General features: G+C 58.8%; 47 protein-coding genes and 2 pseudogenes (1 of these 49 only partly in view). 19 read left to right on the top strand and 30 right to left on the bottom strand.

Annotated features, from left to right (window positions below; genetic code table 11):
• The 6 genes from ABLU50_RS18985 to ABLU50_RS19010 all read left to right on the top strand — a co-directional run.
• Positions 1 to 419 carry the 3' portion of an LrgB family protein gene (locus ABLU50_RS18985; protein ID WP_023319501.1) on the top strand. 271 nt of this gene lie to the left of the window's left edge, so the window shows 419 of its 690 coding nt (coding positions 272–690); its start codon lies off the left edge, out of view; its stop codon occupies positions 417 to 419.
• A gap of 510 nt (positions 420 to 929) precedes the next feature.
• Positions 930 to 1,487: a fimbrial protein gene (locus ABLU50_RS18990; protein WP_072140353.1), complete on the top strand. Its 558-nt coding sequence runs from the start codon at positions 930 to 932 to the stop codon at positions 1,485 to 1,487.
• A gap of 60 nt (positions 1,488 to 1,547) precedes the next feature.
• Positions 1,548 to 2,237 (top strand): fimbrial assembly chaperone, encoded by a 690-nt coding sequence (locus ABLU50_RS18995; protein ID WP_023319504.1) that lies wholly within the window; start codon positions 1,548 to 1,550, stop codon positions 2,235 to 2,237.
• Positions 2,191 to 4,776 (top strand): fimbria/pilus outer membrane usher protein, encoded by a 2,586-nt coding sequence (locus ABLU50_RS19000; protein WP_087832232.1) that lies wholly within the window; start codon positions 2,191 to 2,193, stop codon positions 4,774 to 4,776. The genes ABLU50_RS18995 and ABLU50_RS19000 overlap by 47 nt, the downstream gene beginning before the upstream one ends.
• Before the next feature lie 36 nt (positions 4,777 to 4,812).
• The gene (locus ABLU50_RS19005) at positions 4,813 to 5,364 is read left to right on the top strand and encodes a fimbrial protein (RefSeq protein ID WP_069602681.1); all 552 of its coding nucleotides are present in this window, start codon (positions 4,813 to 4,815) and stop codon (positions 5,362 to 5,364) included.
• 20 nt (positions 5,365 to 5,384) lie between these two features.
• Positions 5,385 to 6,482: a type 1 fimbrial protein gene (locus ABLU50_RS19010; RefSeq protein ID WP_087832233.1), complete on the top strand. Its 1,098-nt coding sequence runs from the start codon at positions 5,385 to 5,387 to the stop codon at positions 6,480 to 6,482.
• 44 nt (positions 6,483 to 6,526) lie between these two features.
• Here the strand turns inward: ABLU50_RS19010 and actP are convergent, their stop codons facing one another.
• From actP to acs, 3 genes are all read right to left on the bottom strand, one after another.
• Positions 6,527 to 8,179 carry a cation/acetate symporter ActP gene (actP, locus tag ABLU50_RS19015; protein ID WP_032431286.1) on the bottom strand — a complete coding sequence of 551 codons (1,653 nt, stop codon included), beginning with the start codon at positions 8,177 to 8,179 and terminating at the stop codon, positions 6,527 to 6,529.
• The gene (locus ABLU50_RS19020; RefSeq protein WP_004206350.1) at positions 8,179 to 8,490 is read right to left on the bottom strand and encodes a DUF485 domain-containing protein; all 312 of its coding nucleotides are present in this window, start codon (positions 8,488 to 8,490) and stop codon (positions 8,179 to 8,181) included. Before ABLU50_RS19020 ends, actP begins: the two co-directional genes overlap by 1 nt.
• Positions 8,491 to 8,674: 184 nt before the next feature.
• Positions 8,675 to 10,633 (bottom strand): acetate--CoA ligase, encoded by a 1,959-nt coding sequence (gene acs, locus ABLU50_RS19025; RefSeq protein ID WP_023319509.1) that lies wholly within the window; start codon positions 10,631 to 10,633, stop codon positions 8,675 to 8,677.
• Between the two features lie 100 nt (positions 10,634 to 10,733).
• Here acs and ABLU50_RS19030 point away from each other — a divergent pair.
• Both ABLU50_RS19030 and gltP read left to right on the top strand, forming a co-directional pair.
• Positions 10,734 to 10,934: pseudogene (locus ABLU50_RS19030) on the top strand (hypothetical protein).
• A 111-nt stretch (positions 10,935 to 11,045) separates the two neighbouring features.
• The gene (gene gltP / locus ABLU50_RS19035) at positions 11,046 to 12,359 is read left to right on the top strand and encodes a glutamate/aspartate:proton symporter GltP (RefSeq protein WP_004206354.1); all 1,314 of its coding nucleotides are present in this window, start codon (positions 11,046 to 11,048) and stop codon (positions 12,357 to 12,359) included.
• Between the two features lie 34 nt (positions 12,360 to 12,393).
• On the opposite strand, the gene ABLU50_RS19040 is transcribed toward gltP, so the two are convergent.
• Both ABLU50_RS19040 and fdhF read right to left on the bottom strand, forming a co-directional pair.
• Positions 12,394 to 13,080 carry a tetratricopeptide repeat protein gene (locus ABLU50_RS19040; protein WP_087832234.1) on the bottom strand — a complete coding sequence of 229 codons (687 nt, stop codon included), beginning with the start codon at positions 13,078 to 13,080 and terminating at the stop codon, positions 12,394 to 12,396.
• A 204-nt stretch (positions 13,081 to 13,284) separates the two neighbouring features.
• The gene (gene fdhF / locus ABLU50_RS19045; RefSeq protein ID WP_077598907.1) at positions 13,285 to 15,432 is read right to left on the bottom strand and encodes a formate dehydrogenase subunit alpha; all 2,148 of its coding nucleotides are present in this window, start codon (positions 15,430 to 15,432) and stop codon (positions 13,285 to 13,287) included.
• Positions 15,433 to 15,704: 272 nt separating this feature from the next.
• On the opposite strand from fdhF, the gene ABLU50_RS19050 reads away from it, so the two are divergent.
• Positions 15,705 to 16,433, top strand: coding sequence for a response regulator transcription factor (locus ABLU50_RS19050; protein ID WP_087832235.1), 729 nt, complete (start codon positions 15,705 to 15,707; stop codon positions 16,431 to 16,433).
• Positions 16,434 to 16,483: 50 nt separating this feature from the next.
• Here the strand turns inward: ABLU50_RS19050 and ABLU50_RS19055 are convergent, their stop codons facing one another.
• From ABLU50_RS19055 to ABLU50_RS19070, 4 genes are all read right to left on the bottom strand, one after another.
• Positions 16,484 to 17,491 carry a carbohydrate kinase family protein gene (locus ABLU50_RS19055; protein WP_176391516.1) on the bottom strand — a complete coding sequence of 336 codons (1,008 nt, stop codon included), beginning with the start codon at positions 17,489 to 17,491 and terminating at the stop codon, positions 16,484 to 16,486.
• A 74-nt stretch (positions 17,492 to 17,565) separates the two neighbouring features.
• Positions 17,566 to 18,507 (bottom strand): ABC transporter substrate-binding protein, encoded by a 942-nt coding sequence (locus ABLU50_RS19060; RefSeq protein ID WP_023319512.1) that lies wholly within the window; start codon positions 18,505 to 18,507, stop codon positions 17,566 to 17,568.
• A gap of 30 nt (positions 18,508 to 18,537) precedes the next feature.
• A complete protein-coding gene (locus ABLU50_RS19065) occupies positions 18,538 to 19,536 on the bottom strand; it encodes a ribose ABC transporter permease (RefSeq protein WP_004206363.1) in 999 nt (332 codons plus the stop codon).
• Positions 19,533 to 21,053 (bottom strand): sugar ABC transporter ATP-binding protein, encoded by a 1,521-nt coding sequence (locus ABLU50_RS19070; protein ID WP_087832237.1) that lies wholly within the window; start codon positions 21,051 to 21,053, stop codon positions 19,533 to 19,535. The genes ABLU50_RS19065 and ABLU50_RS19070 overlap by 4 nt, the downstream gene beginning before the upstream one ends.
• 179 nt (positions 21,054 to 21,232) lie before the next feature.
• Between ABLU50_RS19070 and ABLU50_RS19075 the strand changes: the two genes are divergently transcribed.
• Both ABLU50_RS19075 and yjdP read left to right on the top strand, forming a co-directional pair.
• Positions 21,233 to 23,518 carry an ATP-binding protein gene (locus ABLU50_RS19075; protein ID WP_087832238.1) on the top strand — a complete coding sequence of 762 codons (2,286 nt, stop codon included), beginning with the start codon at positions 21,233 to 21,235 and terminating at the stop codon, positions 23,516 to 23,518.
• A 70-nt stretch (positions 23,519 to 23,588) separates the two neighbouring features.
• Entirely contained in the window at positions 23,589 to 23,942 is a 354-nt protein-coding gene (yjdP, locus tag ABLU50_RS19080) for a DDRRRQL repeat protein YjdP (RefSeq protein ID WP_004206366.1), read from the top strand.
• A 22-nt stretch (positions 23,943 to 23,964) separates the two neighbouring features.
• Here yjdP and phnP read toward each other — a convergent pair whose 3' ends face one another.
• The 13 genes and pseudogenes from phnP to ABLU50_RS19145 form a co-directional block, all read right to left on the bottom strand.
• Positions 23,965 to 24,723, bottom strand: a complete 759-nt coding sequence (phnP, locus tag ABLU50_RS19085; RefSeq protein WP_004206367.1) for a phosphonate metabolism protein PhnP — start codon at positions 24,721 to 24,723, stop codon at positions 23,965 to 23,967.
• Between the two features lie 15 nt (positions 24,724 to 24,738).
• Complete coding sequence (phnN, locus tag ABLU50_RS19090; protein ID WP_004206368.1) at positions 24,739 to 25,302, bottom strand: ribose 1,5-bisphosphokinase; 564 nt, start codon at positions 25,300 to 25,302, stop codon at positions 24,739 to 24,741.
• Positions 25,302 to 26,438 (bottom strand): alpha-D-ribose 1-methylphosphonate 5-triphosphate diphosphatase, encoded by a 1,137-nt coding sequence (gene phnM, locus ABLU50_RS19095; RefSeq protein WP_053810866.1) that lies wholly within the window; start codon positions 26,436 to 26,438, stop codon positions 25,302 to 25,304. Before phnM ends, phnN begins: the two co-directional genes overlap by 1 nt.
• A complete protein-coding gene (gene phnL / locus ABLU50_RS19100) occupies positions 26,435 to 27,115 on the bottom strand; it encodes a phosphonate C-P lyase system protein PhnL (RefSeq protein WP_004206372.1) in 681 nt (226 codons plus the stop codon). Before phnL ends, phnM begins: the two co-directional genes overlap by 4 nt.
• A gap of 107 nt (positions 27,116 to 27,222) precedes the next feature.
• Complete coding sequence (gene phnK, locus ABLU50_RS19105; protein WP_023291666.1) at positions 27,223 to 27,981, bottom strand: phosphonate C-P lyase system protein PhnK; 759 nt, start codon at positions 27,979 to 27,981, stop codon at positions 27,223 to 27,225.
• A complete protein-coding gene (locus ABLU50_RS19110; RefSeq protein WP_087832239.1) occupies positions 27,978 to 28,826 on the bottom strand; it encodes an alpha-D-ribose 1-methylphosphonate 5-phosphate C-P-lyase PhnJ in 849 nt (282 codons plus the stop codon). Before ABLU50_RS19110 ends, phnK begins: the two co-directional genes overlap by 4 nt.
• Complete coding sequence (locus ABLU50_RS19115; RefSeq protein WP_087832240.1) at positions 28,819 to 29,883, bottom strand: carbon-phosphorus lyase complex subunit PhnI; 1,065 nt, start codon at positions 29,881 to 29,883, stop codon at positions 28,819 to 28,821. The genes ABLU50_RS19110 and ABLU50_RS19115 overlap by 8 nt, the downstream gene beginning before the upstream one ends.
• The gene (gene phnH, locus ABLU50_RS19120) at positions 29,884 to 30,468 is read right to left on the bottom strand and encodes a phosphonate C-P lyase system protein PhnH (RefSeq protein ID WP_057212467.1); all 585 of its coding nucleotides are present in this window, start codon (positions 30,466 to 30,468) and stop codon (positions 29,884 to 29,886) included. It lies immediately after the preceding gene.
• On the bottom strand, positions 30,465 to 30,917 hold the full coding sequence (gene phnG, locus ABLU50_RS19125; protein WP_004206376.1) for a phosphonate C-P lyase system protein PhnG: 453 nt from the start codon (positions 30,915 to 30,917) through the stop codon (positions 30,465 to 30,467). Before phnG ends, phnH begins: the two co-directional genes overlap by 4 nt.
• A complete protein-coding gene (phnF, locus tag ABLU50_RS19130; protein WP_087832250.1) occupies positions 30,918 to 31,643 on the bottom strand; it encodes a phosphonate metabolism transcriptional regulator PhnF in 726 nt (241 codons plus the stop codon). It lies immediately after the preceding gene.
• Positions 31,644 to 31,798: 155 nt separating this feature from the next.
• On the bottom strand, positions 31,799 to 32,233 hold the full coding sequence (gene yjdN, locus ABLU50_RS19135; protein WP_004206380.1) for a VOC family metalloprotein YjdN: 435 nt from the start codon (positions 32,231 to 32,233) through the stop codon (positions 31,799 to 31,801).
• Between the two features lie 228 nt (positions 32,234 to 32,461).
• Positions 32,462 to 32,797, bottom strand: coding sequence for a zinc ribbon domain-containing protein YjdM (locus tag ABLU50_RS19140; protein ID WP_004206382.1), 336 nt, complete (start codon positions 32,795 to 32,797; stop codon positions 32,462 to 32,464).
• 87 nt (positions 32,798 to 32,884) lie between these two features.
• Positions 32,885 to 33,154, bottom strand: a pseudogene (locus ABLU50_RS19145) (hypothetical protein).
• A 187-nt stretch (positions 33,155 to 33,341) separates the two neighbouring features.
• Here ABLU50_RS19145 and proP point away from each other — a divergent pair.
• Positions 33,342 to 34,844 (top strand): glycine betaine/L-proline transporter ProP, encoded by a 1,503-nt coding sequence (gene proP / locus ABLU50_RS19150; protein ID WP_004206383.1) that lies wholly within the window; start codon positions 33,342 to 33,344, stop codon positions 34,842 to 34,844.
• A 50-nt stretch (positions 34,845 to 34,894) separates the two neighbouring features.
• On the opposite strand, the gene melR is transcribed toward proP, so the two are convergent.
• Positions 34,895 to 35,833 carry a transcriptional regulator MelR gene (gene melR / locus ABLU50_RS19155; protein WP_023319524.1) on the bottom strand — a complete coding sequence of 313 codons (939 nt, stop codon included), beginning with the start codon at positions 35,831 to 35,833 and terminating at the stop codon, positions 34,895 to 34,897.
• Between the two features lie 239 nt (positions 35,834 to 36,072).
• On the opposite strand from melR, the gene ABLU50_RS19160 reads away from it, so the two are divergent.
• The 4 genes from ABLU50_RS19160 to ABLU50_RS19175 all read left to right on the top strand — a co-directional run bounded on the left by ABLU50_RS19160 (position 36,073) and on the right by ABLU50_RS19175 (position 40,523).
• A complete protein-coding gene (locus tag ABLU50_RS19160) occupies positions 36,073 to 37,425 on the top strand; it encodes an alpha-glucosidase/alpha-galactosidase (protein ID WP_023319525.1) in 1,353 nt (450 codons plus the stop codon).
• A gap of 93 nt (positions 37,426 to 37,518) precedes the next feature.
• Complete coding sequence (gene melB, locus ABLU50_RS19165) at positions 37,519 to 38,934, top strand: melibiose:sodium transporter MelB (RefSeq protein WP_087832241.1); 1,416 nt, start codon at positions 37,519 to 37,521, stop codon at positions 38,932 to 38,934.
• Positions 38,935 to 39,209: 275 nt separating this feature from the next.
• Positions 39,210 to 40,166 carry a plasmid segregation protein ParM domain-containing protein gene (parM, locus tag ABLU50_RS19170; RefSeq protein WP_004146678.1) on the top strand — a complete coding sequence of 319 codons (957 nt, stop codon included), beginning with the start codon at positions 39,210 to 39,212 and terminating at the stop codon, positions 40,164 to 40,166.
• Positions 40,167 to 40,175: 9 nt separating this feature from the next.
• A complete protein-coding gene (locus ABLU50_RS19175; protein ID WP_087832242.1) occupies positions 40,176 to 40,523 on the top strand; it encodes a plasmid partitioning/stability family protein in 348 nt (115 codons plus the stop codon).
• Between the two features lie 139 nt (positions 40,524 to 40,662).
• Here ABLU50_RS19175 and cbpM read toward each other — a convergent pair whose 3' ends face one another.
• The 3 genes from cbpM to ABLU50_RS19190 all read right to left on the bottom strand — a co-directional run bounded on the left by cbpM (position 40,663) and on the right by ABLU50_RS19190 (position 42,714).
• Positions 40,663 to 40,968: a chaperone modulator CbpM gene (gene cbpM / locus ABLU50_RS19180; protein ID WP_087832243.1), complete on the bottom strand. Its 306-nt coding sequence runs from the start codon at positions 40,966 to 40,968 to the stop codon at positions 40,663 to 40,665.
• Positions 40,968 to 41,885: a curved DNA-binding protein gene (gene cbpA, locus ABLU50_RS19185; RefSeq protein WP_004206392.1), complete on the bottom strand. Its 918-nt coding sequence runs from the start codon at positions 41,883 to 41,885 to the stop codon at positions 40,968 to 40,970. Before cbpA ends, cbpM begins: the two co-directional genes overlap by 1 nt.
• 145 nt (positions 41,886 to 42,030) lie before the next feature.
• Complete coding sequence (locus tag ABLU50_RS19190) at positions 42,031 to 42,714, bottom strand: TerC family protein (protein ID WP_004206393.1); 684 nt, start codon at positions 42,712 to 42,714, stop codon at positions 42,031 to 42,033.
• 225 nt (positions 42,715 to 42,939) lie between these two features.
• Here ABLU50_RS19190 and ABLU50_RS19195 point away from each other — a divergent pair, with 225 nt between their 5' ends.
• The gene (locus ABLU50_RS19195) at positions 42,940 to 43,725 is read left to right on the top strand and encodes a DsbA family protein (protein ID WP_004206394.1); all 786 of its coding nucleotides are present in this window, start codon (positions 42,940 to 42,942) and stop codon (positions 43,723 to 43,725) included.
• 47 nt (positions 43,726 to 43,772) lie between these two features.
• Here ABLU50_RS19195 and pgaD read toward each other — a convergent pair whose 3' ends face one another.
• Genes pgaD through pgaA form a run of 4 tightly spaced genes read right to left on the bottom strand, consistent with a single transcriptional unit; the run spans position 43,773 to position 50,014 of the window.
• On the bottom strand, positions 43,773 to 44,222 hold the full coding sequence (gene pgaD / locus ABLU50_RS19200) for a poly-beta-1,6-N-acetyl-D-glucosamine biosynthesis protein PgaD (RefSeq protein ID WP_087832244.1): 450 nt from the start codon (positions 44,220 to 44,222) through the stop codon (positions 43,773 to 43,775).
• Positions 44,219 to 45,550: a poly-beta-1,6-N-acetyl-D-glucosamine synthase gene (gene pgaC, locus ABLU50_RS19205; protein ID WP_017900080.1), complete on the bottom strand. Its 1,332-nt coding sequence runs from the start codon at positions 45,548 to 45,550 to the stop codon at positions 44,219 to 44,221. Before pgaC ends, pgaD begins: the two co-directional genes overlap by 4 nt.
• Complete coding sequence (pgaB, locus tag ABLU50_RS19210) at positions 45,543 to 47,558, bottom strand: poly-beta-1,6-N-acetyl-D-glucosamine N-deacetylase PgaB (RefSeq protein WP_057216668.1); 2,016 nt, start codon at positions 47,556 to 47,558, stop codon at positions 45,543 to 45,545. The genes pgaC and pgaB overlap by 8 nt, the downstream gene beginning before the upstream one ends.
• Before the next feature lie 8 nt (positions 47,559 to 47,566).
• Complete coding sequence (gene pgaA, locus ABLU50_RS19215) at positions 47,567 to 50,014, bottom strand: poly-beta-1,6 N-acetyl-D-glucosamine export porin PgaA (RefSeq protein WP_165453812.1); 2,448 nt, start codon at positions 50,012 to 50,014, stop codon at positions 47,567 to 47,569.
• A 633-nt stretch (positions 50,015 to 50,647) separates the two neighbouring features.
• Here pgaA and ABLU50_RS19220 point away from each other — a divergent pair.
• The gene (locus ABLU50_RS19220; RefSeq protein WP_004206400.1) at positions 50,648 to 51,214 is read left to right on the top strand and encodes a LuxR family transcriptional regulator; all 567 of its coding nucleotides are present in this window, start codon (positions 50,648 to 50,650) and stop codon (positions 51,212 to 51,214) included.
• Between the two features lie 311 nt (positions 51,215 to 51,525).
• Positions 51,526 to 51,816, top strand: coding sequence for a PerC family transcriptional regulator (locus ABLU50_RS19225; protein ID WP_004153693.1), 291 nt, complete (start codon positions 51,526 to 51,528; stop codon positions 51,814 to 51,816).
• Positions 51,817 to 51,975: the final 159 nt, after the last annotated feature.

The raw sequence follows: 51,975 nt of genomic DNA on the forward strand, positions 1-51,975 counted from the left end.
TGTCGCTCAGCGCCGGGGTGGTGACGGCGGTCGTGGTGGCGGTGACCAGTTCCGTATGGCTGGCGCGTGGTTTTATGCTGTCCGATGAAATCCAGCGTAGCCTGGCGGTGCGCTCGGTGACCACGCCCTTTGCGCTGGCGGCGGCGAAACCGCTTGGCGGTCAGCCCGATCTGGTGGCGCTGTTTGTGGTGATCACCGGCGTGTTTGGCATGGCGGTGGGGGATATGCTGTTTTTACGTCTTGCTATCCGGGAAGGGATGGCGAAAGGGGCCGGGTTTGGCGCGGCTTCCCACGGCGCCGGGACCGCGCGCTCTTATGAGCTGGGTCAGCAGGAGGGCGTGGTGGCCAGCCTGGTGATGATGTTGTCTGGCGTGGTGGTGGTGCTGGCTGCGCCGTTAGTGCGCTGGCTGCTGTTTTAACGTTGTTGATGACCGGTAGTGATGAAATATTGAGGGCGGGAATAGTTTTGAACTATTTCCGCCCTTTATTGTTTATGCACCGCATTGCTAATCTTAAAATATTAAGGCAATTCTCATTACCATCTCATTTGTGTAACAAAATATTTCTAGGTGGTTATTGATTTAATTGTATCGCGAATGACATATAAATGTTTTATTTTTACTGCGAATTTTATAAATTTCCAACATTATGATTTTAAAGGATCTGTGTTTTATCTCGTCAATTTATTAAGACCCTTCACAACAAAATCAATTTTTACATTAATAATTGAGCTTTAGCCGTCTCTTCGCTATTATTTTTTACGCGGGCTTGTATTATTGAATGGATTCAAATGCTGGTCGTATATTTATGTATAATATTAATTGTCATGAATTATATGTCACGTGAATATTTAGGTGACGCCGCGTCAATAGAATTTCATTCTCTAATATATCTGCATAAAGCAATTGACGGACTGATTGTCGTTTATAATGGATATGGGAATAAATATGAAGATGAGTAAAAAATTTCTGGCGGGTGCCCTGATTATCTCTGCCTGCAGCGCGCTGTCTACCGTTGCCCAGGCTGCTAACACCATTACCTTTAATGGGATCGTTTCAGATACCACCTGTACGGCAACCATCGACGGGGGCTTAACTGCCATTGACATGGGGACCACGTCAGTAGCCGATCTGAAAGCGTACACCTACGGCGCCGCCAAGAACTTCTCCTTTAGCTTAGCTGACTGCCCGACAACCGAAGAAGGCGGCAATAGCATTGCACGCGTTACTTTTGGCGGGGAATCGGATACGGCTAATAGCGATTACTTTAAAAACCAGGCGACTGAAGAAGCGGCAACGGGCGTTGCTGTGGCGCTTTACGACCAAGCTGGCAGCCTGATGAAAAATAATGAAGAAGGTTCGGATGTCGATATCTCTTCCGGGGCCGCAACCATTCCGTTTACCGTTAAAATGGTGAAATCGGGGGCCGCCGATCCAACGAAAGGTATCGTTCAGACAACTGTGACTTATAACGTGACCTATTATTAATTCGGCGTTTTGTTGAATGGAGAAAGGGGAATCGTCTGTTATTCCCCTTTAATTAAGCGTATGAAATATCCTTTTTTTGTGATCGGTTTATTGCTGTCTTCTTCCATTGCGCAAGCCAGCGTGGTTGTTGGCGGCACTCGCCTGGTATTCGATGGCGCGAAAAGCAACGCCGGCATCACGGTTGAAAATAAAGATAAGAGCAGCAATATCGTGCAGTCCTGGCTCTCGGTGGTTGATACCGCTTCGCCAGCGAAAGACGCTTTCATTATCACGCCGCCGCTTTTTCGGCTCAAAGCTGGGGAGAAAGGATTCGTTCGCGTTGTTCGCTCAGGAAAAAAACTTCCCGACGATCGCGAGTCAATGTTCTGGCTTAATATCAAAGGGATCCCGGCAACGGAATATGTGCCGGATAAAAATGTGGTGCAGTTTGCCATCAACTCGAAAATAAAAATGATTTATCGGCCTGCCGCGTTAAAAGGTCACACCCCGGAAACTTATGCCGATAAACTAGAGTGGGGGAAAGACGGTGCCTCTGTAACGGTAAAAAATAATTCGCCGCTATATATAAATTTCTCACAGGTCAGTCTTAACGGTAAGAATATTTCTGGCGCATGGTTTGCGGCCCCGTTTTCCACTTTAAAAATACCCGTGCAGAGTCACCTGTCTGCGGCAGGAAAGAAAGAGATCACATGGAGCGTGATTAATGATTATGGTATGTCAGGGAAGAAATATACCGCTATCATTCAGTAGCGTTGAGCTGCTATTTACAGCCAAAAGTATCTGCGTCGTTATTGTTCTGTGCCTGAGTACCCTACCTTTTCGCGCTGAGGCCGGCGAATATTTCAACCCGAATTTACTCGAAGTCGCTGACAACCAGGCGACTTCGGTTGATTTGTCCTATTTTTCGCAAGACGGCGTTCCGCCGGGAACCTACCATCTGGATGTTTACATCAATGACAGATACGTCGGTTCAGAATCGCTGACGTTTCAGGCGAAGGAACATGACGCCGGCGCGACCGCTTCACCCTGTCTTTCCGCGGAATATCTTAATTCGTGGTTAATTAATACTACTGCCTATCCGCAGCTGTTCAACGCCGGGGAAACCTGCGCCCATCTGTCGGCGATCCCCGGGATGACGTTCTCGGTGTCGCTTGCCCAGCAGCGGATAGATTTTACCGTCCCGCAGGCCGCGATGCTGAATCGCCCCAGAGACTATGTTCCGGAGAGCCAGTGGCAGCAGGGTATCAATGCCGGTATTCTTAACTATAGCCTCTCCGGGCAGCGCAATGCTCCGCGGCATAACGGTGCCACCGTTGACAGCCAGTTTGTCAGTCTGCAGCCAGGCGTGAATCTGGGGCCGTGGCGCCTGCGTAACTACAGCACCTATAGCCACAGCGACAACGATAGCCGCTGGGAGTCGGTCTACTCTTATCTTGCCCGTGATATTCATACGCTGCGCAGCCAGATGGTGGTCGGTAACACCTATACCTCGTCCGGCATCTTCGACAGCCTGAGCTTTACCGGTCTGCAGCTGAGTTCGGACAAAGAGATGCTGCCGGATAGCCTGCATGGCTTTGCGCCGACGATCAGAGGCATCGCGCGCACCACCGCCGAGGTGTCGGTCTATCAGAATGGCTACAGCATTTATAAAACCACCGTTGCCCCCGGCGCCTTTGAAATTAACGATCTTTACGCCACCGGCAGCGCCGGCGATCTGTACGTCAAGGTTAAAGAGTCTGACGGCAGCGAGCAGAACTTTGTGGTGCCTTTTGCTTCGCTGGCGATCCTCCAGCGTGAAGGCCAGTTCGACTATGCATTAAGCAGCGGCAGAACACGGTCAGGCAGCTCCAATGATAAAGAATACAACTTTATTCAATCCTCCCTGGCCTATGGCGCCACCAGCAACATCACCCTCTATACCGGTTTCCAGCAGGCGGCTGATAAATACACCAACCTGCTGTTAGGCGCCGGTTTTAACCTTGGCACCATCGGCGCGCTGTCGTTTGATGGCTCTCAGTCGTGGGCCGATGTGAAAGCCGGCGACACGGCGTCGTCGTCCGACAAAGAGCAGGGGCAGTCGTATCGCGTCCGCTTCAGCAAAAGCTTTTTACAGACGGGCACCAGCTTCTCCGTGGCCGGCTATCGCTACTCCACCTCGGGATACTATTCCTTTCAGGATTTTGTCGACAACGCTTCCACGCAGCGAGACTGCTGTACGCAGAGCGGCAGAACGAAAGGCCGCTTTGACGCCTCGGTGTCGCAGACGCTGTTTGGCTATGGTTCGCTCTCTCTCTCGCTGGTCAATGAAACCTACTGGGACAGCTCACGCATGGAGTCGGTGAGCGTGGGCTACAGCGGGGCGATCGGCAGAGCCTCTTATTTTATTAACTATGCCTTTAACCGCAATGTGCAAAACACCGATGACAGCGGCAATAACCGGCCGGCCAGCGATACCGTCGTCTCCCTGACGGTAAGCATCCCGCTTGGCGAGACGCTCTCCGCAAATTACACCATGAACCATGGCCGCCATAACGACACCACGCATAGCGTGGGGCTCAACGGCTCGGCGTTAGAGGATCGCTCTCTGAACTGGAGCGTGATGGAAGGGTACAACTCTCAGGATAAAAGCACCTCTGGCAACCTCAGCGTCAACTATCAGGGGGCAAAAGGCGATGTGGCCGCCGGCTATGGTTATGACCACTACAGCAATCACTACAACTACTCGTTGCGCGGTGGCATGGTCGCCCATGCGGGCGGGCTGACGCTGTCGCGCTTTCTCGGTGAGAGTTCGGCGCTGGTCGAGACCCCTGGCGTTAGCGATGTACGGGTACGGGGCCAGACAAACGTAACGACGGATGGTGCCGGGTATGCCGTGGTGCCGTATGTCCGCCCTTACCATCGCAACAGCCTGGCCCTCGATGAACAGCAGGTGGCCGGCGCTGAGGTGGATAACGTCGCCAGAACGGTGGTCCCGACGTGCAACGCGATCGTCAAAGTGCAGTATGACACCCGAATCGGCTATAAGGCGATGCTCACCCTGCGGACCCGCAGCGGCGCGGTGCCCTTTGGCGCGCTGGTGACTCTCGATAACGATCGGCATAACGCCAGCACGATGCGCAGCAACATCGTTGGCGATGAAGGACAGGTATATCTGACGGGGCTGCAGGAAAAAGGCCAGCTATTAGCACGCTGGGGAGAGAAAAGCAGTGAACAGTGCACCGTTCACTATGACTTCTCCACGGCAGAGCTAAGCGACGATATTCTGTTTTATCAGGCCGAATGTCGGTAATGGATGCAGGTTTTCAATATGGAAGAAGAGGCTGATATGAAGATGAGAGACAGCGGCACAAGGGGCATTTTACTGGCCAGCCTTGTGCAGCTCTCCCTACCTGCGCTGGCTTATGAGGGCAGCAGCACAGTTAATTTTGCTGTCACCGGCACGATTGAAGCGCCCTCTTGTGAGGTGGCGGTGGAACCGTCGAACAGTATCGATTTAGGCACCGTCTCCTCGCAGACGTTCAGCGGAAACGCCGGTTCGAGCGGCGCCAGCGTTCCGGTTAAGCTGGTCTTTTCCCGCTGTTCTGCCGATGCGTCGGCGGTGACGATCTCGTTTAGCGGAGCAAAATTCGATAGCACCTACGCCTCGGTTTACAAAAACTTCCGCACAGACAGCGATGGGGCCAGCGGCGTCGGTATGCAACTGCTCACTCTTACCGATCAGCAGCCTCTCGGGCCCGGAGACCAGTATCTCTATACCTTTGGTGATAGCGCCGACGTTCATACCTTCAATATGGTGGCGCGCATGTTTTCGCCCTATGGCCAGGTGACCCCCGGGATCGTCAGCTTTACCGCCACGTTTGATGTGGCCTACAAATAATGTTTTCGACAGGGATGGATATGAAAAAACTGATCTTACTGTTCATGCTGGCTATGTCTCCCCTCTATAGCTGGGCGGTGTGCAGCGGAGCCAACAATGGCGATGTCTTTATGACCAACCTGCCGGACAAAATTCTGGTCAATGCCGGGAGCTATACCGCTGGCACCGTGCTGTATGACTCGGGGAAAATTTCCCGCTCGCAAACGGAGCTGCTTAACTGCGAGGGGAGCATCTACGCGGTTTTTGCCTGGTCTTCGAACAATGCCGGGGCGTTGATAGGGGATAATATCTATGCCACCTCGGTGCAGGGAATTGGTTTGCGCGTCAAAGTCTGGCTCAATATCAGCGGTGAATATCAAGGAGATACCGACGATTTTAACCCCGACTCGCAGGTGCATTTTATTGGTGATGCGAATTATTACCTCGGTAAGCCTTCAGGTTTTTTGGACTATTACGCGTCGACCCATTACACCCCCGCGTATCAGCTGCAGCTGGTGGCCACCGGCGGCACTATCGCCAGCAACAGTTACTTATCGTTTAGCGATCCGGTGGCGACGGTCTCGGCAAAAGATAATGGCGGGACAATCGCTATTTCGCAGCTGCACATCAGCGGCACCACCAGCATCCTCATGATCCCGATGGGGTGCATCGTCAGTAGCAACAGTCTCAGTTTTGCTATGGGCAGCATCAACGCCAGCGAGTTCAACAACGCGACGAAGGTAGGGATCGCGCGCCAGTATTTATCCCTTGGCTGCGAGCCGGGGACCAATGTTTCGATGCGGGTGACGGCGGCACAAGCGAGTGGGGATAACCCTGGCAACACGGTAATGGCCTTAACGGCAGAGGAGAATGTTGCCACCGGGGTGGGGGTTCAACTGAATATGGATGGCGAAGCGCTGCCGTTGAATACCGACATCAGCCTCTACACCTCGAGCCGCACGACGGTGACCAACAGCGGCGCGGATGCCAGCTATAGCTATTTCACCAATCCCGAGAGTCCCGGCGGGGCAGCGGCCATGCAGCTGCTCGGCTTGTCCACCAATTATTACAAGACGGGAAGCACGGTGACCGCGGGCACGGCAAACGCCACCGGGGTGATCACCTTTACCTATAACTGAGGGGAGATTCCTTCCCCGGACGATGCCGGGGAAGGAGAAGAAGCTTAATGCGCCTGGCCGCGTTCGATACCGATGCCGGTTTGTGAACGGATAAACTGGGCGCGGAACTGCTCGCGCTCGCGCATCCCTTCCGGTGAGTTATCGGTTGCGGAGAAGACCCAGATACCGATGAACGCGATAGCGATGGAGAACAGCGCCGGATATTCATACGGGAACAGCGCTTTCTCATGACCGAGGATCTGCACCCAAATGGTCGGGCCGAGGATCATCAGAATCACCGCTGTCAGCAGACCCAGCCAGCCGCCGATCATCGCCCCGCGGGTGGTCAGCTTCGACCAGTACATCGACAGCAGAATGATCGGGAAGTTACAGCTGGCGGCAATAGAGAACGCCAGGCCGACCATAAAAGCGATATTCTGATTTTCGAACAGGATGCCCAGCAGAATGGCGACGACGCCGAGGATCAGCACCGTAATTTTGGAGACCTTCAGCTCCTGACGCTCGGTCGCCCCTTTACGGAAGACGTTGGCGTACAGGTCGTGCGACACCGCCGAGGCGCCCGCCAGCGTCAAGCCAGCGACCACCGCCAGAATGGTGGCGAAGGCGACCGCGGAGATAAAGCCGAGGAACAGGTTGCCGCCCACCGCATCCGCCAGATGCACCGCCGCCATATTATTGCCGCCGATAAGCTGCCCGGCCGCGTCTTTGAACACTGGGTTCGCGCCGACCAACATGATGGCGCCGAAGCCGATGATAAAGGTCAGAATGTAGAAGTAGCCCATAAAACCGGTGGCGTAGAACACGCTTTTACGCGCTTCTTTAGCGTCGCTTACGGTGAAGAAACGCATCAGGATATGCGGCAGGCCGGCGGTACCAAACATCAGTCCTAGGCCAAGGGAGAGCGCGGATATCGGATCTTTCACCAGCCCACCCGGGCTCATAATCGCCGCGCCTTTCGGGTGGACGGCCATCGCTTCGGTAAACAGATTATTGAAGCTGAAGCCAACGTGCTTCATTACCATAAAGGCCATAAAGCTGGCGCCGAACAGCAGCAGAACCGCTTTGATAATCTGCACCCAGGTGGTCGCCAGCATGCCGCCGAACAGAACATAGAGCACCATCAGAACGCCCACCAGCACCACCGCAACGTGATAGTTAAGACCGAACAGCAGTTGGATCAGCTTGCCGGCGCCGACCATCTGGGCGATCAGATAGAGGGCCACCACCACCAGCGAGCCGCAGGCGGAGAGGGTGCGGATCGGTCCCTGTTTGAGACGATAGGACGCCACGTCGGCAAAGGTATAGCGGCCGAGGTTGCGCAGACGTTCGGCAATCAGAAACAGGATAATCGGCCAGCCGACAAGAAAGCCCAGCGAGTAGATCAGACCGTCGTAACCGGAGGTATACACCAGCGCGGAGATACCGAGGAACGACGCCGCCGACATAAAGTCGCCGGCAATCGCCAGCCCGTTCTGGAAACCGGTGATATTGCCGCCGGCGGTGTAGTAATCGCTGCGCGAACGCACCCGTTTTGACGCCCAGTAAGTGATGTAGAGGGTCAGAGCGACGAAAATCAGGAACATGATAATCGCCTGCCAGTTGGTCGGCTGGCGCTGTACCGCGCCGGTAATGGCGTCAGCGGCCTGAACGCCGAGGGGTAGCAGGGTGGCGGCGAGCGCCGTCAGGACTCTCGTGATCATGCTTTTACCTCGTTGAGAACGCTCTTGGTCAAACGGTCGAATTCACCGTTGGCCCGCCAGACATAAATACCGGTGAGAACAAACGAAATGACGATCACGCCGATGCCCAGCGGGATCCCGCGGGTGACGCTGGTCCCGGCGTGCAGCGGCGTGCCGAGCCAGCCTGGCGCGAAGGCGATAAGCAGAATAAAGCCCACATAGATCACTAACATAATCACTGACAGAATGGCGGCAAACCGTTGCCGTGATGCAACCAGCTCCCTGAAATGCGCACTATTTTCTATCCGCTGACAAAGTTGTTCATTCATCTTAGCGTCTCCAGAGGTCTCCCTTTCGTCATCCACACAGCGGACGCTGGCGACAGCAACTCCTCCGGCGTTAAAGGCCGGGATACGGTTCGCTGACGGCGTTCCTGCGAGTGAAATCCTGGGGGAGGGACTTATTTTTATCCTCTCCCCGGTGGGGGAGAGGGTGTAGGGAATCGGTCCTTACTTATGAAGGCATGGTAATGGCCTGCTTCTCTTCGAGCAGTTTTTCCACTACGCCAGGATCGGCGAGCGTCGAGGTATCGCCGAGGTTGCTGGTGTCGCCCGCGGCGATCTTGCGCAGAATGCGGCGCATGATTTTGCCTGAGCGGGTTTTCGGCAGCGAATCGGTCCAGTGCAGGACATCCGGCGTCGCCAGCGGGCCAATCTCTTTACGCACCCAGTTACGGACTTCCGCATACAGCTCCGGGGTAGGCTCTTCGCCGTGATTGAGCGTCACGTAGGCGTAAATGGCCTGACCTTTGATGTTATGCGGAATACCGACTACCGCCGCTTCGGCGATTTTCGGGTGCGACACCAGCGCCGATTCGATCTCGGCCGTACCCAGACGGTGGCCGGAGACGTTCAGGACGTCATCCACCCGGCCGGTGATCCAGTAATAGCCATCTTCATCGCGGCGCGCGCCGTCGCCGCTAAAATACATATTTTTGAAGGTGGAGAAGTAGGTTTGTTCAAAGCGTTCATGATCGCCGAACAGGGTGCGCGCCTGGCCAGGCCAGGAGTCGGCGATGGCAAGATTGCCCTCGGTGGCGCCATCCAGCGGCAGTCCTTCGTTATCCACCAGCACCGGCTGGACGCCGAAGAACGGGCGGGTGGCGGAGCCAGCCTTCAGCTCAATCGCCCCCGGCAGCGGGGTGATCATAAAGCCGCCGGTTTCGGTCTGCCACCAGGTGTCCATCACCGGGCACTTCTCGTTACCGATCTTCTTCCAGTACCACTCCCACGCTTCCGGGTTAATGGGTTCGCCGACCGAGCCGAGAATGCGCAGCGAGGAACGGTCTGTGCCTTCGATAGCCTTGTCGCCTTCCGCCATCAGGGCGCGGATCGCCGTCGGGGCGGTATACAGAATGCTGACCTTATGCTTATCGACGACCTGGCACATACGCGCCGGGGTTGGCCAGTTCGGCACCCCTTCGAACATCAGGGTGGTGGCGCCGCAGGCCAGCGGGCCGTACAGCAGATAGCTGTGGCCGGTGACCCAGCCGACATCGGCGGTGCACCAGTAAATATCGCCCGGGTGGTAATCGAAAACATATTTAAAGGTGGTGGCCGCGTAGACCAGATAGCCGCCGGTGGTGTGCAACACTCCTTTCGGTTTACCGGTGGAGCCAGAGGTATAGAGGATGAACAGCGGATCTTCGGCGTTCATCTCGACGGGCCGGTGTTCGGCGCTGGCGTTCGCCATCAGCTCGCTCCACCACAGATCGCGGCCTTCCTGCCAGTCGATTTTACCGCCGGTACGTTTCAGGACCACGACGTGTTCAATGCTATTGACGTTCGGGTTTTTCAGCGCGTCATCGACGTTTTTCTTCAGCGGGATGGCGCGACCGGCGCGCAGCCCTTCGTCCGCGGTGATCACCAGGCGGGAGCTGGAGTCGATAATGCGTCCGGCCACCGCCTCCGGCGAAAAGCCGCCAAAAATGACCGAGTGGATGGCGCCGATGCGGGCGCAGGCCAGCATCGCCACCGCGGCTTCCGGCACCATCGGCATATAGATGGCAACCACGTCGCCTTTTTTAATCCCGAGGCCGAGCAGCACATTGGCGAAGCGGCACACGTCCGCATGCAGTTCACGGTAGGTGATGTGCTTGCTCTGGCTGGCGTCGTCGCCTTCCCAGATGATGGCGGTTTGATCGCCGCGCTCGGCGAGGTGGCGGTCGAGGCAGTTGGCGGCGAGGTTCAGGGTGCCGTCTTCATACCATTTGATGGAAATGTTACCTGGTGCGAAGGAGGTATTCTTCACGCGGGTGTAGGGGCGCATCCAGTCAAGGATTTTCCCCTGCTCGCCCCAGAATGTATCAGGGTCGGTTATGGATTGTTGATACTGCGCCTTGTACTGATCCGGGTTAATCAGGCAACGTTCCGCAATGTTAGCGGGAATAGGGTGTTTGTGTATTTGGCTCATGGCTTTTTTTCTCCTTTGAACTTGTTAAATATATGTCAAACAAACGTTAAGAGTAGGGGTTTTGACAGCTTTGTTTGTTAATTGGGGGGCAGATCACGCAATGATTCAACTGAGTGAAATTTCATCAAATGAAACTTTGAAGTGAAATAATTACGCAAATGAATTTATAGAAATGGATGGTGTGAAATATTTTTTATTACAAATACTTATGCAAGGTAACTGGGGGAAATTCGCTGCTTTATGCAGAAAAGCAGAGGAAAGCCCTGTTCTTAAAGGCTTGCGCAGCATGCCGTGCAAATGATACTGATATTGCGCGTTAAATAACCCCACAAAGCAACGCAACACAATTCATACCCCCTGCAGTGGGTACCATGACGAAAAGGAATGGTGCCTTTCATTGAGGAAGTCAGTAGTGAAGAAAACAAAAAAAGTCAGTCTGGCCTGGCAAATTTTGCTAGCCCTGGTGCTGGGTATCCTTCTGGGCAGTTATCTGCATTACCACGCCGAAAGTCGCGATTGGTTGATTAGCAATTTGCTGACACCGGCGGGCGATATCTTTATCCATCTGATTAAAATGATCGTGGTCCCGATTGTTATTTCGACCCTGGTGGTCGGGATTGCCGGCGTGGGCGATGCCAAACAGTTAGGCCGGATCGGCGCCAAAACGATTATCTATTTCGAAGTGATCACCACGGTGGCGATCGTGCTGGGTATCACCCTGGCCAACGTCTTTCAGCCGGGAACGGGCATTGATATGTCGCAGCTGGCGGCGGTTGATATTTCGAAATACCAGAATACCACCGCTGAGGTGCAGAGCCATGCGCATGGCCTGATGGGCACCATCCTGTCGCTGGTGCCAACCAACATCGTGGCATCGATGGCGAAAGGCGATATGCTGCCGATTATTTTCTTCTCGGTGCTGTTTGGTCTGGGGCTCTCCTCGCTGCCGGCGACGCACCGTGAACCGCTGGTGACGGTCTTCCGCTCCATCTCCGAAACCATGTTCAAAGTCACCCATATGGTGATGCGCTATGCGCCGATCGGGGTGTTCGCCCTGATTTCAGTGACCGTCGCCACCTTCGGGTTCGCCTCGCTGTGGCCGCTGGCCAAGCTGGTGCTGCTGGTTTACTTCGCGATCCTGTTTTTCGCGCTGGTGGTGCTGGGGATTGTCGCCCGCCTGTGCGGCCTGAGCATCTGGATCCTGATCCGCATCCTAAAAGATGAGCTGATTCTGGCTTACTCCACCGCCAGCTCCGAGAGCGTGCTGCCGCGCATTATCGAGAAAATGGAAGCCTATGGCGCGCCGGCGTCGATCACCAGCTTCGTGGTGCCGACCGGCTACTCCTTTAACCTCGATGGCTCAACGCTGTATCAGAGCATTGCGGCGATCTTTATCGCCCAGCTCTACGGCATCGACCTCTCCATCTGGCAGGAGATCACCCTGGTGCTGACCCTGATGGTGACCTCGAAGGGGATCGCCGGCGTGCCGGGCGTCTCCTTTGTCGTGCTGCTGGCCACCCTGGGCAGCGTCGGGATCCCGCTGGAAGGTCTCGCCTTTATCGCCGGCGTTGACCGTATCCTCGATATGGCGCGTACCGCGCTGAACGTGGTGGGCAATGCGCTGGCGGTGCTGGTTATCGCCAAGTGGGAGCATAAGTTCGACCGTAAAAAAGCGCTGGCGTATGAACGCGAAGTGCTGGGCAAGTTTGATAAAACCGCCCAATAAAACACAAAGCCCGGCGCTCGCGCCGGGCTTTTTCTTATCCTTTACTGATCCTGTCAAACTCTTCGCAGCCGGTATCAAACCCCTCAAGACAGCTAACGTTCAGCCAGTGCAGCGCCTTCTGCTTATTCGGTTCGATAAAGCCTTTCTCCCCCTGCTGGAACATCATCCCGGCCCAGTATTCGGCATAGCCGGTCCGCGAGAGCGCTGAGCTGCCTTTGAAGTATTCGCTCGCTTTCATATCATCTTCCGGGCCGTGCACACCGCTGGCGTAGATCAGCCCGAGCAGCATCTGGGCGTCTACCGCCGCATCGCTTTCGCTGTCCTGGGCGGCATCCTGCAGGAGCGTGATGGCGTGCGCCACGTCGGTGGGACCGGCCTGACGGTTCACCAGCACCCGCGCGAGGACGATTTCCCCGGATTTACTGCCGGCCTTAACGGCTTTTTCCGCCAGCTGGCGGGCCTGCGGATAGTCCGCCTGCTGCGGATTGCGAATTTTGAGCTGCGCCAGCAGGGCCAGCGCGTCGCCATCGCCCTGCGCCGCGGCTTTCTGGGCCCAGAATTCGGCTTTCTGATAATCGCCGGAGCTGACCCAGGTATCCGCAAGGTAATATTGCGCGCGACGATCGCCGGCTTCCGCCTGCTGTTGATACTGACTGCCGGGTTCGGTGGCCACCGCTGCGCCGCTGGTGAAAACCAGTAAAAATAAAAAGAGGTATTTCATTTGTATTTATTATCAGCAAGGAACATAGCGCGCAGTATAAAGGGAGGCGAAAAAGAAGAAAATGGCGGGAATTAGCGGGGTGAATACCCGGATAGCGGCGCGTAGCGCCTTATCCGGGCTACGGTTCGGTATTCGGTTGGTAGCCCCGGTAAGCGTAAGCGCCACCGGGGAGGGTTCCCGGATATCGGGTATGGCCGTCGAACCTTAACCCATCGCGCTTTCGCGCAGGCGGGATTTCAGCTTGTTGTACTCGTCGATCACGTACTGTTCCGCCGCGCGCTGATCGGCAATCCGCTCAACGTTGACCGCGCAGTACTTGTACTCCGGCGTTTTGGTTATTGGGCTCAGGTTCTCCGACACCAGCTCGTTACAGGCGCCAATCCACCACTGGTAGGTCATATACACCGCGCCTTTATTCGGCCGGTCGCTGACCTGCGCGCGGGTGATGATCCGACCCTTGCGCGAATTCACCCACACCAGCGCTTCATCCTCAATGCCTAACCGTTCGGCGTCGGCGGTGTTGATTTGCGCATAGCCAGGCTCATCCGCCAGCGCCGCCAGCGCCGCGCAGTTACCGGTCATTGAACGGCACGAGTAGTGGCCGACTTCGCGCACCGTCGACAGCACCATCGGGTACTCATCGGTGAGCTTATCGATCGGCGCGACCCAGTCGCAGGTGAAGAACTGCGCCAGCCCGTTCGGGGTATCGAACTTCTCTTTAAACAGATACGACGTGCCCTGATCGGCGTCGGACTCATCGCGGCACGGCCACATCACATAGCCGAGCTCACCCATTTTCTCGTAGGTGGCGCCGTAGAAGTCCGGGCACAGATGCCGCAACTCGTCCCAGATCTCCTGGGTGTTGTTGTAGTGCATCGGATAACCCATCCGGGTGGCGATTTCGCTGATGATCTGCCAGTCGGTTTTCAGATCCCACTTCGGCTCCACGGCTTTAAAGAAGCGCTGGAAGCCGCGGTCCGCTGCGGTGTACACGCCTTCGTGCTCGCCCCACGACGTGGACGGCAGGATGACGTCGGCCGCGGAGGCGGTTTTGGTCATGAAAATGTCCTGGACGATCACCAGTTCCAGATCGTCGAACGCTTTGCGCACCGCCGACAGTTCAGCATCGGTCTGCAGCGGATCTTCACCCATAATGTACGCCGCCCGCACTTCACCGTGCGCCGCGCGGTGCGGCAGCTCGCTGATGCGATAGCCGGTATGCGCCGGCAGGCTGTCGACGCCCCAGGCTTTGGCGAACTTCTCGCGGTTTTCCGGGAACTTAACGTACTGGTAGCCCGGATAGGTATCCGGCAGCGCACCCATATCGCAGGCGCCCTGGACGTTGTTCTGGCCACGCACCGGGTTGACGCCGACGCTCGGTTTGCCGAGGTTGCCGGTGAGGATCGCCAGGCTGGTCAGGGAACGCACGGTCTCCACGCCCTGGTAGAACTGGGTGACGCCCATGCCCCACAGAATGGCGGCGGATTTGGCGCTGGCGTACATCCGGGCGCAGGCGCGGATCTCCTGGGCGCTGACCCCGGTGATCTCCTCCACCGACTCCGGCGTGTAGCCTTCAACGATTTTGCGATACTCCTCGAAGCCTTCGGAACGGCTGGCGACGAAGGATTTATCGTACAGATCCTCTTCAATAATCACGTGGCCAATCGCGTTGAGCAGCGCGATATTCGAGCCGTTCTTCAGCGCAATGTGCATATCGGCGATGCGCGCGGTTTCAATTTTGCGCGGGTCGCAGACGATAATTTTCGCCCCGTTGCGTTTAGCGTTAATGACGTGATTCGCCACGATAGGGTGGGAATCCGCCGGGTTGTAGCCGAAGATAAACACCAGATCGGTGTTATCAATCTCCGTGATGGCATTACTCATGGCGCCGTTACCGACCGACTGGTGCAGACCTGCAACCGAAGGGCCGTGTCAGACGCGAGCGCAGCAGTCGACGTTATTGGTACCAATAACGGCGCGCGCGAATTTTTGCATCACATAGTTGGTTTCATTACCGGTGCCGCGGGAGGAGCCGGTGGTTTGGATCGCATCCGGGCCATATTTGGCTTTAATGGCGCTGAGGCGAGTGGCGACGTAATCCAGCGCCTCATCCCAGGAGACAGCTTCCAGCTTGCCGCCGCGTTGACGACGGATCATGGGGGTTTTCAGGCGCGGCGTCAGGATCTGGGTATCGTTAATAAAGTCCCAGCCATAATAGCCTTTCAGGCACAGGGTTCCCTGGTTGGTTTTCCCCTGCGCCGCTTCAGCCCGAACGATTTTGCCGTTATCGACCACCAGATTGATTTTGCAACCTGATGCGCAATACGGGCAAACCGTGACGACTTTTTTCATCGGTCTTGCTCCAGTTATTCAATGGGCGCGTTTGCGCTATCGCGCCGTCACTATGCATCTTCTATGCCATATTTTCATTGTGGGTATTCCTTGATGTTACGCGGCTTTTTTGGGCGAAATGCTGACGAAAAACAGCCTGTCGACAGATTTGACGTGTCGATACCCTGGAGATGTGACGGCGCTTGAAAAAATGTCACCGGGAGAGGAATTTGTCGGCGCAGCCTTGCAGAATCGATCAGACTGACACTAACTCCCCGCGGGCAGAGGCAAAGATGAAACCGGTCATTTTAGTGGTCGATGACGACATAGCGATGGGCGAGCTGCTCAGCGATGTGCTCGGCGCGCACGCGTTTGAGGTGCTGGTCTGCCAGACCGGCGGCGATGCGCTGGCGACGGTGGCGCAGCGGGCGGACATCGCGCTGGTTTTGCTGGATATGATCCTGCCGGATACCAATGGCCTGCAGGTGCTTCAGCAACTGCAACGCACCCGGCCGGAGCTGCCGGTGGTGATGCTCTCCGGCCTGGGCAGTGAGTCCGATGTGGTGGTGGGCCTGGAGATGGGCGCCGATGATTACATCGCCAAACCGTGCAGTTCGCGGGTGGTGGTCGCCCGGGTGAAGGCGGTGCTGCGGCGCAGCGGGGCGCTGGCCAGCGAGGCGCCGGGCGTCGCCGCCGGCCTGACGTTCAACGGCTGGCGGCTGGATACCACCCGCTGTGAGCTGTATAACCCGCAGCAGCAGGCGATCCCGCTGACCCAGGGAGAATACGGTTTGCTGCTGGCGCTGGCGCAGAACGCCCGCCGGGTACTTAACCGCGAACAGTTGCTGGCGCTGACCCATACCGAAAGCACCGAGGTATTCGACCGCACCATCGATGTGCTGATCATGCGCCTGCGGCGCAAAATCGAGCTGAACCCGCATCAGCCGACGCTGATTAAAACGCTGCGCGGCCTGGGCTATGTCTTTTCCGCCGACGTGACCCACAGCGAGAAGGCGGCGTAGGGCGGGAAGCTGTATAACCGGCCTGCCCATTGCTGGGGGAGTCAACCCTTCTAATTATTTTGCAACTGAATAAACGTCTGTAGCTCAGTGAGCGTTTTGGCGCCGTCGATCGCATTGGCAGCCTGCAGGCTGGCGCGGGCGCAGGCGTGGGCCAGCTGCAGAGTGTCGGTTAACGGCCAGCGTTCGTGGCTGCCGTACAGCAGGCCGGCGCAGAAGGCATCCCCGGCGCCGACGCTGCCGACAATCTCCTCCGGCGGCAGCCGCCATGACGGCACCCAGCGCCCGGCTTCGGTACGGGAGACGCCCCATGCCCCCTCCGGGCAGTGGATCACCACCCGTTGGCGCACGCCGGCGTCAAGCAATGCGCTGGCGGCGCTGGCGATATTGGCGACGTGCGGCTCGCCGTTGGGTAGACGAATCTCCAGCCCGCTAAACTCGCTGGCTTCCAGTTCATTGATGGTCAGGTAGTCAAGATGCGCCAGCGCCGGCAGGACCAGCGGGCGGTAGCGCGGGTCGCCCTTGCGCGACACCAGATCGAGGGAAACCTCATAGCCTCGCTCGCGCATCTGCGCCAGCAGTCGCGCGCTGCGGGTGCCGTACACTTCGTCGGGGCGATCGAGACTCTCAAGCAGCAGCAGATAGCCGAGATGGAAAATTTTCAGCGGCGCATCCAGCGGCTCAAAGGCCGGAAGGTCAAGCAGGCGGTTGGCGCCGGGGGAGTGAAAGAAGGTACGCTGACCGTCGGCGTCGGTCATCACCTGAGTCATCGAGGTGGGGGCAGAGCTGGTGCGCTGCACGAGCTGGCGATTGATATGGTACTGATCGAGCATGGCGGTAATGTAGTCGCCATCGTTATCCTCGCCAATCAGGCCGACCGCCTGCAGCGGCAGGCCGGCGTGCATTTTGGCCAGGGTCAGCAGGACGTTCAGCGGCGCGCCGCCGGTGGCGCGTTCGCTATGCATAATCTCCACCAGCCAGCCGCGCTCCGGCCACTGTCTGATCTGGTGGACATGATCGACCAGCATGTTGCCTGCGGCAATAATGCCTTTACGTTCCATGATCGCTACTCCGCGCCGTCATACTTGTTAAGCGTAGCGCACAATCGGCGGAACGATCGTGCGCCCGGTTGCGCTTATTTCACGGTCCAGCCTTTGTAAGAACTGACGTTGTTTTTGTCGATCATGGTCACCGGGATCAGCACCGGCGCGGTTGGGGCCGGTTTGCCCTGCAGGATGTTGTAGCCAATTTCCACCGCCTTCGCCGCCATCACCTGGGGATCCTGCGCCGGCGTTGCGACAAACAAGGAGTTCTTACGCTTCAGCGCCTCTTCCCCGTCCGGGCTGCCGTCGACGCCGACGATGAAGAACTCGCTGCGCTGCGCCTGTTTCGCTGCCAGATCGGCGCCAATCGCCGTCGGATCGTTGATCGCGAACACGCCGTCAATCTTCGGATTGGCCGCCAACAGGGAGGTCATCACCTCCAGTCCGCCTTCCCGGCTGCCTTTGGCGTTCTGGTTGGAGGACAGAATTTTTATATCCGGGTGTTTTTTGAACTCCGTTTCGCAGCCTTCGACGCGGTTTTGTACGGCGGAGACCGGCGGCCCGTTGATGATCACCACGTTGCCTTTGTTGTTCAGACGATCGCTAATGTATTTACAGGCCAGCTCGCCCGCCTGGGTGTTATCGGAGGTGATAGTGGCGTCGGCCCCTTCGGCGGCAACGTCAACCGCCACCACCACGATCCCGGCCTCTTTGGCCCGCTTCACCGCCGGGCCAATGCCTTTCGAATCGGCGGCGTTGAGGATAATCATATCGACTTTAGCGGCGATAAAGTTATCGATCTGCGCCACCTGCTGGCCCAGGTCGTAGCCGCTGGAGACCAGCGTCACTTTGACGTTATCCCCCGCCAGCTTGCGGGCTTCCAGCTCCGCGCCCTTGGTGATCTGCACAAAAAACGGGTTGGCAAGGTCGCCCACCGTCACGCCAATCGCTTTCAGCTCTTTGGCCGACGCAAAGGGGGCGGCGGCCAGCAGCGCGCCAGCACACAGCGCGGTGACTATCGGTTTTAAACGCATTCGCTTTTCCTCGCAGGTAAGATGGTGTTGTTATGCACTTTGATGATGTCGGGTACGGTATTTGTCGATCAGCACCGCAATGATGATCACCGCCCCTTTGATCACCAGTTGCCAGAAGTAGGAGACCCCCATCAGGGTCATACCGTTATTGAGGGTGGCGATAATCAGCGCCCCCACCAGCGTACCGGTGATGGTGCCGATCCCGCCGACGAAGCTGGTGCCGCCGAGAATGACCGCGGCGATGGCGTCCAGCTCGTAGCCGACCCCGAGGTTGCCGTTGGCGCTGTACAGCCGGGAGGCGCTCATCACTCCGCCAAGGCCGGAGAGCAGGCCGCTCATGCCATAGACAAACAGCAGCACCAGCCAGACTTTAATGCCGGTCAGCCGCGCCGCCTGCATGTTGCCGCCCACCGCGTAGATATGCACCCCAAGGGTGGTTCGGCGCAGGATAAACCAGCACACCGCGATAACCGCCAGGGCGATGACCACCAGCCACGGCACCGGGCCGAGGTAGTCATTGCCGATCCATTCGAAGCTGATATCGGAGTTGATCACCGTGGTGCCGTCGGCCAGCAGATAGGCGGCGCCGCGCAGCGCCGTGTAGGTGCCGAGAGTGACAATAAACGGCGGTAGCCCGGCGAAGGCCACCAGCGCGCCGTTGAACAGGCCGAGCAGCAGGCCGAGCATCAGCGCCGCCGGAATCGACAGCAACGCCAGCTCCGGGATCAGCGAGACCACCATTGCCGCCACCGCGGTGGTGCCGAGAATGGAGCCAACGGAAAGGTCAATGCCGCCGGTGAGGATGATGAAGGTCATTCCCGCCGCCAGCACAATGTTGATCGAGGCCTGGCGGGTGATATTCAGCAGATTGCTTTCCGTGAAGAAGTTGGGGGCGATAAAGCCGAAGACGGCGACGATCAGGATGAGGATCGGCAGAATGCCGACGGTCTGCATCAGGTCGCCCATCAGCATTTTTTTCGCCGAAGCGGATTTCGCGACCGGCGCGGAGGTCTCTTTCGGTATGCTCATAGTTGCCCTGCCTTAAGGTGAGAATCGTTCACGCCGGTGGCCAGCGTCATGATCTGTTCCTGGCTGATATCGCCGGACTGCAGCTCGCCGGCGATAGTCCCTTCGCGCATCACATAGACCCGGTCGCTCATGCCCACCACTTCGGGCAATTCGCTGGAGATCATCAGAATGGCGACGCCCTGGCGCGCCATGTCGTTCATGATGCGGTAAATCTCGCTTTTCGCGCCGACGTCGACGCCGCGGGTGGGTTCATCAAGGATCAGAATGCGCGGGCCAATCGCCACCCAGCGTGAAATCAATAATTTCTGCTGGTTGCCGCCGGACAGCCCGCCGGCGCGCACCTGGGCGTGCGGTACGCGGATGTTCAGCAGCTGGATGGCATCATCGGAGATGGTTTGCGCCTTCCGGCGGTTGAGCATTCCCCAGGTCGCGTCGCGCTCCAGCGTCGCCATGGTGATGTTTTCCTGGGCGGCCAGTTCGAGAAACAGGCCCTGCTCTTTACGGTTTTCGGTCAGAAAGCCGATGCCATGGTCGATGGCTTCGCGCGGCGAGTGGATCACCACCGGCTCGCCGTCGATCTCGATCACCCCGCCGGTGGCTTTGCGCACGCCAAAGATCAGCTGCGCCAGTTCGGAGCGTCCGGCGCCGACCAGCCCGGCGAGGCCGACGATTTCGCCGGCATGCACCACCAGGCTGCTGGGCTTAACCTTACCGCCATCGGTCAGATCCTCGACCCGCAGGCGCGGCTGGCCGCGGGGAATATCGCGCTCTTTATTGAACAGATCGCTGAGCGGACGGCCGACCATCATGCGCACCAGCTCCGGTGCGTTGAGCTTGTCGCGCACCAGGCTGCCGACATACTGCCCGTCGCGCAGGACGCTGACCCGGTCGGAGAGCTCATACACTTCTGCCATGCGGTGGCTGATATAGATAATCGCCATCCCTTCATCGCGCAGGCGCAGGATGAGGTCGAACAGGCGCTGGGTTTCCCGCGAGGAGAGGGCGGCGGTGGGTTCGTCCATCACCAGGATGCGGCTGTTGCGGTGCAGGGCGCGGGCGATCTCTACCTGCTGCTGCTCGGCGATGGTCAGGGTCATCACCCGGTCACTGGCCCTGAACTGGGCGCCGAGACGGTCGATCACCGCCTGCGCCTGGCTGAGCATGGCTTTGCGCTGCACCAGGCCACCACGTGCCAGCTCGCTGCCGAGGAAAATGTTTTCCGCGACGGTCAGGTTCGGCGCCAGCTGCATCTCCTGGTAGATCAACGTGATCCCGGCGGCCAGCGCGTCCTTGGGGCCGCGGATCGTTTGCGGTTTTCCGTCGATCAGGATCTCGCCGCTGGTGGCGGTATAGGCGCCGGCGAGGATCTTCATCAGCGTGCTTTTTCCGGCGCCGTTCTCCCCCATCAGGGCATGGATCTCGCCGGGCCAGACCGTCAGGTCGACGCCCTTTAGCGCGTAGAATTTGCCAAAAGCTTTGGCGATATGGCGCATTTCCAGTACCGGGGTGGCGGTCATCACGGCGCTCCTGTCTGCGAGAACAATAGCAGCAGTCCACCACCGGAAAATAAATGCAGGATGTCAGAATCCATTCATATTTGTCATAGTGATAAATAGTTAACCGCGATCACAGTTACGCGGCGTCATTTTCTGCACCGTCACGCCTATATGCCGACCGTTCCTTCACCGGAGATGCTATGACCGCTCGCCGACACCCGTTTTTCACCAGCGCCCGTGGCCGCCTGCTCTCCTTTAATCTGCTGATGGTGGTCGTCACCCTGCTGGTGAGCGGCGTGGCGGTGTTCGGCTTTCACCACGCCAGCCAGCTGCAGGAGCAGGTGCAGCGCCAGACCCTCAACGATATGCGCGGCAGTATGGATCTGGCGCGGGACACGGCGAATGTCGCCACGGCGGCGGTGCGCCTGTCGCAGGTGGTGGGCGCGCTGGAGTACAAAAGCGAAGCGGAACGGCTGCTGGCGACGCAGCAGGCGCTGAAGCACTCGCTGGCCCAGCTGGCAGCAGCCCCACTGGCGCAGCAGGAGCAGGCGCTGGTGGCCAGTATTATTCGCCGCAGCAACGCGCTGCAGCAGAGCGTGGCGGAGATGCTGGAGCGCGGCCAGCGTCGTCATCTGCAGCGCAATGCGCTGCTGAGTTCGCTTTACCAGAATCAGAGCAACCTGCGCCATCTCGCCGATCTTAACGATCGCGGCGGGGACCGGGCGATCGATCCTCGTCGGCTAGCCGAGATGGACCGGCTGATCGCCGCCGCGATCCATACCGTCACGCCGCGGTCGATCGTTCTGCAGCTCGACCAGCTGCGCGGCGACCTGCCGGCCCAAAGCGCCGATCCCGCGCTGGCGTTTGTTCTCCCCGACGTCACCCGGGAGCTGGCGAAGCTGGCCCCGCTGTCGGCCCAGCTGGAGGAGAGCGACCTGACGATCAGCTGGTACATGTACCACATCAAAGCGCTGGTCGCGCTGCTTAACGACGACATCAATCAGTACGTGACCCGGGTGGCGGAAGCCTCCGAACAGCGGGCGGCGCAGAGCCATCGGGAGCTGCGCTCGATCAGCATGTTTATTCTGCTTTCCGCGCTGCTGGCGCTGGCGATCACCGGCTGCGCCGGGTGGTACATCTACCGTAACCTGGGCTCTAACCTGACCGCTATCTCGCGGGCGATGTCGCGGCTGGCTCAGGGAGAGCCGAACGTCTCGGTGCCGGCCCTGCAGCGGCGCGACGAGCTGGGCGAACTGGCGCGCGCCTTTAACGTTTTCGCGCGCAATACGGCGTCGCTGGAGCACACCACCCGGCTGCTGAAAGAGAAGACCACCCAGATGGAGATCGATCGGATTAAGCGTCAGGAGCTGGAGGAGGCGCTGTTGCACAGCCAGAAGATGAAGGCCGTCGGCCAACTGACCGGAGGCCTGGCGCATGATTTTAACAACCTGCTGGCGGTGATCATCGGCAGCCTTGAGCTGGTGGAGCCGAATGCGCAGGATGCGCCACGCCTCACCAGGGCGCTGAAGGCGGCGGAACGCGGGGCGCTTCTGACCCAGCGGCTGCTGGCCTTTTCGCGTAAGCAGGCGCTGCATCCCCAGGCGGTGGCGATGGCGCCGTTGCTGGAGAACCTCAGCGAGCTAATGCGTCACTCCCTGCCGGCGACCTTGAGCCTGGAGATTGAGGCGCAGTCGCCGGCGTGGCCGGCATGGATAGACGTCGGCCAGCTGGAAAACGCCCTGATTAACCTGGTGATGAACGCCCGCGATGCCATGGCCGGGCGCGCGGGCGTCATTAAAATTCGTACCTGGAATCAGCGGGTCACCCGCAGCAGCGGCCAGCGGCAGGATATGGTGGCTCTGGAGGTGATCGATCACGGCTGCGGCATGTCGCAGGCGGTGAAAGCCCGGGTGTTTGAACCCTTCTTTACTACCAAAGCCACCGGCAGCGGCAGCGGCCTGGGGCTGTCAATGGTGTATGGCTTTGTGCGCCAGTCGGGCGGCCGGGTGGCGCTGGAGAGCGCGCCGGGGCAGGGAACGACGGTGCGGCTGCAGCTGCCGCGGGCGATGACCGAGGTAGAGAAGGCGGCGGCGCCGGTGGAAGACGAACCAATCCCGGCGGGAGAACGGCTGGCGCTGGTGCTGGAAGATGAAGAGGATGTTCGCCAGACGTTGTGCGAACAGCTGCATCAGCTGGGCTGGCTGACGCTGGAAACCGCCAGCGGGGAAGAGGCGCTGCAGCTGCTGGAGGCCTCGCCGGATATTGCCCTGTTGATTAGCGATCTGATGCTGCCCGGCGGGCTGAGCGGCGCCGATGTGATCCATACCGCGCGCCGCCGCTTTCCGGCGCTGCCGGTGCTGCTGATCAGCGGCCAGGATTTGCGCCCGGCGCAGAACCCGGCCCTGCCGGAGGTGGAGTGGCTGCGTAAGCCCTTTACCCGCGCTCAGCTGGCGCAGGCGCTGAGTGCAGCGTACGCGAGGATTTGAGATTCCTCCGCTACCCGGGCGGTATGCCGTTGATTAAGGTAGCGGCAGGACTCTGATGAGATTGGCCCCGATGAAACGTTACGCAATCGCACTGCTCTTTTGCACTCTGTCGCTGACCAGCCTGGCCGCCCGCGCCGATATTATCGATGACGCGATCGGCAATATTCAGCAAGCCATTAACGACGCCTATAACCCGGGTAGCAGTCGCTCTGATGACGACGACAGATACGATGACGATGGCCGGTATGATGACGGGCGCTATCAGGGAAGTCGCCAGCAGAGCCGTGACAGCCAGCGTCAGCATGACGATCGGCAACGCCAGCTGGACGATCGCCGCCGTCAGCTGGATGAACGCCAGCGCCAGCTCGATCGCGATCGCCGCCAGTTAGAAAGCGATCAGCGTCGTCTGGACGATGACTATTGATCGCCCTGCAGCAGACCGACGCCTAATCCAGCACGATTTCCATCCCGTCATAACCCGCTTCGAAACCTTCCGGTAGCGGGTTATCCATCATCCAGACGTCAAACTGATGGCTGATATGGGTGAGGATCACCCGCGGACAGCCTATCGCCTGGTTAAGGGCGCGAACGGTATTGAAATCGTTATGGTTACGCGGGGTCTGCGCCCGCGGCTCATGGCTGCAGTCGATGATCATCGCCTGCGGGCGGTTGCTGAGTAAAAACTTCAGCGTCTTGTCCGGCAGCCCGGCGGTATCCGAGAGCCAGGCCACCCGACTGTGGGCCGACTCCAGCAGATAACCGAAGGTGAGCTTCGAATGGTTGAGCGGCAGGGGCGTCACCCGCAGGCCCTGCAGCTCAAACACCACAAACGGCGTGACGGTATGGCTGAAGTCGAGCAGGCCGGGGTGCTTGAGCAGATCGTCGCAGCCGGCGTCGTCCGGCGGGCCGTAGACCGGGATCGGCGCGCCCACGCCCCAGCGTAGCGGAAACAGCCCCTGCACATGATCCAGGTGATAGTGGGTTAGCAGCACCTGCTGAAAGCTGCCGGCGGGATGATGTTCCATCAGATCCGGTCTGCCGGCGTCCAGCAGCGTCACTGCGCTGTTGAACGTCACCACCCCGCTACAGGGGCGTCGGCGATGGCTTTCCTCGCGGCGGGCGCGGCGGCAGGCCGCGCAATCGCAGCCAAAGGCCGGCACCAGCTGAGCGCCGCCGGTGCCGGTTAAGCGGAGGGTCAGGCTCATCGTGTCACCTTTGGTTTATACCAGTGGATCCGCTTCGCGCACCGCGTGGCTGCGCAGCAGGCGGAAAAATTCATCGACCGATTGTCGGAGACTGCCGTCGTTATTCAGCGTCAGGCAATCGTCCGGCTTATAGCGCGCGGCGCGGTCCAGACGCTGGGCGATATCCACCGCATTTTCCCGGCCGCGCTGCTCCAGCCGCTGGCGCAGCACCGGCGGCGAGACGGCGAGACAGATCGGCACCAGCACCTCGCCGTAGCGTTCCCGCGCCAGCGCCAGATGGGCGCGGGAGCCATTGGCCACCACGTCGAAGCCGGCGTGCAGCCACAGGTCGATCTCCACGCCAATGCCATAGTAAGTATGGTTGGCGTGCCAGCTGAGGGCAAAGAGATGTTGCTCGGCGCGGGTAAAAAATTCATGTTCGCTGAGGGCGATATGGTTTTCGTTACCGGCGTTAAAGGGCCGGGTAATGTAACGATGCGCCACCAGCAGCTGCGGGTGCTCGCGCTGGCGCAGCGCCGCCAGCAGGCTGTCTTTCCCGGAGCCGGAGGGGCCCACCAGCCAGATCAGTTTTCCCGGCATTAAAAGACCCTCCTTCCCTGGCGCCAGACATGGTCGATGTGGACATGCTCGCCGCGACGGTGCGCCAGCACCAGGTCGGCGCGTTTCCCCTCGGCGATGACGCCGCGATCGTCAAGACCCAGCGCCTGCGCCGGATGTTTGCTGACCAGACGGATCGCCTGCGCCAGGGTGTAGGCGTTATCCTCGGCGTCGGCGATGCGGAATGCGGCATCCAGCAGGCTGGCGGGGTAATAGTCAGATGAGAGGATGTCGAGCAAACCGTGGCTCGCCAGCTGGTGGGCGGCGACGTTGCCGGAGTGGGAACCGCCGCGCACGATATTCGGCGCCCCCATCAGGACGTGCATCCCATGCTGACGTGAAGCCTGCGCCGCGGCCAGGGTGGTGGGAAACTCGGCGATCACGCTACCCAGCTGGTGGGATTCAGCCACATGCGCCTCGGTGGCGTCGTCGTGGCTGGCAAGGGCGATACGGCGGGCGCGGCACATGGCGGCGATGGTCTGGCGATTGGGCTGCGACCAGGTGGCGGCCAGAGCCATCTGCTCGGCTTCAAAACGGTCCATTTCGTCATGCGTCAGATGATATTTGCCCTGATAATAATCGCGGTACTTGCTGCGATCGGCGTACTGACGCTGGCCGGGGGAGTGGTCCATCAGGGAGACCATGCTCACCGACTCGCGGTCGATCAGCTTTTCAAACAGCGGCAGCGTGGTGTGATGCGGCAGCTCGCAGCGCAGGTGCAGACGGTGCTCTGCGCGGTTAAGACCACGCTTTTGCGTCTCCTCCACGGCATTGACCATCTTCTCCAGATTCTCCAGACGATCGCCGCCATCGCGCACGTCGCCAATCGCCACGGCGTCCAGCACGGTGGTGATGCCGCTGGCGACCATCATTGCGTCGTGGCTGCTCATCGCCGAATGGGCCGGCCAGTCTACCTTCGGCCGCGGGGTAAAGAACTTGTCGAGGTTATCGGTATGCAGCTCGATAAGGCCCGGCAGCAGCCAGCCGCCTTCCCCATCCAGCGCCTGCGGCAGCCGGCTCTGGCTTTCGGCGAAGGCGAGGATGCGACCGTCCTGGACTTCCAGCGAACCGTGGACCACGTCATCGTCGAGAACCAGTTTTACATTATTGATAATCATGCTGTTATTCCCATGGGGTGCAGCCGGTCGGCGACCTGACGGCGTACCCCTTCGTCATGGAAAATCCCGACGATGGCCGCGCCGCGCGCTTTGGCATCGTGGATCAGGTCGACCACGGCAGCACTGTTTTTGCCATCCAGTGAGGCGGTGGGTTCATCGAGGAGCAGGATCGGATAGTCGACCGCAAAACCGCGGGCGATATTGACCCGCTGCTGCTCGCCGCCGGAAAAGGTCGACGGCGCAAGGTGCCACAGGCGTTGCGGAACGTTGAGGCGGGTCAGCAGCTGGGCGGCTTTGGCGGCGCTCGCTTCACGCGGCGTCCCGAGATCGAGCAGCGGCTGCATCACCACCTCCAGCGCCGAAATACGCGGGATCACCCGTAGAAACTGGCTGACCCAGCCGATGGTGGTTTTGCGCACTTCCAGCACCTTGCGCGGCGTGGCGGTGACCAGGTCCACCCATTCGTCGCCGTGGCGGATATGAATATGGCCGCTGTCCGGCAGATAGTTGGCGTACAGCGAACGCAGCAGGGTCGATTTGCCGCTGCCGGAGTGACCGTGGAGCACCACGCACTCCCCGGCGTTAACGGTCAGCGAGGCGTCGGCCAGCACCGGCAGACGCACGCCGTGCTGCTGGTGCAGAACAAAGGTTTTATGGACGTTTTCAACGCGGATCATGTTAGCTCTCACGAGGTTGGGTTGCCGGGTGGCGCTTCGCTTACCCGGCCTACGAATAACGCACCTGTGGGCCGGGTAAGGCGCAGCCGCCACCCGGCAAAACAGCATTAATTCTGCAACACCGACGACACCAGCAGCTGGGTATAAGGATGGTGCGGATCGTCGAGCACCCGGTCGGTTAAGCCACTTTCCACCACCTGGCCCTGCTTCATCACCAGCAGTCGGTTCGCCAGCAGGCGGGCGACGCCGAGATCGTGGGTAACAATCACTACCGCCAGATTCAGCTCCACCGCCAGGCCACGCAGCAGATCAAGCAGCCGCGCCTGCACGGACACATCCAGCCCGCCGGTGGGTTCATCCATAAACACCAGCTTCGGCTGGGTGACCAGATTGCGGGCAATCTGCAGACGCTGCTGCATGCCGCCTGAAAAGGTGGTGGGCAGGTCGTCGATGCGCGAGGGCGGGATCTCCACCTCCTGCAGCCACTTTTCAGCGGTGGCGCGAATGTTGCCGTAGTGGCGGGCGCCGGTGGCCATCAGCCGTTCGCCGATGTTGCCCCCGGCGGAGACCTGGCGACGCAGACCGTCCATTGGGTGCTGATGCACCACCCCCCATTCGGTGCGCAGCAGGCGGCGGCGTTCGGCTTCGCTCATGGCGTACAGCGAGCGCTGCTGGTACAGCACCTCGCCCCGCTGCGGCGTCAGGCGGGCGGAGATCGCCTTCAGCAGGGTGGTTTTACCGGACCCGGACTCCCCAACGATGCCGAGCACTTCCCCCGGCCACAGTTCGAAGGAGACGTCGCGGAAGCCTTTGTCCGGGGCGTAGAGATGGGTCAGGTGATTAACGGCAAGTAACGGCTGGCTCATTTTTTCTGCCCCTCGCTCTGCTGGCGGCAATAGTCGGTATCGGAGCAGACAAACATCCGCTGGCCGCTGTCATCCAGCACCACTTCGTCGAGGTAGCTGTGGCGCGAGCCGCAGATGGCGCAGGGTTCATCCCACTCCTGGACGGTAAATGGGTGGTCTTCGAAATCGAGACTCTCCACCGGGGTATAGGGCGGCACGGCGTAGATCCGCTTTTCGCGCCCGGCGCCGAACAGCTGCAGCGCCGGCATCATGTGCATTTTCGGGTTATCGAATTTCGGGATCGGCGAGGGATCCATCACGTAGCGGCCATTGACCTTCACCGGGTAGGCGTAGGTGGTGGCGATATGGCCGAAGCGGGCAATATCTTCATACAGTTTCACCTGCATCACGCCGTACTCTTCCAAGGCGTGCATGGTGCGGGTTTCGGTTTCACGCGGCTCGATAAAGCGCAGCGGCTCCGGGATCGGCACTTGGTAGATCAGGATCTGATCCTCCACCAGCGGCGTCTCCGGGATGCGATGGCGGGTCTGGATCAGGGTGGCGTCTTCGGTACGCTCGGTGGTGGCGACGCCGGTAACACGCTTAAAGAACTGACGAATCGACACCGCGTTGGTGGTGTCATCCGCGCCCTGGTCAATCACCTTCAGCACGTCGTTCTCGCCGATGACGCTGGCGGTCAACTGGATGCCGCCAGTGCCCCAGCCGTAGGGCATCGGCATTTCGCGACCGCCGAACGGCACCTGGTAGCCGGGAATGGCTACCGCTTTGAGAATAGCCCGGCGGATCATGCGCTTGGTTTGCTCGTCGAGATAAGCAAAGTTATAGCCAGTCAGAGAGTTAGCCACGTTCGTTCTCCCGTTGCAGGCGTTTCAGCAGCGCCAGTTCGGCCTGGAAATCGACATAGTGCGGCAGCTTCAGATGCGAGACGAAGCCGGCGGCTTCAACGTTATCGGCGTGGGCCAGCACAAACTCTTCATCCTGGGCGGGACCGGCAATCTCTTCGTCATAGTCCGCTGCCTGCAGGGCGCGGTCGACGAGGGCCATGGCCATCGCTTTGCGCTCGCTCATGCCGAAGGTCAGACCGTAACCGCGGGTGAAGTGCGGCGGCTCATCCTGCGGGGCGACGAAGCCGTTGACCATTTCGCATTCGGTGAGCAGCAGCTCGCCAATATTGACGCTAAAGCCCAGCTCTTCCGGGACAATCTCCACCTGCACGTAGCCGCTGCGGATCTCGCCGGCAAACGGATGGTTGCGGCCATAGCCGCGCTGAGTCGAATAGGCCAGCGCCAGCAGGTAGCCTTCATCGCCGCGCATCAGCTGCTGCAGGCGCGAAGAACGTGAGCAGGGGTAGACCGGCGGGGTGCGGGTGATATCGTCGGGCGGTGTGCCGCGATCTTCCTCGGCCTTCGCCAGACCCTGCTGCGTGAGCAGGCTAAAGACGTGCGGCGTCGGCTGCGTGTCGCACTCGGCTTGCTGCACAGAAGGCGCTTCGCCGTTTGCCAGCAGGGTAAAATCGAGCAGGCGGTGGGTGTAGTCGTAAGTGGGGCCCAGCAGCTGGCCGCCGGGGATATCTTTGTACACTGCCGAGATGCGGCGTTCGAGACGCATTTCGGCGGTGTCGATCGGTTCGCTAACCGCCAGCCGCGGCAGGGTGGTGCGGTAGGCGCGCAGCAGGAAGATCGCTTCGACGTTATCGCCGCTGGCCTGTTTGAGCGCCAGCGCCGCCAGTTCGCGGTCGGCGATGCCGCCCTCGGTCATCACCCGATCCACCGCCAGATTGAGCTGTTCGCCTATCTGATCAACGCTCAGTTCGGGAAGCCGTCCATTGCCCCGTCGTTTCTGTTCCTGTAAGGCGTGAGCGGCGCGGATCGCCTTCTCGCCGCCCTTGACGGCAACGTACATTTAGCAAACCTCCACGTGAGTGGTGCGCGGGATCGCCAGCAGGCGCTCGCCGCAGGTGAGGATCAGATCAATGCCCAGCGGGAACGGGTGTGGGCGCTCCGTCAGTTCGTCAATGATGCAGTCCGGCAGCTGAGGGGCGATCATTCGCTCTTCGGCAATGCCCGCCCCGGTCAGGCGCAGCATGCGTCCGCCGCTAAGGCTGGCGAGCTGAACGATCAGCGTGACGCCGGTCTCCGGGGCGGTGACGGTGCCCGCGGAGAGGACGTTGAGCTGCTCGGCGCTGATGCCGTCATTGGCGACGGCAAAGATCGCCTGCTGCGGCTGGTCCACCAGCGGCGCGCCGGTATGAAAGCGCAGATTCTGTCCCACCAGATCGTTATGCAGGGCGCTGGCGAGCCAGACCGGCGTTTCGTGATCGGCAAGGGTCAATAGCAGGCTGGTGGAAGCGACGTTCAGCGGCTGCCAGCCGTGCTGTAACTGCTGCAGGGAGACAATCACCCCCGGCTCGCTCATCGCTTTCAGCAGGCGACGAAAACTGTGTTGGGCATCCTGCACAGCCAGGGAAAAAGCGGGTTGTAAGGTCATGCGTTATCTCCGCGAACCAGGGTAAAGAAGTCGACCCGGCTGGCGTTGACTTCGGCGCGTCGGGCTTCAATGCGCGCGCTGCGTAGCGCTTCCAGCGGGGTTATCAGGGTTTCCATTAAATTGTGAAAATGGCGGGGTGACTGCAGCAGGGCGTCGATGGCCGCGCAGCGTTCGGCGTGCGGGCGGTCGCGGCCTAAGATCCAGCTGTAGCCGAGCGTTCCGTCGGCCAGACGTACCGCGGCGCGTGTGAGCGTGGCGTCGCCGGCGAAGAAACGGTCGCCGATACCGCCCATCCGGGCCTGAAGCTGCACCAGGCCAGTCTCGGGAGTGCGGATCAGTTCATACTCCGGCGCCAGCTGCAGGGAGTGCATGCGCGCCAGAAGATCTTGCGGTTCACTGTGGGCCAGCACGGACATCCAGCGCTGGCGGGTGGCGGTATCGAAGTGCATTCAGTGCTCCATGGTGAATTCAATCATGTCGGCGCGGGTGAGGCTGACGGAGTATTCGGTGGCGGCCTGCTCGCCCTGGCGGCTGTTGAGGGTGCGCACGCAGAGCAGCGGCGCCATATTGGGGATCTCCAGCAGTTTGCTCTCTTTCGCCTGTGCGCGACGGGCGCTGATTTTGGTGCGCACCCGGGTCAGTTCGACGTCAAGCCGATCGCGCAGCAGGTTGTGCAGCGAGCCGTGGCTGAAGGTCTGTAACACCGGCCAGAAGCGCAGGTCGGCGAAGTAGTGGTCAATCAGGCACAGGGCGACGCCATTGACCCGGCGCAGGGTACGCAGGTGGATCACGTTCTCGCCCTCATTGATGCCAAAGGCTTCGGCGACATGGGCGCTGGCGGGGCGCAGCACCGACAGCAGCTTTTCGCTGCTGGGATCGCTGCCTTGTTCCAGCAGGTTTTGGCTGAAGCGCGCCTGGGCGTTAAGCGGGTAGTCGATGGGGCGCATCAGCACCAGCACACCCACGCCCTGACGGCGCTGAACCCAGCCGCGCTCAACCAGCTGGTCGATCGCCCGGCGCAGGGTGTGGCGGTTAACGTCGAAGCGCGTCGCCAGCTGCTGCTCGGCGGGCAGATAGTCGCCGCAGCGATAGTGGTGGCGCAGCTCCTGCTCAAGTCGGGCGGCGATTTCCTGATAGCGCGTGGGGTAACTGGTCGGATGTCTGGACAGGTGCATGGTCATCAAGCCTCACACAGCATAGGCGAGGAGCTTCCTCGCGTTGTGGGCCGATCCTGACCGGTTTATGTTGCATTTCGGTTAAGTGACGATGACCAAAGGATGAAGAGTTAATGCCAGACGGATGACAGGGCGGCCAGGCCGCCCTGGCGGGGTCAGCCTTGTTTGACCACGTTGATCATCCAGGGAACGCCAAAGCGATCCACGACTTTGCCGAAGCCGTGGGCCCAGAAGGTTTCCTGCCAGGCCATCTCAATGCGTCCGCCGACCGCCAGCGCTTCGAACCAGCGCTGACCTTCAGCGACATCCCTGGGATCGAGGACGAGGGTGAAGCCGGCGTAGTGTACATCGGGCCCGAAGGCGCTGTCGCTTAGCATCAGCTCGCCGTTGCCGATGCGCAGGCTGGCGTGGGCGATGGCGTCATTCGCCATCTTCTGGCCAGACGGGCAGCCGTCAGAGGCTTCCTGCGCCGAAGGCGGCATTTCGCCAAAGGTCATTTTAAACATCAGCTCCGCGCCCAGCGTCTGCTGATAGAAAGCGATCGCCTCGGCGCAGTTGCCCGCAAAGGCAAGGTAGGGACTTAAGGACATGGTGAATACCTCAGTGACCGTAACCCGTAAAGCGTAGTCGCCCGCAGCGGGATTGAGCCAGACGGCAGCGCGAAAATGGGGGTGGGAATACCGCTGCAGGGGGCAGCATAAATAGCGGCGGCTGGCCGGATAAATAACCGGATACGCAGGGAGGCGAGGGACCGTCAGGATATCGGGAGCGGCGACGGCGATAGGGGAAAATAATCGCGTCGCCTGCCCGGAAATAAATCAGTTCTTTTTGACGAATTCAGATTTCAGCTTCATCGGGCCAAAACCGTCAATTTTGCAGTCAATATTGTGATCGCCTTCGACCAGGCGGATATTCTTCACTTTGGTGCCGATTTTCAGCATCGAAGAGCTGCCTTTAACCTTCAGATCCTTCACTACCGTGACGCTGTCGCCATCGGCCAGTAAATTGCCGTTGGCATCTTTAACGATCAGAACGTCGGTTTCTTCCGTGGCTTCGGCAGGGTTCCACTCATGGGCGCATTCCGGGCAGATGTACATGCCGTTGTCTTCATAAGTGTAAGTCGAATCGCATTTTGGGCAGTGTGGCAGTTGCATGACGTTCCTCGTGATGTCGTCGAAAAACAGGACGTTGGTCCTTTAAATAGTGGCTGAGAGCCGAAAGTAGGTGTGATTATAGCGCAATCACCCACTTTTGTCGGGTGTTTTTTTGCTAAAAAATAGCCGTGGTGTTATTCCGGGAAGAAGCGAATAAACGCTGAAATTAACCGCCCGAGGTGGAGCAAAATCGACGAAATAATTTCCGGGCGATCGGCAGGAAATGAACTTATTTATTTTTCGACACTCTGTAATTAGGCGGTAAATTTATGTGAAGTTGATCGCAGATATAAACACTGTTAGGGTAAAAAAGGGGAGCAGGTCAATTTCATCAATTATCACGATGAGCCGCTCTATTTATTCACCAGTAGCCAGAGCAGGCGTCAACAGGTTCGGTTGTACATTCTGTCAGCAGACAGTGCAGGCAAACCTGCTACGCTTGAAATGAGGAGCACAGCAATTCACCGCTCCTGACGCACGATGCGAATGGCTTTGCCATTCGGCGAAGAGGCGTGCACTCAAGGCGGAGTAGCAGAGGAAAAATATGCTTAAAAGGAAAAAAATAAAGCCCATCACCCTTAAGGATGTGACCATCATCGACGATGGTAAACTGAAAAAGGCGATCACCGCGGCCTCCCTGGGCAACGCGATGGAGTGGTTCGATTTCGGCGTCTACGGCTTTGTGGCCTACGCCTTAGGTAAAGTCTTCTTCCCCGATGCCAACCCAAGCGTGCAGATGATTGCCGCACTCGGCACCTTTTCCGTTCCATTTTTAATTCGTCCGTTAGGCGGCCTGTTCTTCGGGATGCTGGGCGATAAATATGGTCGGCAGAAAATTCTCGCGATAACTATCGTGATTATGTCGATAAGTACTTTCTGTATCGGCCTTATTCCTTCGTATGCCACGATAGGTATCTGGGCGCCGATCCTGCTGCTGCTGTGTAAAATGGCGCAGGGCTTCTCGGTCGGTGGTGAATATACCGGGGCATCGATCTTCGTCGCGGAATACTCCCCTGACCGTAAACGCGGGTTTATGGGCAGCTGGCTGGACTTTGGCTCCATCGCCGGGTTTGTGATGGGGGCAGGCGTGGTGGTCCTGATCTCCAGCGTAGTGGGGGAACAGAACTTCCTTGAGTGGGGTTGGCGTATCCCGTTCTTCCTGGCGCTGCCGTTAGGCATCATCGGCCTCTATCTGCGCCATGCGCTGGAAGAGACCCCGGCGTTCCAGCAGCATGTGGACACCATGGAGCAGGGCGACCGAGAAGGTCTGCAGGACGGGCCGAAGGTCTCCTTTAAAGAGATTGCCACGAAGCACTGGCGCAGCCTGCTGACCTGTATCGGTCTGGTGATTTCCACCAACGTGACCTATTACATGCTGCTAACCTACATGCCGAGCTACCTGTCGCATAACCTGCACTACTCGGAAGACCATGGGGTGCTGATCATCATCGCTATCATGGTCGGGATGCTGTTTGTACAGCCGGTTATCGGTATGCTCAGCGACCGTTTCGGCCGCCGTCCGTTTATCCTGATTGGTAGCGTGGCGCTGTTTGCCCTGTCGATCCCGGCCTTCATTATGATCAACAGCAACGTGATTGGCCTGATCTTCGCCGGCCTGCTGCTGCTGGCGGTGGTGCTGAACTGCTTTATCGGGGTGATGGCCTCCTCGCTGCCGGCGATGTTCCCGACGCATATCCGCTTCAGCGCCCTGGCCAGCGCCTTTAACATCTCGGTGCTGATTGCCGGTCTGACGCCAACCCTGGCGGCGTGGCTGGTGGAAACCACGCAGAACCTGATGATGCCGGCGTACTACCTGATGGTGATCGCCATGGTGGGTATGGCCACGGGCCTGTCGATGAAAGAGACCGCTAACCGTCCGCTGAAAGGAGCGACCCCGGCGGCATCGGACATCCAGGAAGCGAAAGAAATCCTTGGCGAGCACTACGATAACATCGAACAAAAAATCGAAGATATCGATCAGGAGATTGCCGATCTGCAGGCAAAACGGTCGCGACTGGTGCAGCAGCATCCGCGTATCAACGACTAACCGTTTTTCACGATAAACCATGCCGCCTGGGGAAACCCCGGCGGCATTTTTTATGCCTCCGGCAGGGCCAGACCGTGACGACGCTGTTGGCTGAGTTTACGGTACTGCTGCGGCGGCATTCCCACGTAGCGGGTGAAGGTGCTGTAGAAGCGACTGCTGGAGCGGAAACCGGCGGTGAGGGCAATATCCAGGATGGTCTTGTCGGTATCGCTCAGCAGCGCCCGCACATGATTGATGCGCATGGCGGTAATGTACTGCTTCATGGTTTGCTGCATCACTCTCTGGAACACCCCCATCGCATAGTTCGGGTTGAGCTTAACGTGCTCGGCGACGGCATTGACGGTCAGCGCCTGGTCGTAGTGGGCGGCGATAAACTCCAGCATCTGGCTGACATAAAACTGCGCATGGCGCGAGACGCTATTCTTATGGGTGCGCGAGGTTTTGTTAACCAGAATCGGCTGCCAGCCGGCGAGGCTCAGCCGCTTCAGCATCAGGGCGATTTCATCGATCGCCAGCTGGCGAATCTGTTCATTGTCGTGGTTCAGCTCCTGCTGCCAGCGGCGCACCTCGAAGGCGCTCAGCTGCTGGGCGGCGAGGGATTTAATCACCATCCCGTGGGTCACGTGGTTGATCAGCTCCCGGTCCAGCGGCCACGAGAGAAACAGATGCATCGGCAGGTTAAAGATCGCCATCTGCTGGCACTCCCCCGGGCGGGTCAACTGATGCGGCGTACAGGCCCAGAACAGGGTGATATAGCCTTTCTCAATGCGCACCACTTCGTTATTGATCAAATACTCCACATCGCCATCGAACGGCACGTTGACCTCCACCTGGCCGTGCCAGTGGCTGGTGGGCATGGCGTGCGGCGGACGCAGCTCGATATCCATACGCTGATACTCAGAGTAGAGCGCCAGCGGGCTGCGGCTCTGCTTTTCATCGCTGCTGCACATAAAGGGATCGGGGGGCAGGGAGGTGAAGCGGTGTTCCATCGTTAGCGTATTCCTGAATTGTCAGAGTGGCTGCATTTTTCGCCAGAACTGACCACAGCTTAGCGGAAGAATCGGCCCATTTTCTCTCCTTTTTGCGCAATCTGTTCCCGAATACTCAGATTTTGTGGCGCTTAATGGCCGATCTGAGCTTTCGGGAATGCTCCGGTGGGAACAGGGCAGCGCAACGCTGAACGGCGTGCCACTCTGCAAGGGTTCAATGACCAGATGGAGAGAGCGTAATGACCGCCCCAAAAATTACCTTTATCGGCGCCGGTTCGACGGTGTTCGTTAAAAATATTCTCGGTGATGTTTTCCAGCGCCCGGCGCTGAAATCGGCGCATGTCGCGCTGATGGATATCGATGACACCCGACTGGAAGAGTCGCATACCGTGGTGCGCAAGCTGATGGATTCCGTCGGCGCGAAGGGCGAAATCAGCTGCCATCGCGATCGCAAAACCGCCCTGCAGGGCGCTGATTTCGTTGTGGTCGCCTTCCAGATTGGCGGCTATGAGCCCTGCACCGTCACCGATTTTGAGGTCTGTAAACGCCATGGCCTGGAGCAGACCATCGCCGATACGCTGGGCCCGGGGGGCATTATGCGCGCCCTGCGCACCATACCGCACCTGTGGGCCATCTGCGACGACATGACCGAGGTCTGCCCGGACGCCACCCTGCTTAACTACGTCAACCCAATGGCGATGAACACCTGGGCTATGTACGCCCGCTACCCGCATATTAAACAGGTTGGCCTGTGCCACTCGGTGCAGGGAACGGCGGAAGAACTGGCTCGCGATCTTGACCTCGATCCGGCGGATTTACGCTACCGCTGCGCCGGGATCAACCATATGGCGTTCTATCTGTCGCTGGAGAAAAAGCTCGCCGACGGCAGCTACGTCAGTATCTATCCCGACCTGCTGCAGGCCTACGCCGACGGGCGGGCGCCGAAGCCTAACCTGCACGGCAACCCGCGCTGCGAAAACATCGTCCGCTATGAGATGTTCAAAAAGCTCGGCTACTTTGTGACCGAGTCGTCGGAGCATTTTGCCGAATACACGCCATGGTTTATCAAGCCGGGCCGCGAGGACCTCATCGCCCGTTATAAAGTGCCGCTGGATGAATACCCGAAACGCTGCGTCGAGCAACTGGCCAACTGGCATCAGGAGCTGGAGAGCTATCAGCGCGGCGAGCGCATCGAGGTGAAGCCATCCCGCGAGTATGCCAGCACCATCATGAACGCCATCTGGACCGGCGAGCCAAGCGTGGTGTATGGCAACGTGCGCAATGACGGCCTTATCGACAACCTGCCGCAGGGCTGCTGCGTGGAAGTGGCTTGCCTGGTGGACGCCAACGGCATTCAGCCGACCAAAGTGGGCGCGCTGCCGGCGCATCTGGCGGCGCTGATGCAGACCAATATCAACGTGCAGACGCTGCTTACGGAGGCGATCCTCACCGAAAATCGCGATTACGTCTATTACGCCACGATGATGGATCCGCACACCGCCGCGGTGTTGGGGATCGAAGAGATCTACGCGCTGGTGGACGATCTGATCGCCAGCCACGGCGACTGGCTGCCGGCCTGGCTGCATCGTTAATCTTCTCATGCCGCCGGGGGCAACGATCCCGGCGGCGCCCTACCTGCTCTATCAAACACTGAAGGAGGCGCTGGTGACAGCGACCTGTACCCTATGAGTATTTCAATGACAACAAAGCTCAGCTACGGATTTGGTGCCTTTGGTAAAGATTTCGCTATCGGTATCGTCTACATGTACCTGATGTATTACTACACCGATATTGTTGGACTGTCGGTTGGGGTGGTCGGCACCCTGTTTCTGGTGGCGCGGATCCTCGATGCGATAGCCGATCCGATCATGGGGTGGATCGTGAATTGTACGCGATCGCGATGGGGAAAATTCAAACCGTGGATCCTGATCGGCACGATAACCAACTCGGTGGTGCTGTATATGCTGTTCAGCGCCCATTACTTCTCCGGCGGGGCGTTACTGGCATGGGTGTGGCTAACCTACCTGCTGTGGGGGTTCACCTACACCATCATGGATGTGCCGTTCTGGTCGCTGGTGCCGACTATTACCCTCGATAAGCGCGAACGTGAACAGCTGGTGCCCTATCCACGCTTTTTCGCCAGCCTGGCGGGATTCGTTACTGCCGGCGTCACGCTGCCGTTTGTCAGCGCCGTGGGCGGCGCCGACCGCGGTTTCGGTTTCCAGATGTTCACCCTGGTGTTGATCGCCTTCTTCGTGGTTTCCACCCTCGTCACTCTGCGCAACGTCCACGAGGTTTACTCCTCGGATAGCGGCGTGAGCGAGGATGCCAGCCATCTCTCACTGCGCCAGATGGTGGCGCTGATCTATAAAAACGATCAGCTGGCCTGCCTGTTGGGCATGGCGCTGGCTTATAACACGGCGGCAAATATTATCGCTGGCTTTGCGATTTACTACTTTACCTACGTGATTGGCAGCGCAGAGATGTTCCCGTATTACATGTCCTACGCCGGCGCGGCGAACCTGCTGACCTTAGTGCTGTTTCCGCGGCTGGTGAAAGGGCTGTCGCGACGTATTCTGTGGGCGGGAGCCTCGATCATGCCGGTGCTGGGCTGTGGCGTGCTGTTGCTGATGGCGCTGAGCGGGGTCTATAACATCGCGCTTATTTCGCTGGCTGGGGTGCTGTTGAATATCGGTACCGCGCTGTTCTGGGTGCTGCAGGTTATTATGGTGGCCGATACCGTCGACTACGGCGAATATACGATGAACATCCGCTGCGAAAGTATCGCCTATTCGGTGCAGACGCTGGTGGTGAAAGCGGGCTCGGCGTTCGCGGCCTGGTTTATCGCCATCGTGCTCGGTATCATCGGTTACGTGCCGAATGTGGCCCAGTCGTCCCAGACGCTGCTGGGGATGCAGGCGATTATGATTGCGCTGCCGACGCTCTTTTTTGCCCTGACGCTGTTGCTCTATTTCCGCTATTACAAGCTCAACGGCGATATGCTGCGTCGTATTCAGATTCACCTGCTGGATAAATATCGCCGGGTACCGGAAAATGTGCCTGAGCCGGAACGGCCCATTGTGGTACCCAACCAGGTGTAAAAAGCGTTCAAAAACCGCTGACGAAAGAGGGGAGGGATGCTCTCTTTTTTGACAAAAATGAGCGTCGAAAACGGGCAAAAAGAGAAAAACGTATTTCTCTAATTTATCTCAAAATGGTCTCTTTTTATGCGCACGGAGTTGCTATTGGCTCCATTTGTTCTCAAATAAAACTCAGAATTGTCTCTTTTTCGTGCTCTTGCGCTGCTTTTTAACTCTTGCTACGCTTGTTGGGTGTTACATTTTTCTCTTATTTGTCTCAGTGATGGAGCAATGCGATGCGCATTTTTATCGATGATGGTTCAACCAATATCAAAATGCTGTGGGAGCAAGATGGCGAAACTTTCACCCATATCAGCCCCAACAGTTTTAAACGCGGCTGGTCTGCCACCTTCGGTTCCGGGAAGCCTTTTAACTACACCGTGGATGATGAAAAGTACTCATTCGACCTGATCACCCCCGATGCGCTCCCGACCAATAATATTGACTGGCAGTACAGCCCGTTGAACTCCATCGCTGTCCATCACGCGCTGCTGACCAGCGGTCTTGAGCCGCAGGACGTCGAAATCGTCGTGACGCTGCCGCTGACTGAATTTTATGACGAGGATGCGCAATATCGCCTCGACAACATTGAGCGCAAGAAAAAGAGCTTGCTGCGCGACGTTAAGCTGAATAAAGGCGTGGTCTTCAACATCACAAAAGTCACCGTGCGCCCGGAATCGATTCCAGCGGGCATTAGCCTGTGTGATGAACTCAAGCCCTCCCATTCGGTGTTGATTATCGACCTCGGCGGCACCACGCTCGATATCTCGATGGTAGCCGGGCAGATGACCTCGGTTTCGCGCATTTACGGCGATCCGAAGCTGGGCGTATCGCTGGTGACCGACGCCGTTAAGCTGGCGCTGGCGCGGGCTAACACCGATACCTCAAGCTATAACGTCGACCAGATCATTATCAATCGCCACGACGAAGAGTATCTGACCGATAACATTAACGATCCGGATGCGGTTTCTGAGGTGAAGAAGGTGATCAATAACAGCATCGAACGTCTGACCACCCGCGTCCTGACGGCTATCGATAGCTTTAAAGGCTACTCGCATGCCATCGTGATTGGCGGCGGCGCGCCGCTGGTGGCCGATGCCATTCGTGAACGTATGGGCCTGCGTGAGGACCGTTTCGTGGTGGCTGAAGAGCCGCAGTTCGCCCTGGTGCGTGGTCTGAAAATTATTGGCTAAGGAGCGTCTATGACTCTGGATCGCAGAAAAGTGCTGATTTACCTGCGCCCGGATATCAGCGCCAGCGAGCGCTTCGCGGACGCAAAAATTGAGGCCCACCACCGCGGCGACCGCGGCGATATGTCGCGCACGGCGCTGCTGGCGGGGCTGGCGTTAGGGGAAGTCGATAGCCGCTTGCCGTCGATGCTGGCGGCGCTGCTGGCGGAAGACACTAAACCGGAAACGCTGCGCAAGATGCTGGCCTCGTTCCTTGAGATCCAGCCGGCCTCTTCCGCCCCGGCTAAGGCGCCGGAGCCGCCCGCGCCGGTGAGCGAGAGCGTTTCGGCGCGCAACCTCGCCGGTTCGCTGCCGGATTAAGCGTTTTCCCCGGCGGCGCTGCGCTTGCGCGGGCCTACAAATCCAGTGCAAAGGGTGGGTCCGGTATCATTTGTAGGCCGGGTCAGGCGTAGCCGCCACCCGGCGCGAAGACGGAACGCCGCCAGGCGGGATGTCGCCCCTATCCGTGGGTGAGAAAGCGGGCCAGGCGCTGCTGCAGCAGGCGATTTTCGCGGGTCAGCCGCGCGTTCTCATCCAGCAGGGTCAGCGCTACCGCGATCCCCGGCCAGTCCAGCTCCAGCTCGTTACGCAGGCGCACCGCGCGATGGACAATCGTCACCGCGCTGTCGTCGAACAGCCAGGTGTTCGCCTGCGGCTGGTGCGGTTCAATCATGCCTAAGCCGACAATCTCCGTCAGCTCCTCTTCCGACACCCCGGTACGCAGGCACAATTCGGTAATGGTAAACGTCACTGTTACTGTAGCCATCAGGCTTTCCCCCATGTCTTACGCGGATCGAAGCTGGCTTCGGCGGTCGCCAGCTGTTGCCAGATCTCACGCGCTTTTTCATCTGGTTTTGGTGGCATCACAATTTTAATAACGGCGAACAAATCGCCGGTGTGGGTTTTGCTCACCAGCCCTTTGCCCTTGATGCGCAGGCGCTGCCCTGCCTGGCTACCCGGCGGCACCGTCAGCAGAATGCTCTCTTTCAGGGTGGGCACCGTGACTTTGGCGCCCAGCGCGGCCTCCCACGGCGCCAGCGGCAGGACGATCTCCAGGTTATGTCCCACGATGTCGAACAGCGGGTGCGGGGCGATGTGGATCACCAGCCACAGATCGCCGTTCGGGCCGCCGTTTTCGCCCGGCGTCCCCTGGCCTTTCAGGCGGATACGCTGACCATCGACTACCCCGGCGGGGATCTTCACATTCAGCGTCTTCGGCGTTTCGCTTTCAATCATGCCGAACACGTTATACACCGGCAGGTTATAGCTGATGGTGCGGGTTTGCTCGGCCAGCGTCTCTTCAAGGAACACCGCGACCTCGATCTCCAGGTCGTGGCCGCGCGCCGCGTGCTGGCGGCGACGCTGATGCGCCTGCTGGCCAAACATGGAGGAGAAGATGTCGTCGAAATCCTGCTGGCTGTAGCTCTGCTCGTGGGTCTGCTGCTGGCGACCGAACCCGGGATCGTTGCGATGCTGCCAGAGCTGATCGTATTCCGCGCGCCGTTGCTCATCTTTCAGGACTTCCCAGGCTTCGGCGAGATCCTTAAATTTGGCTTCGGCATCGTTTTCTTTACTGACGTCGGGGTGGTACTTGCGCGCCAGGCGGCGGTAGGCGGTCTTGATGGTTTTCAGATCGTCGGTTGGTTGCACCCCGAGAATGGCATAATAATCCTTCAATTCCATGCTGTTATCTCATCTATGCTCAGTGCGGTGGTTACATATTCCCTGGATCAGGCGTCTGTATAAAGCGTAGGGCAAATGCGCCCTGAAGGGGAAGAAAAGTGGCGGAAACTTGACGCCGTCGGGGTCAACGGCGTCCTGGGCAAGGCTAGTCTTTCGCCTGCGGCCGCTGACGACGGCGCCAGCCTGCGAACAGCACCAGCAGCGCGCCGATGGCGCCGGCCAGGCGCGCCATGCCCTCGCCGGCAGTGGGAAACAGCTGGCGGAGGGTAGGGTCGCTGACCAGCATTGAGCCGGCAATCCAGCCGATGAGCATCCCGCCCAGCAGCACCACCGCGGGAAAGCGGGTGAGCAGGGCCAGCACCAGTTTGCTGCCGGCGACGATAACCGGGATGCTGATCGCCACGCCGAGGGCGACCAGCGCAATGTGTCCTTTGCCTGCGGCAGCCACCGCCAGCACGTTATCCAGCGACATGATCACATCCGCTACGGTGATGGTGATTGCGGTGCGCCACAGGCTGCCTGAGCTGGCAACCTCGCTCTCGTCCTCCTCATCACTGACCAGCTTGATGCCAATCCACAGCAGGAGCAACGCGCCGACTATTTTCAGCCACGGCAGCGACAGGAGATACAGGGCGATCGCCAGCAGCAGGATGCGCGCCAGGATGGCTCCTACGGTGCCGATGACGATCGCTTTGGTGCGTTTTTGCGGCGGCAGTTTGCGACAGGCCATGGCGATCACCACGGCGTTATCGCCGCCCAGCAGTAAGTCGATGGCGACAATCTGCAGCATAATCACCGCCATGTCCCATTGTTGAAGAAACGCATACATATTGAGAGAAACCACCTGAAATAAATACCACGAAAAGCCGCTGCGCAGGGGACTCCGCCCGGTGAACGTTGACCGCTGGCGCCGGCCCGCGCCGACGCGCGTGGAACCTGAGCCTGAAAAATAAAGTTACGAATCAACGCGCCGTCGGGCAAGGCTTCGGCGAAAAAGGGTGATATTTTGTCATACAGACACACCTGCCGTTCACTTATCGCAAGGATCCCCACTATGTCTGGCCACAAGAAATACCTCTCTGTCGCCCTGCTGAGCGCTGTTTTACTGCCGGCGATGGCCTCTGCCGCTGACGCGCCGGCGACCTTCACCCCGGAACAGGAGGCGCAAATCGGCAAAATCGCCGCCGATTACCTGGTCGCCCACCCGGAAGTTCTCCTGCAGGCAAGCCAGAAACTGCAGCAAATTCAGGCTGAGCAACAGGCCAGCGCGGCTACCCAGGCGGTGCTGAAGAATGCCGCCTTGCTGACCCAGGATAAAAATACCCCGACTTACGGCCCGGCCAACGGCAAAGTCACGGTGATTGAGTTCTTTGACTACCAGTGCGTCTACTGCAGCCGGCTGGCGCCGGTGATGGAACAGGTAATTAAAGCGCATCCGCAGACCCGCTTCGCTTTTAAAGAATGGCCTATCTTTGGCGGCCGCTGGGAAAGCTCGCTGGAAGCAGCGAAAACCGGCCTGCAGATCTATCAGCAGAAAGGGGCGGATGCCTATCTGACCTACCATAACGGGATCTACGCCACCGGACATAACGAAGGCAAGCTGACGACGGCGGATATCCAGCAGCAGGCGAAGAAAGCCGGCTTTGATGCGAAGAAGGCCAGCGACGTCGAACCGGTACTGCAGAGCATTAACGACCTGGCGCAGGAGATTGGTCTTAGCGGCACGCCGGGCGTGATCGTGATGCCGACCACCGGCGCCACGGAAGCCAGCATCACCGTCTTCCCGGGACTGGCGGATAAAGCCTCGCTCGAAGCCGCGATTAAAAAAGCCGGCGGCTGATCGGCGGCGGCGTTACCCGGTCAGGGCCGCCGAGGGCGGCTCTGCTATCATTCATGATCCCTCTCCTCGTGCGGCGGCGGCAGCGCGTGGCTTTTTAAATCAATAATCTGGCCAATGTGATCGTGGTAAACGGTCAGCAAATTATAGCGACTCATCTCGGAGATGATCTGCGGGGCGACGTTAAAGCTGCTGGCCAGCTCCTCATCCCGCAGAGTAAGCACCGCGGTGTGACGCCGGGTGTGGGCGCGGCGTCGGTTATAGTGATACCAGAGGATCAACAGCCAGCCGTTCAGCGCGGCAAGCAATAAATACACCAGCGCCGTACTCAGGGAGTCCATCAGCGACGACCAGCGCGGGGAGGGCGGCGCGATGAACTGCATCAGCAAATTGGCGTAAAGAAAGAACAGAAAACCGAGCCAGGCCAGCAGCGTTAAGCCGGCGTCCACCAGCCGGGGCAGCACGCGGTGTTCGGTTAAGATGAGCGTATTTTCATTCATCGCAGGCTTCCTTTTCCCCGGTCCGGGCTCACCCAGCGCGCGCGGGAACGTTGACGTTTCAACATCACTTTCGGAAAAGCGACCAGCGTGGTCAGCAGGCCGATCATCCAGTAAACCATCGGGAACCAGATCACCCAGAACAGGGATTTGGCCACCTTTTTCTCATAGCGCCGTTCGATATACAGGCTGGCGACGAACTGCAGCAGGCACATCAGGCCGAGCAGCATGCCGGTGAACTCAGGCGGAAACAGACTGTGCACGGTCAGGTTGTCCGGCAATGGCATCAGGCGGCTGAGGATAAACAGCAGGATGGTGACCGCGTAGGCAAAGGCCCACAGCGTGGAGCAGGCATACTCCAGAAACAGCGGCCACATCCGATGATGCTGCCAGTGAAACAGACGGCGCAGGTTGACCAGAAAGACTTCGGCCCCGCCCTGGGCCCAGCGCAGACGCTGCTTCCATAACCCTTTGAGGGTCTCTGGCATCAGGATCCAGCACAGCGCCCGCGGCTCGAAAAAGATGTCCCAGTGGCGGAGCTGAAGCTTCCAGCTGATATCAATATCTTCAGTGATCATATCCGGGCTCCAGTAGCCGACGTCCGCCAGCGCCTGGCGCCGGAAGGCGGCGATCACGCCAGAGACGGTAAAGACCCGGCCATAGATCCGCTGCGTCCGCTTGATAAGCCCAATGATTGACGAGAACTCCCCGACCTGAATGCGGCCGATCAGCGTGGATCGGGTGCGGATCCGCGGGTTGCCGGTGACCGCCCCGACGTGCGGGTAGTGGATCAGCGGGGCGACCAGCCAGGCCGCGGTATCCCGGTCCAGCAGGGCGTCGCCATCGATGCAGACCAGCAAATCGCCGCGGGCGGCGGCGGCGCCCGCTTTGAGCGCCACCGCTTTTCCCTGATTGGCGGCCAGGTGGATCACCCGCAGCCTCGGCTCCTCCTGCGCCAGCTGCTGCAGCACCTGGGCGGTGTTGTCGGAAGAGCCGTCGTTAATCGCGATCACTTCGAGATTGGCGTAACGCTGGGCCAGCGCTGCGCTGATGGTCTCCCGGGCGTTTTTCTCCTCGTTAAAGCAGGGGATCAGTATCGAGATCAGCGGATTGCCCGGCAGCGTCGGCGGCGGGGTATCCTCGCCCCACGGCCAGTGGCGCTCCAGCTGAAACCAGAAGTACAGACCCCCGGTGATCCATAGCACCGACATAAACAGCGGCCAGAAAAAGACAAAGTCGAGGATAAGCTCGCCGGTAAATACCGCTGCGACGCCTAACGGTAGCCCGAATACGAGGCATAAAATGCACAATGCGATAATGCGATCAGTCATGGTCAGGGTACCACCAGGAAGAGAATTGCGGTCTGATACGGGAGATATCAGGCTGATTGTTAATGAAATCGTCTGGGTAGTAGCCGTAGTTTTTGACGCCGTTTAGCCGCAGCAAACGCATCCAGTCCGCCAGCTGTTGGTCAGGAATGGCGTTGTGCTGGCGTCGGCTCCAGTCTCTGGCCTGTAGCTCAAAGATGGTTTTCTTCAGCGCGCCCGGGTGGCGGGCGACGGTCTGCACCAGCCGCGTCAGCCAGGCCTGGCTGGCGTCGATCGGTACGGACTCCATCAGCGGCATCGCCATGGGCACCGTCCAGTCATAGGCGGCAAGGAAGTCATCCAGATTTTGCGCAAACCAGGCTTCGCTCTGCGGCTCCAGGATCGGCAGGGCGAAGAGATTACGCGCCGTTTTCACCTGCGGGCCGCGGATGGCCTGCACCGCCTGGCGCAGCTGCAGAGTGAAGCGGGTCAGGGTTTGGCTTTTGAAACGCATCCATGCTTCACGCTCCTGCGGACGCTGGGGCACCGGGCCGGCATCGCGCGCCAGGCCACTCTGCCGCCAGGCGGCGACCGCCTCCGGGCTCACGTCTTCAAAATCGGTCAGCACGGCGTCGTCGTGGAACAGAATCCCGCTGAAGCTGGCGTGTCGGGCCAGATCCTCATAGATGTCGGTGATCTGCTGGCGAACCCGCGGATCCCAGGGCGACAGGCGAACATAGGGCTGACGGGCAAGCAACGCCTTCCCGGTTTGCGGATCCCAGCGCTGAACGCGCGGCAGATCGGACGAGAGATCGAAGGCCAGCACCGGCATCCAGGCATAAACCTTCACCCCGCCGCGGGTCTGCAGCTGCCAGGAGACGAAGTTAAACAGGTCGGCGCGCATCGGCAGCCAGCGGTTGGGGAAATAGAGCGACTTGATCGTGCCGTCGCCCTGCGGGTCGGAGAAGGCCTGCAGAAAGACGTGGCTGATTTTCATGTCATAGACGCGCTGTATCAGCTTATCGATATTCTTTGCCTGCTGGACGGGATTGGGGTCATAGACATAGTCCAGATCGACATGCATCACCCGAACAGGATCGGCTTCCTGAATCTGCGTCACTGCATTGGCAAAGGCCTTGATCGACGGGTTACCGGCGATCAGCATGCGCGGAATATTGTCCAGATCCTTCACGTTGCCCAGGCCGTCGTTCAGCGTAAACGCCAGCTGATACCCCTGCTGTTTGGCGATGGCCAGGGTGCTGCCGCTGGCGGCGCCGTAGGGCCACACCCAGGCGCGCGGCGCTTTCCCCGCGACGTCGTGGATTTTCGCCGTTACTTTCTGCACGTCATCGGTCATTCGCCGGGTAAACTGCGCGTCGCTTTCATAGCGGCCGGTGGTTTTATCCCAGCCGCGGTTGGCGGCGGCGGGCTCGCGGCTGCCTTGCGGATTGGCCGGCAGGCCGTAATGCGAGGCCCAGGTGTGCGCGCCGATCTCCACCAGCGGCGAGCGGCTGAGCTCGCGCACCATCTCCCAGGTGGCGAAGCGATCGCGCGGCGTCATCAGGCCGCCAAAATTAACGGGCTGGTTGGCGGGGGTGTCCACCCAGCTGCCCACCGGCGCCCACAGCGCCGGAACGTTCCAGGCTTTAAGCAGCGGCCAGACGCGGGTATAAAAACTGCTATAGCCATCGTCGAAGCTGAGAAGAAAAGCCTTAGGCGGAAGTGACTTAAGGCCATGATGCGCGTCCAGAATGTCCTGAACGCTCACGGCATGGTAGCCGTGATGCAGCAACCAGGCGATCTGCTCATTAAGCGCACTGGTCCGCACCGAAAGATAACGCTGGTCGGCGGCGTCGTCTTCGACGTCATGATAGGCCAGCACCAGAAAGCGATCCGCCGGCCAGGGGTTATTGGCCTCCAGCTGGGGTCGTTGCTGCGGGGCGAGGAAGGGGACCTCCTCAGCACGCACGCTGAAGATAAGGCACAGCCAGCCGAGAAGCATCAGGCCGTTGCGCAGGGTCGTGTTCAGCATGGTCATCCTTAAAACCGTATGTTTGCATCAACAGTGATGGCGAGGTTGTTTTCACGTTTACCGTCGTAGGGGCGTTTGTCCCAGTTCAGCATCACCCCGGCGTCGACGAGGTTGTTCCAGCGCAGGCGCTGGCCGTAGCCCAGCGTCGTTATCGCGCCGGCGGCGTGATTTTTTTGCCAGTAGCTGCCGCCGCCGGCGAGCAGCTGCTGACTCCAGACGGTGTCATACCGCTGGTAAAGCGTGTGATCGACGGTCAGCGCTGCGGTGGCCGCGAGGTCGCGGGCCGGACTGTAATACGCGGTGTTAGTGCGGCTATTGGCGCTGGCCGCCAGACCGGGCTGCAGATCCAGCGTTAACCACGGCGTCTGCCAGAGGCGCTCTTTACCAGAGAGGGTGTACTCCTGACGACGGTTATGGTCGGTAAAGCGGCTGGCGGCCACGCTGACGCGGTACTCCCGGCGCTCGTTTTGATACCATCGCAGCCAGCCTTCGCCGCGGTTGGCGCTGACGCCGTTGCGTAACGCGCGCAGCGGCGTCTGCTGCGAAATCCGCTCCAGTTCGCCGCCCAGCTGCCAGCGATCGTTGACGTCGTGCGCGGCGGAAAGGCGGACGCCGGGCTTATTCTCGCCGTGAAAATTGACGCTGGAGAGTTCAAGTTCTCCCCAGGCGTCGCGCGGGCGCCATTCAATACCGGCGAACAGCTGGCGACGGCTGCCTTTCCCCTCTTCAAAATTGCCTTTGGCAAAGCGGTGGCCGCCAAACAACCGCCAGCTGTCGGCTATCGGCGGGCTGTAGATCGCCGTCTCAAAACTGAGGTCGTGGGTACCGCTCACCGGGTTGTCGGAATGCAGCCCTTTGCCGACGCTCAGGCGCAGCTCGGAGAAATGATGGATTTCGCGGGCTTTGGCCAGGCGTTGGGTATTCAGATCCCGTGGCGAGCGGGCGATAACGTCGTCGGTCAGCAGATCCATCTGCCGCCACTCCTGCAGATCGAGAGCGACCCAGGCCTGCTGGCGCTCCAGCTGCAGGCTGGCGGGCTCCAGGGCTTCCGCCGCTTTCAACTGGCGTTCGGCAGCCCGCGGCAGCCCTCTGTCCTGCAGCACGGCGGCATAGTCGATCTGCAGCCCCTGGTTGCCGGGGGCCGTCGCCGCCAGGCGCTGCATGCGGGCTTCGGCCTGCGGCAGGGCGTTGGTGGCGGAAAGATAGTGCACGTTAAGCGTCTGCGCGGTGAGCCAGTCGTCGTTCGGCTGGGGCGTCGGCGAGCCGTAGAGATGACGGATATAGGGTGCATTCCGGGTGAGGCGGGCGACATACCGTTGCGCCGCCGGGTACTGAGCGGTGTCCAGCAGGGCGTAGAAAAGCTCATGTTCTTCATTCTGTTGGCTCGTCAACCACGAGGGATGCTGATGAATGAGCGTCAACGCAGGCTCAATCTGCTTAAGGGCGATATAAGAGGAGATGACCCAGCCGATGGCCCAGTCGGGAACCACCTGCTGCTGCGCGAGCAGGCTTTGGTATTCGCGGATGATCTGCGCGTAGTCAGCGTTGGCGTACAGCGCGCCCAGACGGTCAATGCGCGCCCGGGTGATGTCCGGGGCGGCCTGCGGGTCGGGACGCCAGGCGGCGATCATCGCGTCGTATTGCGCCAGCGCCGTGCGGGCCAGTGCGTAACGCGCATTTTCTTCACGGGAAGGCGTATCGGCAAGGCGCACCAGCTCGGCGGCGGCGTTCAGCTGCAGGTTGCGCTTTTCCGCGGGCGTCAGTTCGACGCTATTCGCGAGGCCGAGGGCGGGGGAGTCGATCCGGTTGCGGGTCAGGGTCGCCATCAGGCTGGCCAGCGCGGCTTTGTTCTGCGGTTCGCGATCGAGGATCTGCGTGTCCACCAGCAGCTGGTCCCAGCTTTTGCCAAGCCGCAGGTAGACATAAGAGAGGGTCTGCAGGTGAGCCACGCTCGCCTGCTCCGCCACCAGGCGACGCGCTTCGCTGAGCGCCTCGCCGTCCTTGCGGGCATCGGCCAGCGTCTTGATATAGCCGATACGATAGTCGTCACTGTCAGGGGACTGGCTGAGAGCCTGCTGCCAGAGGAGGAGCGAGGCTTGCCACTGTTTCTGGTTGCGCAAAGCCTGCGCGGCGGCGGCGGTGCCCCGTGCGGGAAGCGGCATATAGACCTGATAGCGTCGCCAGATTTTCACGACCTCATCGTCCTGGCCGGCCCAGAGGGCTACCTGCAGCCAGTCGGCTACCTGAGAAGGGGTTAACGCATGCCGTAGCTGGTACTGCTGAAGATATGAGAGAAAGGGGGCGTACTGGCCCTGACGCGCTTGCAGGATCTGCTGGTCATAGAGCGAGTCCGCTCCCTGAACCAGCGTCGGGAAGAGCAAAAGCACGCCGATTGATAGCGAGAGTTTCGTGTTGCGATTAAACAATAACGTATTTGAATAAGGTGATCTTTCCATTTCTATTTGCCATATGTTCATCAAGAATCCATTGCACAACACGACCGTCCTTTGACGGTGAGTTAAAGGATGAGGATGGTCCCATTTAGCTGACTGGCACTGCGGGTGAATGACTTATTGCAAACTAATAAACCTATCTCCTGTGGATAATTGAATGGATAATTTATACCCGATACCGCGGCGGATAAATATGGTTAAATGACGAGCTGAGTTTTAAGATAAATCTGTAAAAATGGTTTAATTCGAATCGCCATGTTGAAGTCAATGTCTTTAACTTACTGAAATAAATAAAAAATGAAGCTGGCTGGAATTTTGTTTCAAATTTTCCTGGTGGCTTATATTGCTGTGAGGGGAAAGATTTTATATAGATATTTAAGATGATTTCTGACAAAAATTCTTAATAGCAAAAAAAGCATCTTTTCTGTGGGATTTTTTTATTTATAATTAATCCGTTTATTTTCTGTCCGAACCCTGGGAGGTTTTTCACAGCCAGATTCAGATGCCGCGCTAATGATAAATCACAGATCTCGTTATTTTTACCGCCATGCGGAGCGATCCACAGGGGCAAGGATAATGTCTGGTTGACGAGAATTTGTTGATTAAATGTTAAAGGGACGACTTGTGGCAAATTCAATGATATTAGTTACCCAGGATCACTATCTTTTTCAAGGTGTTAAGAATTTCTTCCCTGATATCATTCAGTTAGATTCTAGCGGAAAAGCGATTTTAGATAATGAGGTTGATGAACTCTCTCTGCTGGTTGATAGCCGTTCGCCGCTTTGTCATTACGATTATCTGGTGATGGAGGCGGCACAATCCAGAAAGCGAATATGCTGTATTGTCCTCGATATGCGCCATCGGGAAGAGCATTTACTCAGCCTGAAATCGTTTTTAAACATGTCATTATCACCCGCCGATATGGCGACCTTATTTGGGCTTTTCCTGGAGATGAAGAGTAATCGGCTGACCAAAGAGTGGTTCGACAATCTGCGCTTAAGTATGACAGAGCAGCTGATGCTGCGTTTTCTTGGGGCGGGGATGACAATGGAGGAGGTGGCGTTGAATCTTAATACTTCGCTAAAAAGCCTTTACCGCAAGCGGACCGCACTTTATGAACGACTGGGGTTAGATAATTTTAATGAAGCCTGCTTATTTATCTTCAAAAATAAACTGCTGGACCAGTCCGGTCGATCGCCATGAGGGCTGGTTGTACAGGAAATGGGTGATATCGCAAGGTATGTAATGATGGAAATGTAATAAATTAAATAGATATTGATAGGTACAACCGTCGATACCGGTCGGTATCCAGGGTGGCGCCCGGCATATAATTCCGGAGCTCTTTGGAAGTAATTACCGCCATGGCGGTTTGCTATGCACAGCGATTATTATAATGAATATATTCCTTGCGCCGCAGAGGAATAGTTTTGTCATAAATTAACACTACCATGGTATTCCGGCTTACGCGTCGGAATACCATGAGATATCGTGAAAGCATCAGAGGAGCGAGGTGGATGAGAATAAGGGACAGTATTGCGGAGCGGTTAGAAGCCTGCGGGCTCTACCGTCGGGCGGCATCCAGATGGATTGAGGTGATGCAGCGTTGTCTGGACGATGAGGACCGAGAGTGGATCCGTCACCATCGCAATCAGTGTCTGAAAAAGGCGCAACGTCCGCCGGCGCCGAAAGAGGAGTTTGCCGATCTCCACCAGGCGGCTAAAGAGACGCAATATCGCATGGGCATTGCTAAGCCTTATGGCGAAGCGTTCAGACTACCCGGCAAAGGGAAAACCGCCGCCGAATAATACCTTTCTTTATTGCGTTTGCCTGACGGCCTGCGTTTGCGCAGGCGTTTCATTGTCCGTAGGCCCACGCAAGCGCAGCGCCGCCGGGCGATATGCATCAGACTCCGTACCCGCGGTTGTGCCGGATGGCGGCATAAATGCCTTATCCGGCCTACGGGT

Origin of the sequence: Klebsiella sp. GG_Kp173, assembly GCF_040062415.1 — a bacterium.
GTDB classification, from domain to species: Bacteria; Pseudomonadota; Gammaproteobacteria; order Enterobacterales; family Enterobacteriaceae; genus Klebsiella; species Klebsiella quasipneumoniae.

Bases quoted from the DNA above. Each gene is read 5' to 3' on its own strand.
- ABLU50_RS18990 (WP_072140353.1), top strand. From the start codon at position 930: ATGGATATGGGAATAAATATGAAGATGAGTAAAAAATTTCTGGCGGGT.
- ABLU50_RS18995 (WP_023319504.1), top strand. From the start codon at position 1,548: ATGAAATATCCTTTTTTTGTGATCGGTTTATTGCTGTCTTCTTCCATT.
- ABLU50_RS19000 (WP_087832232.1), top strand. From the start codon at position 2,191: ATGATTATGGTATGTCAGGGAAGAAATATACCGCTATCATTCAGTAGC.
- ABLU50_RS19005 (WP_069602681.1), top strand. From the start codon at position 4,813: ATGAAGATGAGAGACAGCGGCACAAGGGGCATTTTACTGGCCAGCCTT.
- ABLU50_RS19010 (WP_087832233.1), top strand. From the start codon at position 5,385: ATGAAAAAACTGATCTTACTGTTCATGCTGGCTATGTCTCCCCTCTAT.
- ABLU50_RS19020 (WP_004206350.1), bottom strand. From the start codon at position 8,490: ATGAATGAACAACTTTGTCAGCGGATAGAAAATAGTGCGCATTTCAGG.
- acs (WP_023319509.1), bottom strand. From the start codon at position 10,633: ATGAGCCAAATACACAAACACCCTATTCCCGCTAACATTGCGGAACGT.
- ABLU50_RS19040 (WP_087832234.1), bottom strand. From the start codon at position 13,080: ATGAAATACCTCTTTTTATTTTTACTGGTTTTCACCAGCGGCGCAGCG.
- ABLU50_RS19050 (WP_087832235.1), top strand. From the start codon at position 15,705: ATGAAACCGGTCATTTTAGTGGTCGATGACGACATAGCGATGGGCGAG.
- ABLU50_RS19055 (WP_176391516.1), bottom strand. From the start codon at position 17,491: ATGGAACGTAAAGGCATTATTGCCGCAGGCAACATGCTGGTCGATCAT.
- ABLU50_RS19060 (WP_023319512.1), bottom strand. From the start codon at position 18,507: ATGCGTTTAAAACCGATAGTCACCGCGCTGTGTGCTGGCGCGCTGCTG.
- ABLU50_RS19065 (WP_004206363.1), bottom strand. From the start codon at position 19,536: ATGAGCATACCGAAAGAGACCTCCGCGCCGGTCGCGAAATCCGCTTCG.
- ABLU50_RS19070 (WP_087832237.1), bottom strand. From the start codon at position 21,053: ATGACCGCCACCCCGGTACTGGAAATGCGCCATATCGCCAAAGCTTTT.
- ABLU50_RS19075 (WP_087832238.1), top strand. From the start codon at position 21,233: ATGACCGCTCGCCGACACCCGTTTTTCACCAGCGCCCGTGGCCGCCTG.
- yjdP (WP_004206366.1), top strand. From the start codon at position 23,589: ATGAAACGTTACGCAATCGCACTGCTCTTTTGCACTCTGTCGCTGACC.
- phnP (WP_004206367.1), bottom strand. From the start codon at position 24,723: ATGAGCCTGACCCTCCGCTTAACCGGCACCGGCGGCGCTCAGCTGGTG.
- phnN (WP_004206368.1), bottom strand. From the start codon at position 25,302: ATGCCGGGAAAACTGATCTGGCTGGTGGGCCCCTCCGGCTCCGGGAAA.
- phnM (WP_053810866.1), bottom strand. From the start codon at position 26,438: ATGATTATCAATAATGTAAAACTGGTTCTCGACGATGACGTGGTCCAC.
- phnL (WP_004206372.1), bottom strand. From the start codon at position 27,115: ATGATCCGCGTTGAAAACGTCCATAAAACCTTTGTTCTGCACCAGCAG.
- phnK (WP_023291666.1), bottom strand. From the start codon at position 27,981: ATGAGCCAGCCGTTACTTGCCGTTAATCACCTGACCCATCTCTACGCC.
- ABLU50_RS19115 (WP_087832240.1), bottom strand. From the start codon at position 29,883: ATGTACGTTGCCGTCAAGGGCGGCGAGAAGGCGATCCGCGCCGCTCAC.
- phnH (WP_057212467.1), bottom strand. From the start codon at position 30,468: ATGACCTTACAACCCGCTTTTTCCCTGGCTGTGCAGGATGCCCAACAC.
- phnG (WP_004206376.1), bottom strand. From the start codon at position 30,917: ATGCACTTCGATACCGCCACCCGCCAGCGCTGGATGTCCGTGCTGGCC.
- phnF (WP_087832250.1), bottom strand. From the start codon at position 31,643: ATGCACCTGTCCAGACATCCGACCAGTTACCCCACGCGCTATCAGGAA.
- yjdN (WP_004206380.1), bottom strand. From the start codon at position 32,233: ATGTCCTTAAGTCCCTACCTTGCCTTTGCGGGCAACTGCGCCGAGGCG.
- ABLU50_RS19140 (WP_004206382.1), bottom strand. From the start codon at position 32,797: ATGCAACTGCCACACTGCCCAAAATGCGATTCGACTTACACTTATGAA.
- proP (WP_004206383.1), top strand. From the start codon at position 33,342: ATGCTTAAAAGGAAAAAAATAAAGCCCATCACCCTTAAGGATGTGACC.
- melR (WP_023319524.1), bottom strand. From the start codon at position 35,833: ATGGAACACCGCTTCACCTCCCTGCCCCCCGATCCCTTTATGTGCAGC.
- ABLU50_RS19160 (WP_023319525.1), top strand. From the start codon at position 36,073: ATGACCGCCCCAAAAATTACCTTTATCGGCGCCGGTTCGACGGTGTTC.
- melB (WP_087832241.1), top strand. From the start codon at position 37,519: ATGAGTATTTCAATGACAACAAAGCTCAGCTACGGATTTGGTGCCTTT.
- parM (WP_004146678.1), top strand. From the start codon at position 39,210: ATGCGCATTTTTATCGATGATGGTTCAACCAATATCAAAATGCTGTGG.
- ABLU50_RS19175 (WP_087832242.1), top strand. From the start codon at position 40,176: ATGACTCTGGATCGCAGAAAAGTGCTGATTTACCTGCGCCCGGATATC.
- cbpM (WP_087832243.1), bottom strand. From the start codon at position 40,968: ATGGCTACAGTAACAGTGACGTTTACCATTACCGAATTGTGCCTGCGT.
- cbpA (WP_004206392.1), bottom strand. From the start codon at position 41,885: ATGGAATTGAAGGATTATTATGCCATTCTCGGGGTGCAACCAACCGAC.
- ABLU50_RS19190 (WP_004206393.1), bottom strand. From the start codon at position 42,714: ATGTATGCGTTTCTTCAACAATGGGACATGGCGGTGATTATGCTGCAG.
- ABLU50_RS19195 (WP_004206394.1), top strand. From the start codon at position 42,940: ATGTCTGGCCACAAGAAATACCTCTCTGTCGCCCTGCTGAGCGCTGTT.
- pgaD (WP_087832244.1), bottom strand. From the start codon at position 44,222: ATGAATGAAAATACGCTCATCTTAACCGAACACCGCGTGCTGCCCCGG.
- pgaC (WP_017900080.1), bottom strand. From the start codon at position 45,550: ATGACTGATCGCATTATCGCATTGTGCATTTTATGCCTCGTATTCGGG.
- pgaB (WP_057216668.1), bottom strand. From the start codon at position 47,558: ATGCTGAACACGACCCTGCGCAACGGCCTGATGCTTCTCGGCTGGCTG.
- pgaA (WP_165453812.1), bottom strand. From the start codon at position 50,014: ATGGAAAGATCACCTTATTCAAATACGTTATTGTTTAATCGCAACACG.
- ABLU50_RS19220 (WP_004206400.1), top strand. From the start codon at position 50,648: ATGATATTAGTTACCCAGGATCACTATCTTTTTCAAGGTGTTAAGAAT.
- ABLU50_RS19225 (WP_004153693.1), top strand. From the start codon at position 51,526: ATGAGAATAAGGGACAGTATTGCGGAGCGGTTAGAAGCCTGCGGGCTC.